The sequence below is a fragment of the Vogesella indigofera genome, assembly GCF_028548395.1.
Taxonomy (GTDB): Bacteria; Pseudomonadota; Gammaproteobacteria; order Burkholderiales; family Chromobacteriaceae; genus Vogesella; species Vogesella indigofera_A.
The window spans coordinates 1-54,860 of record NZ_JAQQLA010000005.1; the positions used below are offsets into that span (position 1 = coordinate 1).

Annotated in this window: 56 protein-coding genes and 1 other RNA gene (1 of these 57 running past the window's edge); 37 read left to right on the forward strand and 20 right to left on the reverse strand. The window is 63.8% G+C overall.

The genetic code is table 11. The features are described 5' to 3' along the window. The first annotated feature begins 322 nt into the window (after positions 1-322). The 5 genes from PQU89_RS10560 to PQU89_RS10580 all read left to right on the forward strand — a co-directional run bounded on the left by PQU89_RS10560 (position 323) and on the right by PQU89_RS10580 (position 3,351). On the forward strand, positions 323-760 hold the full coding sequence (locus tag PQU89_RS10560) for a ProQ/FINO family protein (protein WP_272765798.1): 438 nt from the start codon (positions 323-325) through the stop codon (positions 758-760). A gap of 67 nt (positions 761-827) precedes the next feature. Further along, positions 828-1,361, forward strand: a complete 534-nt coding sequence (locus tag PQU89_RS10565) for a macro domain-containing protein (protein WP_272765799.1) — start codon at positions 828-830, stop codon at positions 1,359-1,361. 161 nt (positions 1,362-1,522) lie between these two features. Then, positions 1,523-2,455, forward strand: coding sequence for a cysteine synthase A (cysK, locus tag PQU89_RS10570; protein WP_272765800.1), 933 nt, complete (start codon positions 1,523-1,525; stop codon positions 2,453-2,455). Positions 2,456-2,579: 124 nt separating this feature from the next. Then, on the forward strand, positions 2,580-2,933 hold the full coding sequence (locus PQU89_RS10575; RefSeq protein ID WP_272765801.1) for a hypothetical protein: 354 nt from the start codon (positions 2,580-2,582) through the stop codon (positions 2,931-2,933). A 4-nt stretch (positions 2,934-2,937) separates the two neighbouring features. Continuing rightward, positions 2,938-3,351: a YchJ family protein gene (locus PQU89_RS10580; protein WP_272766035.1), complete on the forward strand. Its 414-nt coding sequence runs from the start codon at positions 2,938-2,940 to the stop codon at positions 3,349-3,351. 155 nt (positions 3,352-3,506) lie between these two features. Here the strand turns inward: PQU89_RS10580 and PQU89_RS10585 are convergent, their stop codons facing one another. After that, the gene (locus tag PQU89_RS10585; RefSeq protein WP_047966522.1) at positions 3,507-4,115 is read right to left on the reverse strand and encodes an FMN-dependent NADH-azoreductase; all 609 of its coding nucleotides are present in this window, start codon (positions 4,113-4,115) and stop codon (positions 3,507-3,509) included. Between the two features lie 138 nt (positions 4,116-4,253). Between PQU89_RS10585 and PQU89_RS10590 the strand changes: the two genes are divergently transcribed. Further along, on the forward strand, positions 4,254-5,168 hold the full coding sequence (locus PQU89_RS10590; RefSeq protein WP_272765802.1) for a LysR family transcriptional regulator: 915 nt from the start codon (positions 4,254-4,256) through the stop codon (positions 5,166-5,168). A gap of 181 nt (positions 5,169-5,349) precedes the next feature. Then, complete coding sequence (locus tag PQU89_RS10595) at positions 5,350-6,603, forward strand: Hsp70 family protein (protein WP_272765803.1); 1,254 nt, start codon at positions 5,350-5,352, stop codon at positions 6,601-6,603. 131 nt (positions 6,604-6,734) lie between these two features. Here PQU89_RS10595 and PQU89_RS10600 read toward each other — a convergent pair whose 3' ends face one another. The 3 genes from PQU89_RS10600 to pyk all read right to left on the reverse strand — a co-directional run bounded on the left by PQU89_RS10600 (position 6,735) and on the right by pyk (position 9,173). Then, a complete protein-coding gene (locus tag PQU89_RS10600; protein WP_170152080.1) occupies positions 6,735-6,884 on the reverse strand; it encodes a hypothetical protein in 150 nt (49 codons plus the stop codon). 16 nt (positions 6,885-6,900) lie between these two features. Continuing rightward, a complete protein-coding gene (locus PQU89_RS10605; RefSeq protein ID WP_047966519.1) occupies positions 6,901-7,482 on the reverse strand; it encodes a LexA family protein in 582 nt (193 codons plus the stop codon). 266 nt (positions 7,483-7,748) lie between these two features. Continuing rightward, positions 7,749-9,173 (reverse strand): pyruvate kinase, encoded by a 1,425-nt coding sequence (gene pyk / locus PQU89_RS10610; RefSeq protein ID WP_272765804.1) that lies wholly within the window; start codon positions 9,171-9,173, stop codon positions 7,749-7,751. 419 nt (positions 9,174-9,592) lie between these two features. Here pyk and PQU89_RS10615 point away from each other — a divergent pair, with 419 nt between their 5' ends. Then, positions 9,593-11,047 carry an aminoacyl-histidine dipeptidase gene (locus tag PQU89_RS10615; protein WP_272765805.1) on the forward strand — a complete coding sequence of 485 codons (1,455 nt, stop codon included), beginning with the start codon at positions 9,593-9,595 and terminating at the stop codon, positions 11,045-11,047. Positions 11,048-11,113: 66 nt separating this feature from the next. Here PQU89_RS10615 and PQU89_RS10620 read toward each other — a convergent pair whose 3' ends face one another. The 6 genes from PQU89_RS10620 to PQU89_RS10645 form a co-directional block, all read right to left on the reverse strand. Beyond that, positions 11,114-13,024 (reverse strand): putative bifunctional diguanylate cyclase/phosphodiesterase, encoded by a 1,911-nt coding sequence (locus PQU89_RS10620; protein ID WP_272765806.1) that lies wholly within the window; start codon positions 13,022-13,024, stop codon positions 11,114-11,116. 3 nt (positions 13,025-13,027) lie between these two features. Further along, positions 13,028-13,501: a putative pterin-binding protein gene (locus PQU89_RS10625; RefSeq protein ID WP_272765807.1), complete on the reverse strand. Its 474-nt coding sequence runs from the start codon at positions 13,499-13,501 to the stop codon at positions 13,028-13,030. Between the two features lie 205 nt (positions 13,502-13,706). Continuing rightward, entirely contained in the window at positions 13,707-15,335 is a 1,629-nt protein-coding gene (locus tag PQU89_RS10630) for a methyl-accepting chemotaxis protein (protein WP_272756993.1), read from the reverse strand. A gap of 237 nt (positions 15,336-15,572) precedes the next feature. Further along, complete coding sequence (gene nudC, locus PQU89_RS10635; protein ID WP_272765808.1) at positions 15,573-16,361, reverse strand: NAD(+) diphosphatase; 789 nt, start codon at positions 16,359-16,361, stop codon at positions 15,573-15,575. Positions 16,362-16,432: 71 nt separating this feature from the next. Further along, on the reverse strand, positions 16,433-17,188 hold the full coding sequence (locus PQU89_RS10640; RefSeq protein ID WP_272765809.1) for an ATP-binding cassette domain-containing protein: 756 nt from the start codon (positions 17,186-17,188) through the stop codon (positions 16,433-16,435). Positions 17,189-17,489: 301 nt separating this feature from the next. Then, on the reverse strand, positions 17,490-18,518 hold the full coding sequence (locus tag PQU89_RS10645) for an NAD(P)H-dependent flavin oxidoreductase (RefSeq protein WP_272765810.1): 1,029 nt from the start codon (positions 18,516-18,518) through the stop codon (positions 17,490-17,492). 36 nt (positions 18,519-18,554) lie between these two features. Between PQU89_RS10645 and PQU89_RS10650 the strand changes: the two genes are divergently transcribed. The 22 genes from PQU89_RS10650 (at position 18,555) to PQU89_RS10755 (ending at position 36,264) form a co-directional block, all read left to right on the forward strand. Next, a complete protein-coding gene (locus PQU89_RS10650; RefSeq protein WP_272765811.1) occupies positions 18,555-18,770 on the forward strand; it encodes a hypothetical protein in 216 nt (71 codons plus the stop codon). A gap of 150 nt (positions 18,771-18,920) precedes the next feature. Further along, positions 18,921-19,649, forward strand: a complete 729-nt coding sequence (gene rpsB, locus PQU89_RS10655; protein WP_047966511.1) for a 30S ribosomal protein S2 — start codon at positions 18,921-18,923, stop codon at positions 19,647-19,649. 86 nt (positions 19,650-19,735) lie between these two features. Next, entirely contained in the window at positions 19,736-20,602 is an 867-nt protein-coding gene (gene tsf / locus PQU89_RS10660; RefSeq protein ID WP_272765812.1) for a translation elongation factor Ts, read from the forward strand. Positions 20,603-20,688: 86 nt separating this feature from the next. Beyond that, a complete protein-coding gene (gene pyrH, locus PQU89_RS10665; protein ID WP_120809503.1) occupies positions 20,689-21,408 on the forward strand; it encodes a UMP kinase in 720 nt (239 codons plus the stop codon). 78 nt (positions 21,409-21,486) lie between these two features. Beyond that, positions 21,487-22,044: a ribosome recycling factor gene (gene frr / locus PQU89_RS10670; RefSeq protein ID WP_272765813.1), complete on the forward strand. Its 558-nt coding sequence runs from the start codon at positions 21,487-21,489 to the stop codon at positions 22,042-22,044. A gap of 10 nt (positions 22,045-22,054) precedes the next feature. Continuing rightward, complete coding sequence (uppS, locus tag PQU89_RS10675) at positions 22,055-22,804, forward strand: polyprenyl diphosphate synthase (protein ID WP_272765814.1); 750 nt, start codon at positions 22,055-22,057, stop codon at positions 22,802-22,804. Positions 22,805-22,807: 3 nt separating this feature from the next. Next, a complete protein-coding gene (locus PQU89_RS10680; protein WP_272765815.1) occupies positions 22,808-23,611 on the forward strand; it encodes a phosphatidate cytidylyltransferase in 804 nt (267 codons plus the stop codon). Positions 23,612-23,614: 3 nt separating this feature from the next. Next, a complete protein-coding gene (gene ispC / locus PQU89_RS10685) occupies positions 23,615-24,796 on the forward strand; it encodes a 1-deoxy-D-xylulose-5-phosphate reductoisomerase (RefSeq protein WP_272765816.1) in 1,182 nt (393 codons plus the stop codon). Continuing rightward, positions 24,796-26,133 (forward strand): RIP metalloprotease RseP, encoded by a 1,338-nt coding sequence (rseP, locus tag PQU89_RS10690; protein WP_272765817.1) that lies wholly within the window; start codon positions 24,796-24,798, stop codon positions 26,131-26,133. The genes ispC and rseP overlap by 1 nt, the downstream gene beginning before the upstream one ends. A 13-nt stretch (positions 26,134-26,146) precedes the next feature. Continuing rightward, a complete protein-coding gene (gene bamA / locus PQU89_RS10695) occupies positions 26,147-28,432 on the forward strand; it encodes an outer membrane protein assembly factor BamA (protein WP_272765818.1) in 2,286 nt (761 codons plus the stop codon). Positions 28,433-28,450: 18 nt separating this feature from the next. Then, positions 28,451-28,936 carry an OmpH/Skp family outer membrane protein gene (locus tag PQU89_RS10700; protein WP_272765819.1) on the forward strand — a complete coding sequence of 162 codons (486 nt, stop codon included), beginning with the start codon at positions 28,451-28,453 and terminating at the stop codon, positions 28,934-28,936. A 54-nt stretch (positions 28,937-28,990) separates the two neighbouring features. Further along, positions 28,991-30,034 (forward strand): UDP-3-O-(3-hydroxymyristoyl)glucosamine N-acyltransferase, encoded by a 1,044-nt coding sequence (gene lpxD, locus PQU89_RS10705; RefSeq protein ID WP_373322806.1) that lies wholly within the window; start codon positions 28,991-28,993, stop codon positions 30,032-30,034. A gap of 5 nt (positions 30,035-30,039) precedes the next feature. Next, entirely contained in the window at positions 30,040-30,510 is a 471-nt protein-coding gene (fabZ, locus tag PQU89_RS10710; protein WP_047966500.1) for a 3-hydroxyacyl-ACP dehydratase FabZ, read from the forward strand. 2 nt (positions 30,511-30,512) lie between these two features. Then, positions 30,513-31,289 (forward strand): acyl-ACP--UDP-N-acetylglucosamine O-acyltransferase, encoded by a 777-nt coding sequence (lpxA, locus tag PQU89_RS10715; RefSeq protein WP_047966499.1) that lies wholly within the window; start codon positions 30,513-30,515, stop codon positions 31,287-31,289. A gap of 2 nt (positions 31,290-31,291) precedes the next feature. Then, positions 31,292-32,461 carry a lipid-A-disaccharide synthase gene (gene lpxB, locus PQU89_RS10720; protein ID WP_272765821.1) on the forward strand — a complete coding sequence of 390 codons (1,170 nt, stop codon included), beginning with the start codon at positions 31,292-31,294 and terminating at the stop codon, positions 32,459-32,461. After that, positions 32,455-33,039 carry a ribonuclease HII gene (gene rnhB / locus PQU89_RS10725; protein WP_272765822.1) on the forward strand — a complete coding sequence of 195 codons (585 nt, stop codon included), beginning with the start codon at positions 32,455-32,457 and terminating at the stop codon, positions 33,037-33,039. Before lpxB ends, rnhB begins: the two co-directional genes overlap by 7 nt. Positions 33,040-33,049: 10 nt before the next feature. Continuing rightward, positions 33,050-33,535, forward strand: a complete 486-nt coding sequence (locus PQU89_RS10730) for a DNA-deoxyinosine glycosylase (protein ID WP_272765823.1) — start codon at positions 33,050-33,052, stop codon at positions 33,533-33,535. Between the two features lie 41 nt (positions 33,536-33,576). Next, positions 33,577-33,789: a hypothetical protein gene (locus tag PQU89_RS10735; RefSeq protein ID WP_272765824.1), complete on the forward strand. Its 213-nt coding sequence runs from the start codon at positions 33,577-33,579 to the stop codon at positions 33,787-33,789. 74 nt (positions 33,790-33,863) lie between these two features. Continuing rightward, a complete protein-coding gene (locus PQU89_RS10740; RefSeq protein ID WP_272765825.1) occupies positions 33,864-35,051 on the forward strand; it encodes a molybdopterin molybdotransferase MoeA in 1,188 nt (395 codons plus the stop codon). After that, positions 35,048-35,392 (forward strand): 2Fe-2S iron-sulfur cluster-binding protein, encoded by a 345-nt coding sequence (locus tag PQU89_RS10745; protein WP_272765826.1) that lies wholly within the window; start codon positions 35,048-35,050, stop codon positions 35,390-35,392. Before PQU89_RS10740 ends, PQU89_RS10745 begins: the two co-directional genes overlap by 4 nt. Before the next feature lie 69 nt (positions 35,393-35,461). Next, a complete protein-coding gene (locus PQU89_RS10750) occupies positions 35,462-35,665 on the forward strand; it encodes a hypothetical protein (protein WP_047966493.1) in 204 nt (67 codons plus the stop codon). After that, complete coding sequence (locus PQU89_RS10755) at positions 35,662-36,264, forward strand: 3'-5' exonuclease (protein WP_272765827.1); 603 nt, start codon at positions 35,662-35,664, stop codon at positions 36,262-36,264. The genes PQU89_RS10750 and PQU89_RS10755 overlap by 4 nt, the downstream gene beginning before the upstream one ends. Before the next feature lie 156 nt (positions 36,265-36,420). On the opposite strand, the gene PQU89_RS10760 is transcribed toward PQU89_RS10755, so the two are convergent. From PQU89_RS10760 to PQU89_RS10775, 4 genes are all read right to left on the reverse strand, one after another. After that, positions 36,421-38,118, reverse strand: coding sequence for a cation:proton antiporter domain-containing protein (locus PQU89_RS10760; protein ID WP_272765828.1), 1,698 nt, complete (start codon positions 38,116-38,118; stop codon positions 36,421-36,423). A 523-nt stretch (positions 38,119-38,641) separates the two neighbouring features. Next, positions 38,642-39,006, reverse strand: a transfer-messenger RNA (tmRNA) gene (gene ssrA / locus PQU89_RS10765). A 58-nt stretch (positions 39,007-39,064) separates the two neighbouring features. After that, on the reverse strand, positions 39,065-40,651 hold the full coding sequence (locus tag PQU89_RS10770) for a diguanylate cyclase (RefSeq protein WP_272765829.1): 1,587 nt from the start codon (positions 40,649-40,651) through the stop codon (positions 39,065-39,067). Between the two features lie 5 nt (positions 40,652-40,656). After that, a complete protein-coding gene (locus PQU89_RS10775) occupies positions 40,657-42,201 on the reverse strand; it encodes a FecR family protein (RefSeq protein ID WP_272765830.1) in 1,545 nt (514 codons plus the stop codon). Positions 42,202-42,435: 234 nt separating this feature from the next. Here PQU89_RS10775 and PQU89_RS10780 point away from each other — a divergent pair, with 234 nt between their 5' ends. After that, a complete protein-coding gene (locus PQU89_RS10780; protein WP_272765831.1) occupies positions 42,436-42,606 on the forward strand; it encodes a DUF3330 domain-containing protein in 171 nt (56 codons plus the stop codon). Between the two features lie 61 nt (positions 42,607-42,667). Here PQU89_RS10780 and PQU89_RS10785 read toward each other — a convergent pair whose 3' ends face one another. Continuing rightward, entirely contained in the window at positions 42,668-43,318 is a 651-nt protein-coding gene (locus tag PQU89_RS10785; protein ID WP_272765832.1) for an HAD family hydrolase, read from the reverse strand. 72 nt (positions 43,319-43,390) lie between these two features. Continuing rightward, positions 43,391-44,920 (reverse strand): threonine ammonia-lyase, biosynthetic, encoded by a 1,530-nt coding sequence (ilvA, locus tag PQU89_RS10790; RefSeq protein ID WP_272765833.1) that lies wholly within the window; start codon positions 44,918-44,920, stop codon positions 43,391-43,393. Between the two features lie 234 nt (positions 44,921-45,154). On the opposite strand from ilvA, the gene PQU89_RS10795 reads away from it, so the two are divergent. The 5 genes from PQU89_RS10795 (at position 45,155) to PQU89_RS10815 (ending at position 48,936) form a co-directional block, all read left to right on the forward strand. Then, the gene (locus PQU89_RS10795; RefSeq protein ID WP_272765834.1) at positions 45,155-46,297 is read left to right on the forward strand and encodes a D-alanyl-D-alanine carboxypeptidase family protein; all 1,143 of its coding nucleotides are present in this window, start codon (positions 45,155-45,157) and stop codon (positions 46,295-46,297) included. A gap of 71 nt (positions 46,298-46,368) precedes the next feature. Then, positions 46,369-46,638 (forward strand): HP0495 family protein, encoded by a 270-nt coding sequence (locus tag PQU89_RS10800; protein WP_272765835.1) that lies wholly within the window; start codon positions 46,369-46,371, stop codon positions 46,636-46,638. A gap of 3 nt (positions 46,639-46,641) precedes the next feature. Beyond that, positions 46,642-47,265, forward strand: coding sequence for a lipoyl(octanoyl) transferase LipB (gene lipB, locus PQU89_RS10805; RefSeq protein ID WP_120809557.1), 624 nt, complete (start codon positions 46,642-46,644; stop codon positions 47,263-47,265). Continuing rightward, positions 47,262-48,209, forward strand: coding sequence for a lipoyl synthase (gene lipA / locus PQU89_RS10810; RefSeq protein ID WP_047966472.1), 948 nt, complete (start codon positions 47,262-47,264; stop codon positions 48,207-48,209). Before lipB ends, lipA begins: the two co-directional genes overlap by 4 nt. A 79-nt stretch (positions 48,210-48,288) precedes the next feature. Beyond that, complete coding sequence (locus PQU89_RS10815; RefSeq protein ID WP_272765836.1) at positions 48,289-48,936, forward strand: hypothetical protein; 648 nt, start codon at positions 48,289-48,291, stop codon at positions 48,934-48,936. A 28-nt stretch (positions 48,937-48,964) separates the two neighbouring features. Here the strand turns inward: PQU89_RS10815 and PQU89_RS10820 are convergent, their stop codons facing one another. The 3 genes from PQU89_RS10820 to tyrS form a co-directional block, all read right to left on the reverse strand. Further along, the gene (locus tag PQU89_RS10820) at positions 48,965-49,723 is read right to left on the reverse strand and encodes an iron-containing redox enzyme family protein (protein WP_272765837.1); all 759 of its coding nucleotides are present in this window, start codon (positions 49,721-49,723) and stop codon (positions 48,965-48,967) included. Further along, positions 49,720-52,245 (reverse strand): EAL domain-containing protein, encoded by a 2,526-nt coding sequence (locus PQU89_RS10825; protein WP_272765838.1) that lies wholly within the window; start codon positions 52,243-52,245, stop codon positions 49,720-49,722. Before PQU89_RS10825 ends, PQU89_RS10820 begins: the two co-directional genes overlap by 4 nt. A gap of 273 nt (positions 52,246-52,518) precedes the next feature. Continuing rightward, entirely contained in the window at positions 52,519-53,793 is a 1,275-nt protein-coding gene (gene tyrS, locus PQU89_RS10830; RefSeq protein WP_272765839.1) for a tyrosine--tRNA ligase, read from the reverse strand. A 197-nt stretch (positions 53,794-53,990) separates the two neighbouring features. On the opposite strand from tyrS, the gene PQU89_RS10835 reads away from it, so the two are divergent. Beyond that, positions 53,991-54,668, forward strand: a complete 678-nt coding sequence (locus tag PQU89_RS10835; protein WP_272765840.1) for a cytochrome b/b6 domain-containing protein — start codon at positions 53,991-53,993, stop codon at positions 54,666-54,668. Positions 54,669-54,736: 68 nt separating this feature from the next. Here the strand turns inward: PQU89_RS10835 and PQU89_RS10840 are convergent, their stop codons facing one another. Beyond that, positions 54,737-54,860 carry the final stretch of a c-type cytochrome gene (locus PQU89_RS10840; RefSeq protein ID WP_272765841.1) on the reverse strand. The gene runs 305 nt beyond the window's last position, so only the last 124 of its 429 coding nucleotides appear in the window; its start codon lies beyond the right edge, outside the window; the stop codon is at positions 54,737-54,739.

The window sequence follows — 54,860 nt, forward strand, 5'->3', positions numbered from 1 at the left end:
GAACAGGACCGTGAAACGCCTTAGCGCCGATGATAGTGCAGATACCTGTGTGAAAGTAGGACACCGCCAGACGCCCCATAAACAAAGCCCAGCTCAACCGAGCTGGGCTTTGTGCTTTGCGCGGCCAACCTTGGCCACTTGGCTGTGCTAAGGCACGGCATGCGAGCGCCAAACGATGGCTTGTGTCCTATAGTACGAGTCGATGACGGTAGTCGTAGCAACAAGGTCAGCTCTGCATTAAGATAGGCGTCTTTTTTCGGATCGTGTCAGAGTGGGTCGTTCACTACTTGTCGCCTCTCCGTGTTGCCCCATGAGATTAACCATGAAGAATCCTCAGATGAAGTCCAACAATGAAACCGCGCTCGGTGCGGCGCTCAAATCGGCTGTCCAGAGTCTTAGCAAGAAAAGCCAGACAGAAATGATTGCGGCACATGTTTACGCCAAGTACGACGTGTTCAAACTATTCCGTCCCTTGGCGCTGGGGATTCATGAGGCCTTGATTGCGGAGCTGCCGCAGTTTGATCCGCAACTGGTTTCGCGCATGCTGGCCAATCATTGCCGTAAGCAGCGCTACGTGAAGTCGTTGGCGCGCGGTGGCAAACGCTTCGATCTCGCGCTGAAGCCGGTGGGTGTGGTTTCGGCCGAGGAAAAAGCAGCTGCCGAGAAAATGTGCCTGCCGAAAGCGGAGAAACCCGCTACCGCTGCTGAGGCGCCGCAGCCTGCCGTCGACCCTGTGGCTTCCGATGTTTCTGAAGCGTAACGCCCCGATGTTGCCAGCCCCTCTCGCGAGGGGTTTTTCTTGTGCAGTACTTGTTTGAGGTGCAGCAATGCTGACCGTTCGTAACGGCGTGCGGATTGAGGTCTGGCGTGGCGATATTACGCAGCTGGATGTCTCGGCAATCGTGAATGCGGCCAACGTTTCGCTGCGCGGTAGCGGCGGGGTGGACGCGGTGGTGCACCGCGCGGCCGGTGGCGAGCTGCTGTCGGCCTGCTTGCAGCTGAATGGTTGTGCCGCAGGTGAGGTTTATGTCACGCCGGGCTTTGCCTTGCCTGCGCGCTGGATTTTCCATGCGGTTGGGCCGCTGTGGAAAGGTGGCGAAGACAACGAAGCGCAATTGCTGGCGTCCTGCTACTACAAGAGCCTGCAACTGGCGGCAGAGAAGCAAGTGACCTCAATCGCCTTTGCCGCCATCAGCTGTGGCGCCAATCATTTTCCACCGCTGGCTGCGGCCAATATTGCCTGGCATGTGGTGGAAACCTATCTGGCGACACCGCCGCCGGCGCTGCGCAAGATTGTCTTTGTCGCCTTTGATGAGGAAGTCCATCGTGCGTGGCAGAAGGTGCTGGTCGGCATCAGCTGATACCGATTGGCTGGGGTGGTGTGACAACATGCCACATGCCATCCGGGAATCAATGCGATCGGATCAATGCTTAGCAAGAATTGGTATTAGCCATCAATGGTGGTGCTGGTTAGAATAAATGGCAATATCTATCGCCATGAAAGATGGACTGGAGGAATAAAATGCACATCGCGAATTCTGTAACGGAGCTGATCGGCAATACTCCGCTGGTGCGCCTCAATCGGGTAACCGAGGGCGTGGGGGCGACGGTGGTCGCCAAGCTGGAGTTCTTTAACCCGGGGCACAGCGTCAAGGACCGTATCGCCGTGTCGATGATTGATGCGGCGGAGCGGGCCGGCAAGATCGGGCCGGAGACGATTATTGTCGAGCCGACATCGGGCAATACCGGTATCGGGCTGGCCATGGTGTGCGCGGCGCGCGGTTACAAGCTGGTGATCACCATGCCGGAGACGATGAGTCGCGAACGTCGCCAATTGCTGCGCGCCTATGGTGCGGAGCTGATCCTGACCCCTGGCCCGGAAGGTATGGGTGGTGCCATCGCCAAGGCCAATGAACTGGTTGCGGCCAACCCTGAAACCTACTTCCTGCCGCAGCAGTTCGAGAATCCGGCCAATCCTGAGATCCATCGTCAGACCACTGCCGAAGAGGTCTGGCGCGATACCGATGGCCAGATCGATATTTTCGTGGCCGGTGTTGGCACCGGCGGTACCATTACCGGCGTGGGCGAGGTGCTCAAGGCGCGCAAGCCCGGGGTGCAGATTGTGGCGGTCGAGCCGGATGCATCGCCGGTGCTGTCCGGCGGTACCAAGGGCCCGCATCCGATCCAGGGTATCGGTGCCGGTTTTGTGCCGGCAATCCTGAATACGGCGATCTACGATGAAGTGATCCGGGTCAAGAACGATGATGCCTTCGAGACGGCGCGCGCCGTGGCGACCAAGGAAGGCGTGCTGGTCGGGATTTCTTCCGGTGCCGCCGTGTGGGCCGCCTTGCAGCTGGCCAAGCGTCCTGAAAATGCCGGCAAGCTGATCGTGGTGGTGATCCCGTCCTTTGGCGAACGTTACCTGTCGACGCCATTATTTGAGCACCTTGCTTGAAGTGAGTGAGCGCAGCGTTACAATAACGACCATGAAACAGATATTCATGGTCGTTTTTATTTTGGGTGCACTGTCGGCGTGCGCGGTGCTGCCTCCTTTGCCTGGCACAAGCGGTGGAGTCGCGGTGCGGCCTGCCGTCGTGTCGCCATCGCAGCGGCTGTACGAGGAGGCGCAAGCGCTGTCGGCGCGGGTCGCCAAGGGCGAACTGAGCCGGGTGGCGGTTGCCGATCAGCTGGGGGCGCTGCGCGTGCAACTGGTTGGCCGCAATGCGGTCGATGATGACGTGTTTGCCCTCTATCGCCAGATTGCGGTGCGTCGTGATGCCGGGCAGATTGACGGTGCCAAGGCACAGCAACTGATGCAACAGCGCTTGCAGATGTGGCTGGAACGTTGGCCGCGCTTGGCCAGCAAACCGGCACAGCCGGCATTCACCAGTTTCATGCTCAAGCTGTACAGCATGCCGGCACTGGGGCAGTGACGTGATGAAACGAAAAACAGCAAACAGTGCCGCAGTGTGCCCGTGTGGTAGTGGCCAACTCTATGCCTCCTGCTGCGGCCGGTATCATAGGGGGCAGCCGGTGCCGAGCGCCGAGGCCTTGATGCGTTCGCGCTATAGCGCCTTTGTGCTGGGTGACGAGGGCTATCTGCGCCAGAGCTGGGCGGCGGAAAATTTGCCGGACGAGCCGTTGCTGGACGCCGCGGTCAAGTGGCTGGGGCTGAGCATTCTGTCGACGGAGGCCGGTGGCGAGCAGGACCAGACCGGCGTAGTAACCTTTATTGCCCGCTACAAGATCAACGGCCGTGCCGGGCGGATGCAGGAGAGTAGCCGCTTTGTGCGCGAGCAGGGTTTGTGGCGTTATCTTGATGGCGATGTGGGTGATGTCGCCACGAGTTAGGCGGAGTACTTCAAGAGCCCGCTTGTCGGGGCTGGTCGCTTAGCTGCGCTTGCTGGCGTTGAGAGTGGCGAGAGGTTCGTGTTTCAAGCATGCAAAAAGGCAAGCCGGTCCGGCTTGCCTTTTTGTTTTTACAGCCAAGAAGTGCTTTTGGCCGCTTAGCGCGTGGCTTGGGCGATGGCTTCTTTGGCTGCGTTCAGGGCGTTGCTGCGGGCGTCGTCACCCATGGAGACGGCTTCGGCGCGGATGAAGCGCACGTCGCTGATGCCGAGGAAGCCGAGTACGGTCTTCAGGTAGTCTTCCTGGAAGTCCATGGCCTGGCCTTGTTCGTTGCTGTAGACGCCGCCGCGAGCGGAAACGACGTAGACGGTTTTGCCGCCTGCCAGGCCAACCGGGCCGGTTTCGGTGTACTTGAAGGTGCGGCCGGCGACTGCAACGCGGTCGATCCAGGCTTTCAGTTGCGACGGGATGGAGAAGTTGTACATTGGTGCGCCGATGACCAGGATCTCGCTGCCGAGGAATTCGCCGATCAGCTGTTCGCTGCGGGCGCGCTCGGTGCGCTGCAGCTCGCTCCAGTCGCTTTCTGCGGTGAAGGCGGCGCCAAGGATCTCGCCCGACAGGTGAGGGATCTCGTTGCTGGCCAGGTCGTGGTAGATCACGCCGGTGCTGCCGTGTTGTGCTTGCAGGCTGTCGACCAGTGCGCGGGTCAGCTGGCGGGTAACCGAGTTGTCGTTGAGAACGCTGGAATCAAGGTGCAGGATTTTCATGGTGAGCTCCGTTTCGGGTGGGTGCCGGTTGGCTGTAGCAATGGAACGTATGATAGTTTTTGCGACAATATCGGACTAGACTGCGAAATCGGGAATGATTGTCCTGAATTTGATGTCAATGCTGCTGGAGCGCGCACAATGCATGACCTGAACGATCTGTATTTCTTTGCCAAGGTGGCCGAGCACGGCGGCTTCATGGCCGCGGCACGGCAGATCGGGGTGCCCAAGTCGCGGCTGTCGCGTCGGGTTGCCGAGCTGGAGGCGCAGCTGGGGGTGCAGTTGCTGCAGCGGACGACGCGGCGGCTGGCGCTGACCGAGGTGGGGCAGGCCTACTTCGGCCACTGCCAGGCGATGCTGGCCGAGGCGGAGGCGGCGCAGGAGGCGATCGCGCGCGCCACCGACGTGCCGCGCGGCCTGGTGCGGGTGAGCTGTCCGGACTTGCTGGCGCAGTCGCTGCTGGCGCCGTTGCTGCCCGAGTTCATGGCTCAGTATCCGGAGGTTCGCATCCTGCTGGAGGTGACCGGGCGCCGTGTCGACCTGATCAATGACGGCATCGATGTCGCGCTGCGGGTGCGCTTGCGGCTGGAAGACAGTGCCAGCATCGTGGCGCGCCCGCTGGGGCAGTCTTCCTCGTTCCTGGTGGCCAGCCCGTCGCTGCTGGCCGAGCGTGGTCTGCCGCAGCGCCCATCTGATCTGGCGTCATGGCCGGCGCTGGTGATGTCGCGGCCCGACGGTCGCGGCGAGTGGACGATGCATGACGAGGTTGGCCAGCTGTACACCGTGCAACTGGCATCGCCACGGCTGATGACCGACAACCTGGTGGTACTGGCACAGGCGGCGATCGACGGCTGCGGGGTGGCAGCGTTGCCGGTGCTGGTCTGCCAGCAGGCGCTGGCCGATGGCCGGCTGCGGCGGCTGTTGCCGAATTTCTCCATGCCGGGCGGCATCCTGCACCTGGCCTTTACCGGCCGCCGCCATCTGGTGCCGGCGGTGCGGGTGTTTGTCGACTTTCTGGTGGCGCGTACGCCGCAATGGAATGCGCGCTTCGAATGACGCCCGTTGTGGCCTGCTGCGCGCCGTATGACGCGGTTCGCCGCCTGTTGCTGCCGGCAACAGCGTAAAGGTTGGCCGCAACGGTAGTCCGGCGCGCGCCACGGCACCGCATTTGTCTCGGGCGTCAGCGGCGCTTCTGCTACAATCCTGCCCCCTCCTTATTGAATGAACGGGTTGCACGATGGTTATTCCGGCATGCGGTGTCGATTTTGGCACCTCCAACTCCACGGTCGCCTGTTTCCGCGCCGGGCAGAGCCAGTTGCTGATGCTGGAAGACGACAAGGCGACCCTGCCATCGGTGGTGTTCTTCAATGCCGAGGAAGAAAGCACCGCCTTTGGCCGCGCCGCGATCGGCGAATACCTGGACGGCTACGAGGGGCGCCTGATGCGCTCGCTGAAGAGCCTGCTCGGCACCAGCCTGATGAACGGCCAGACCGAGGTCAATGGCCGCGCATTGCGTTTCATCGACTTGCTGTCCTCCTTCATCGGCACCCTGAAGCAGCGCGCCGAACAGCAGGCGGGGCAGGCATTCAGTCGCGCGGTGTTCGGCCGGCCGGTGTTTTTCATCGATGACGATCCTGTCGCCGACCAGCTGGCGCAGGACACGTTGGCCGATGTCGCGCGCCGCGCCGGTTTTCAGGAGGTCGCCTTCCAGTTCGAGCCGATTGCGGCAGCCTTTGACTACGAGAGCCGCATCGAGCGTGAAGAGCTGGTGCTGATCGTCGATATCGGCGGCGGTACCTCCGACTTTTCGCTGGTGCGGCTGTCGCCGCAGCGCCGCCACCTGCTGGATCGCCGCGATGACATTCTCGCCAACGGCGGCGTGCATATCGGCGGTACCGACTTTGACAAGCAGCTGAGCCTGCACAGCGTGATGCCGCTGCTGGGCTACCGCACGCGGCTGAAGAACAATGCCGAGGTGCCGTCCGGCTACTACTTCAACCTCGCCACCTGGCACACCATCAACTTTGCCTACACCCGCAAGACGCTGGCCGACCTGCAGGGGGTGTACGTCGATGCGCTGGAGCGCGACAAGCTGGACCGCCTGTTTTCGGTGATCAACAAGCGCGCCGGCCACTGGCTGGCGATCCAGGTGGAGGCGGCGAAGATTGCGCTGTCGGATAGCGAGGTGCACCAGCTGGCGTTGGACGAGATTGCCGCCGGCCTGACGCACCAGCTGACACGCGGCCAGTTCGACGAGGCGATCGAGCGCCAGATCGACAGCGTGACGCAGACCATCAGCCGCCTGCTGCTAGACGCCGGCATTACCGCCGCGCAGATCGATACCGTGTTCTTTACCGGTGGCGCCAGTGCGGTGCCCTTGCTGCGCGAGCGGGTGGCGGCGCTGCTGCCACAGGCGGCCAAGGTCGAGGGCGACCGTTATGGCAGTATCGGTAGCGGCCTGGCGCTGGACGCGATGCGCCGCTTCGGCTGAGCGAGCGGGGGTGTTGCTTGCGTCGATGTGATGGGTGTGGCTGGATGTGATGGCGGAAGGAATTGCGGCCAACCTTGGGGCAAGGTTGGCCGCATTGTCTGGCGGACCGGACGCGCCGGTAGGCGGCGGTGTCAGCCGACGAATTCCACCGGCACGAAATAGCTGTGGCCGATGCGGGTCAGCAGCACCTGCGGCTGGCCGGCGACCACGGCGCGAAAGGCGCGCGGCAGGCGTTTCCAGTCACGGAACATCATCTTGATCGGGTCGTTGTAGCTGTTCATGGCTTGCTCCTTGCGGTCAGTCCACGGCGTGAATGACGTTGGTCACGACGCCCCAGATAAAGAAACTGGCATCCTCGGGTACTTCGATCGGCTTGAACGCCGGGTTTTCCGGTAGCAGGCGCACCCGCCCAGCGGAGCGCTCCAGCCGTTTCACCGTCAGTTCGTCATTGATCACCGCCACCACCACCTTGCCGTTGCGCGGCTCCAGCGAGCGGTCGACCACCAGCATGTCGCCGTCGTGGATGCCGGCATTGATCATCGAGTCGCCCTTGACGGTGACGAGAAAGGTCGACGCCGGCTTGCGCACCAGATGCTGGTTGAGGTCGATGTCGGCCTCTTTCAGGTCGTCGGCGGCGACCGGCGAACCGGCCGGCACGCGGCTGGCAAACAGCGGCAGCGACAGGTTTTTCAGCGCCTCGCCAAGCAGGGCGATGTCGCCGATGCTGCTGTGGTTGATGCTGCGCAGGCTGCGGTATTCGTCGAGCCAGTTTTCCAGTACCGGTTTCAGCGGCTCCGGTACGCGCATGGCGACGGTCTTGTCACCGCCGAAGCGGGATTTGCGACCGGCGCCTTCGCGCTTTCCTCCTTGCGATGACATTTTGATTCCTCCTTGTTTTTGATTGTGTACGAATTCAAAAAACAAGGCAAGCTTAATTGCTGTGCTGGCTGCGGGATTGTGGTTTTTTGGCGTGAATGTTTGCGGATCAAGGGCTTGGCAGGATTGCCGGTTAGCTGGCGGCGGTATTGGGGAAGGGGATGTCGCAGCGCTTATCGGGGCTGGTCGGCCTGGCGGCGGCTTGCGGCCAACGTTGGCCGCAAGCCGTACGGGTGAGGCGGGCCGGTGTTGCGCCGGCCCGTGACGGCTTAGCGGCCTTCGCCGGCCTTGATGATTTTCAGGGTGTTGGTGCTGCCCATCAGGCCGACGCTGTCGCCGACGGTGACCACCAGGATGTCGCCTTGCTCGACACGCCCCTGGTCGATCAGCTTGCGCTCGGCGGCGGCGAGCAGCTTTTTCGAGTCGGCGGCGGTCGGCAGCAGCATCGGGAACACGTCGCGGTACAGCGCCAGGCGGCGGTAGGTGCTCACCTCCGGTGTCAGCGCGTAGATCGGCACGCCGCAGTTGACACGGCTCATCCACAGCGCGGTGGAGCCGGTCTGGGTCAGCGCCACCAGTGCGCGTACCGGCAGGTGGTTGGCGGTGAACAGCGCGGCCATGGCGATGGACTGGTCGACGCGGCTGAATTCGCGGTTGAGGAAGGCGCGCTCCAGCTGGTAGTCGGAGGAGGTTTCCGCTTCCAGGCAGACGCGCGACATCGACTCCACCGTCTCCACCGGATACTGGCCGGCGGCGGTTTCCGCCGACAGCATCACCGCATCGGTGCCGTCCAGCACCGCGTTGGCGACGTCGGAGACCTCGGCGCGGGTCGGCACCGGGCTGCTGATCATCGATTCCATCATCTGGGTGGCGGTGATGGTCAGCTTGTTGCGTTCGCGCGCGAGGCGGATCATGCGCTTCTGCAGCGCCGGCACCGCGGCGTCGCCGACTTCCACCGCCAGGTCGCCGCGCGCCACCATGATGCCGTCGGCGGAATCGATCAGGTCGTCGAGGTTGGCGATTGCCTCGCAGCGTTCGATCTTGGCGATGATGCGCGCCTGGCTGCCGGAGGCGTGCACCAGCGTGCGCGCCATGTACAGGTCGGCGCTGCTTTTCGGGAACGACACCGCCACGTAGTCGGCTTCCAGCTGCGCCGCGGTCTTGATGTCGTCGATGTCCTTGGCGGTCAGCGCCGGCGCGGTGAGGCCGCCGCCCTGGCGGTTGATGCCCTTGTTGTTGGACAGCACGCCGCCGACCTTGACGCGGGTGTGGATCTGGTTGCCGAGCACCTTTTCCACGGTCAGCACGATGCGGCCGTCGTCGAGCAGCAGCACCACACCGCTGGCGACGTCGTTGGGCAGCTCCTTGTAGTCGAGGCCGACGCGCTGGTCGTCGCCCAGCTCGCAGTCGGCATCGAGAATGAACGGCTGGCCGTTGGTGAGCGTGGTCTTGCCGTTGGCGAACTTGCCGACGCGGATTTTCGGGCCTTGCAGGTCAACCATGATCGCCACCGGCACGCCCAGTCGTTCCGCGGTGCTGCGTACCAGCGCGGCACGGTCGATGTGGTCCTGCGCGCTGCCGTGCGAGAAGTTGAGGCGGACGACGTTGACGCCGGCCTGCAGAAGGCGTTCCAGTGTTGCCGGGTCGCTGGAGGCGGGGCCGAGGGTGGCGACAATCTTGGTGCGGCGGGTCATGGGGTTGCTCTCCGTTATTGAGTGTCTGTAATTATGGTACGGAATGGCGTTGTACTTAAGTGGCTACAGCAGTAATAAAATTACGCTGTAACAAGGTTGGCCGCAAACCATCATCCTGCCGGCGCGAATGGCGGGGTGCTGCATGGCAGCGCTCTGGCATAAATTGTGACGATACCGGTATGAGGCGTTGTTTTTGTGCCAATCGGATTCGTGATTGTAATCAAACACTCGCGTTTTGGCGGCTGGCCGGTGGCGGTCGGCGCTAACGCGAAACGCTTGCATCCAGGACGCCCCGTTCGGGGGCGTGGTAAAGTGGATTGTCTACAAAAAGGGTGGTCACGAGTCACCCTGTGATTATTTTGGCGGAATTATTGGCATGAACTGTCTCCGCCGGCGGAATAAAGGAGCGTCTTGTTGTGGTGAATATTGCAGCCCTCGAGCCCACCATCGTGTGGGAACACTTTCAGACCCTGTGTGACATTCCCCGTCCTTCCAAGCATGAAGCGGTGCTGCGCGACTATCTGAAAGGCTGGGCGGAACTGCGCGGTCTGCAGACGGTAGTCGATGCGGCCGGCAACCTGATCGTGCGCAAGGCGGCGACGCCGGGCATGGAAGACCGTGTCGGCGTGGTGTTGCAGGGCCACCTCGACATGGTGTGCCAGGCCAATACCGGCACCGTGCACGACTTCTTCAACGACCCGATCCGACCGGTGCTGAAGGACGGCTGGCTGATCGCCGAGAACACCACGCTGGGCGCCGACAACGGCATCGGCGTGGCGCTGGGGCTGGCGGTGCTGGCCAGCGACGACATCGCGCACGGCCCGGTGGAGGTGCTGATGACGCTGGACGAAGAGGCCGGCATGGGCGGCGCACTGGGGCTGGAACCGGGGCTGTTGCAGGGCCGGATGCTGATCAATATCGATACCGAGGAGTGGGGCGAGTTCTACATGGGCTGTGCCGGCGGCATCGATGTCAACGCACGGCGCAGCTACCAGCCGCAGCCGCTGCCGGCGGGCTTCGAGGTGCGCCAGCTGACGGTGTCCGGGCTGGTCGGCGGCCACTCCGGCGCCGACATCCACCTCGGTCGCGGCAATGCCAACAAGGTGCTGATCCGCCTGCTGCGCGAGCTGGAGGCGGTCACCGACCTGCGCGTGGCCTCGTTCAGTGGCGGCACCGCACGCAATGCGCTGGCGCGCGAAGCCTTTGCCGTGGTCGCCTATCCGGCCGCCGACGGCGACAAGCTGGCGGCGTATCTGGACGCATTCCAGGCGCTGATGCGCTTCGAGCTGGCCGGTGTCGACGAAGGCGTGAGCATTGCGGCCAACCTTGCCAGCGCCGGCGAGGTGCTGGCACCGGCCGACCAGCAGGCGATCTTCAGTGCACTGCACGCGGCGCCGCACGGCGTGAAGCGCATGAGCCAGCGCGTCGGTGGCGTGGTGGAAACGTCCAATAATCTGGGGGTGATCAGCATTGCCGACGGCAAGGTGTTTGCCAACCTGATGGTGCGCTCGCTGCTGGACAGCGGCTTCCGGAGTCTGGCCGGCGAGATCGTCGACCTGTTCCAATTGGCCGGTTTCGAGGTGGAAACCGAGGGCGGCTACCCGGGCTGGGCGCCGAATCCGGGCTCACCGTTGCTGGCGCTGTTCCAGCAGGTGTATCGCCAGCAGTTCGGCGCCGATTCCGGCGTGCAGGTGATTCACGCCGGGCTGGAGTGCGGCATCATCGGCGCCAAGTATCCGCAGATGGACATGGTGTCGTTCGGCCCCAATATCCGCGGCGCGCATGCGCCGGGCGAGCGGGTGGAGGTGGCCTCGGTCGGCAAGGCGTGGCAATTGCTGCAGGCGGTTCTGGCCGCAGTGCCGGCCAGCGCCTGAGTCTGGAAGCACGCAGCATGAAAAAACCCGCCGGTTGGCGGGTTTTTTCATGGCCGCGATCACGCGTCAGGCGAGGTCTGTCCTGGTTTCGTGCACGCGGGTGGCGAGGTAGTGCTGGGCGTAGTCGAGGAAGGCGTCCGCGCTGAGCGGCCGCGAGTAATAGTAGCCCTGGATCTCGTTGGCGCCGATTTCGAGGATCTTGCGCAGCTCGCTTTCGGTCTCCACGCCCTCGGCGACCACGGAAATGCCCAGCTGGTGCGACAGGTCGGTAATCGCCTGCACGAACAGCGGCAGCCGCTTGTCCCGGTCCAGATGCTTGATGAACGACTTGTCGATCTTGAGCTTGTCGAAATTGAGATCCTTCAGGTAGGAAAACGACGACCAGCCGGTGCCGAAATCGTCCAGCGCGATGCGGATCTGCCTCTCCTTCAGCTGGGTAAAGATCTTGCGGCTGAGCTGCACGTCTTCCAGTGCGATGTTTTCCGTCAGCTCCAGGATCAGCTGGCTGGCTGGCAGCGGGCCGCCCTGCAGCCAGTCACTGACGCGGTTGACCAGGTTCTGGTTGAAGATCGAGCTGCTGAGATTGATCGAGAAGTGGATGTGGCGCAGGGTATCGGCCGGGAAGCGCGCGATATCGAGGCGCATGCGGCGGAACAGCCATTCGCCCAGCTTCTCGCCGAGCCCGTTTTCCTCGGCGATCTGGATGATATCCGGCGGGTTGATGAAGTTCAGCTTGGGATGGTTCCAGCGGATCAGCAGCTCCACCCCCAGCTGCTGCGGCTGGCTGATGTTGATGATCGGCTGGTAGCACAGGTAGAGCTCGGTATTCTGCGGCTCGGCCAGCAACTCCTGCAGGTGGCCGGCCAGCAGCCGCTTGCGCTGGTACTGGTCGAGCATGAAGCGGTTGAACACCTGGTAGTGCAGCTGCTTGTCCTGCTTGGCGCTCAGCAGTGCCAGATCGGCAAACAGCACCATCTCTTCCACCGAGCTGGCGTGCTGCGGGTACTGGCTGATGCCCATGTTCAGTTTCACGCGGTGGGCCGGATCTTCGCTGTGCAGCAGCCGTTCGAGCTGGTTGTAGATCTTGCGGGAGTAGGCGAACCAGCTGTAGCCGGACATGTTGCCGAACATCACCAGCGCAAATTCGTCGCTGCCGATGCGCGCCAGGTAGACCTCCTCGTTCCGGTGCTGCAGCAGCAGCTCGGCGATCTGCGCCAGCAGCCGGTCACCGGCGGCGTGGCCGAAGCTGTCGTTGACCTCCTTGAAGCGGCTGAGGTCGACCAGGCATAGCACTACCTGCGCCTCCGGCGCCGCGGTCAGCTGCGCCAGCTGGTGCATGAACGCGGCGCGGTTGGGCAGCTGCGTCAGCACGTCGTTCCAGGCTAGGAAGTGCTGTTTTTTCGACTCGCGGAACAGTAGCGCCAGCATGATGAGGCTGAACAGCAGCAGGATGCCGATGGCGGCAAAGTTGCGGATCTTGGCCTCGTCCAGCAGGCGGGTTTCCTGCAGCGCATTGGGGCCGGTGAAATTCTGCACCATGATGTCGCGCAGCCGCGGAATCAGTGCATCCAGCTCCTGGCTCATCTGCGCCAGCGTCGGGTCGCTCGGGGAGGGCGCGGCGATGGTGCGCTCATGGCGTTGCAGTACGTCGAGAATGCGGCGCACAAGCTCCTCGGCGGCAAAGCGCTGGCGGATTTCCTTGGTCGCTTCGCCGGTCAGGAACACGTCCATGCGGTTCCAGGCGATGTCGTAGCTGAGGCTGAGCTGCTTGTTGTCGGCGTGGCCGACCTGGTACAGCTTCAGCGTTTCCTGCAGGCGGTAGACGTCGATTTCCAGCTGCGCCAGCGCCCAGGCCGAAGTCTGGGTGTAGGTGGTGATGGTGCGGAAGGTGCGCTCATAGTTCCACGTCGACCAGGCGGTCACCGCGAGGAAGGTGCACATGACGGCGGCGAAGAAGAGGAACCTGACTTTGCCCATGATTCATTCGGCTTCTATGGTTCTGGCTTGCCACACCATGTAGTTGTGGTATTTCTCGTGGTTGAGCTCGGGGTGCTCGCTCAACGGCAGGATGATCCACAGCGGGCCCTTGTTGCGGCGGTTCATCGGCTGACCATCGACGTGGGTGGCCAGGATGGCCTGGTATTGCAGCGCCACGGTGGTGGGTATCCTGGCCCAGAAGTCATTCAGCGCGTGAACCTTGAGCGCTTGCGGTGCGATCCGCAGCTGCTGGAGCAGGGTGCTGATCGCAACGCCCCGGTAGTGGTGCTTGCCGGTGGTCCACGGCGTGGCGGTGGTGATGCTGGCTTGCGGCAGCGCGGCAAGCTGTTGCAGGGTGAAATGGTGTGCTTGCCCGGTGCTCTGGGTCACGGTCAGGATGATGTCGTCGGCCGCCGCGGCATGTGCGGTGCTCGCCAGCAGGGCCAGGGTCGCAAGACTTTTGCGCCATGTGTTCATTGCTGCGTCCTTTCCGCTGTGTGGTGGGTGAGCGGTTGGCCGCGCTGTGGCGGCCGCTTGCCATCTTACTGTCGTGGGCCTTGTTCCACGCCGTTTGGCGGTTGTGTGCTTGCTTGCCCGATCCTTGGCGCTTGTCGCTGCCGCAGACAGGAAAGCCGCTTGGCAGCGGCTTTCCTTGACGTCGGGGCTTGCCTTGCGGCCAACCTCAGGCGGTGTGGAAGCGGCTGAAGCTCTGCCGGATCTCCTCGGTCAGCTCGCTCATGCGCGCGGCGGCGGAGACGGCCTCGTCGGCGGCTTCGCGGTTGCGCTGGGCGATGGCGGTAATGCGCTGCACTTCGCGTGACACCTGCTCGCCGGAGCGGGCCTGGTCGGACAGCGAGCTGGCGATCGACAGCACGCTCTGGCCGACGGTCTCGGTGCCACTCTGGATCGCGACGATCGATTCGCCGGCGCGTTGGCCCTGTGCCGCGCTGGTGTGGGCGCGTTCCACCGACTGGTTCATCGCTTCCACCGCCTGTTGCGAGCTGACGCGGATGGCACCGATCATCTCGGCAATTTCGCCGGTGGCCTTGGTGGTGCGCTCAGCCAGCTTGCGCACCTCGTCGGCGACCACGGCAAAGCCGCGGCCCTGTTCGCCGGCGCGGGCGGCTTCGATGGCGGCGTTCAGTGCCAGCAGGTTGGTCTGGTCGGCGACGTCGCGGATGACCGACACGATGTTGTCGATAGTCTGCGACTGGCGACCCAGCTCGTGGATGCTGCCGGCGGTGGACTTGATCAGGGTGCTGATGGCGTCCATTTCGCGTACCGCGCCCTGAATCACTTCCACGCCCTGGCGGGCATCTCCGCTGGCGGTGCGGGCCGCGCTTTCGGCACTGCCGGCGCTGTGGTGCAGTTCCTGCACGCCGACGGCCATCTGCTGGATCACGCTGGCCATTTCGTCTGCGGCACGGTTCTGTTCTTCGGAGCGGCTGACCAGGCGCTGCATGGTGTTGCGCAGCTCGTCCGAGGCGGCGCTGCTTTCCTGCACGCTACGCTCGACGGTGCGCAAGGCGCCGTTCAGTTCGCTGGTCATGCGCGACAGGTTGTACAGCAGCGAGCTGCTGTCGCCCTTGCTGATCTTGACGCTGACGCCGAGGTTGCCGTGCGCGATTTCCTTCATCACTTCCGCGGCGTAATCCGGTTCGCCGCCAATCTGGCGCGTCAGCGAGCGGGCGATCAACAGCGCCACCATGATGCTGGCGCCGACGCTGGCAATGATGGCGATGATCGCCGCCAGCATGGTTTCCTTCAGCGTGCTGGTGGTGGACGCCTTCTGCTCTTCCATCACCTGGGTGTGGTAGGCGATAAGTTTGTCCAGCTGCATGCTGAGCAGGCGTTCCTGCGGTTCCAGCTTTTCCGAGACGATGATTGAGGCGTCCCATTTCTGGCGCACGATCATCGGCAGCAGCTTGTCGACCAGGACGTTGAATTCCTTCATCGACTTGTCGATCTTGCCGACCAGTTCCACCTCTTTCGGGTCCTTGGCCAGCGTCTGCATTTCCTTGAATTCCAGCTGCGCCTTGGCTGCCGATTTCTTCAGGATGTCGAGCTTTTCCTCGACCAGCTTGTCATCGCTTTCCAGCAGGATGGTGCGTGCCGCGTTGGTGACCGACAGCAGGGCCGCACTCAGCGAGCGGGAGTTCTGGATCACCGGGATGCGGTATTCCACCAGTTCCGATACCCGTTCCTGAATACCGCCGAGGCGGAACAGGGTAAAGGCCGAGCCGAGCACCAGCAGGGTGATGACGGCACCAAACCCCAGCGCCAGGCGCTGTGCCAGTTTTAGTTTCCCCATGATTTTGTCCTTGCAGAGTATTTTTTGTAGGTGATGTCGGGTGTGCGGCGCATACGGTGTGTGCCGCGTTTTGGTGTGGTCGATATTAAATGCAATTGTGATTATTTAGAATCTTTATCGTAATCGCCGCCACTTTGTGCAAGGACTTTACGGGCTGGCCGGCATTTTTGTCACGTTCCGTCTTGTTGTTGCGGCCAACGTTGGCCGCAAGATGTGGTGGTCTTGCCGCAGCCCGGCTCAGTGTTCGCGGCGGCGCAGCTGCTCGACGGTGTGCTTGATCAGCCAGTGGGCGATGGAGTGTCCGGCTGGGGTCGGCGGCAGGTGGTCGATGTCGAACCAGTCGGCGGCCTCGATCTCGCCCGGCTGCGGGGTGATCTCGCCGCCGGCGTATTCGGCGGTGAAGGCCAGCATCAGCGAGTGCGGGAAGGGCCAGGATTGCGAGCCGACATACTGCAGCTGCCGGATGCGAATACCGACCTCCTCGGCCGTTTCGCGTTCGACGCAGGCTTCCAGCGTTTCGCCCGGCTCGACAAAGCCGGCGAGGGCGCTGTACAGGCCGGGGCTGAAGTGCGGGCTGCGAGCGAGCAGGATTTCGCGACTGCGGGTGACCGCCACCATCATCGCCGGCGACAGGCGCGGGTAGTACAGCTCGCCACAGGAAGGGCAGGCGCGGCCGTGATCGTGCTGGTGGGCTTGCAGCGGTTGGGCGCAGGCGCCGCAAAAGCGGTGGCTGTGCTCGAAGCGCCGCAACTGCGCGGCGCGGGCCAATAGCGGCACCGCGTCGGCAGGAAGGCCTTGCAGCGCCTGGCGCAGGGTGTGGGCCTGCCACTGTGGCGCTGCCGCGCCGATCAGCTCAGCGCTGAACAGGTTGAACTGGCCGTTGTGGCCGATGAAGTGCGGATTGCTGCTGTGTGCCGGGCGTTGCGCGGGGAAGGCGCCGGCATCGAGCCACACCTGCTGGCCGTCAAACAGGCACCAGCGGGTGGGCAGGGTGGGGTCGGCAACGGCGGGTAAATGGAGTGTCATGGCGGGTGGGCTGGAAACGGATGTGGCGATTCTATGCCCTTGCTGCGTTTGGTGAAACCGGGGCGCACATCTCAGGCGGCTAGGCGGGATGGCCAGGTCGCGGTCGGGCTGGCGAATGGCGCTGAATGGCGTGGCTGGTGTCTGTTTTCGGCCGGTTGTAGTTGTGCCGGGCTGCCTTGCGCCAGCAGGCGGCCGCCGGCCAGCAGGACCAGCCATTGCGCGTGACTGGCGGCAGGGCTGTGCTCGGGCAGGGTGCACACGATGGTGCGCCCGGTCGGCGCCAGCCGTGCCAGTCGCTGCATCAGCAGCAGTTGTTGCTGCACGGAGAGGTGTGCAGTCCATTGATCCAGTAATAGTAGCGGCGCGGGCTGGGCCAGGCTGCAGGCGATGCGCGCAAGTTGCTGTTCGCTGGGGTTCAGGCTGGCCAGTCGTTGTCCGGCCAGTGCTTCCAGCACCACCAGCCGCAAGGCCAGGGTGGCGGCGTCACGATCCAGTGCCGACGGTCGCTGCAGCCAGCGCGAGGCCGGTAGGCGGCCTTGCAGTACGTAATCAAATAGCCGTTGCCGCGGATTGGTGGCGGCTGGTGCCAGCCAGGCAATGCGGGCGTCGTGGTGGCCCGCTTGCGGTAGCGGCTGGCCAAACAGGCTGCCCTGCTGCGGGCCGTGTGCGCCGGCCAGCGCCTGCAGCAGCAGGCTGTGTTCCGGGGCGTGGGCAGCAATGACGGCGCTGACGCGATGGGCCGGGATGTGCAGTTGCTGGCAATCGAGCAGGCTGTCGTTGCCGTGGCGAACCTGTAGTCGCTCAATCTGGTAGGCGAGATCTGGCATTGGCTGCTCCTGAGTTGATTGCCGGGTTGGGGGCGATCCGGAATTACGCTGACCGCATGGCGGCGGTGTCTGCCCGGCGGGCTGAACCGCCGGGCTTGTCTTGTGGTCAGGTTCTGCGACTTGCGGCCGACGTGCGGGCGCTGCTGCGCTCGGCTGTCTGCCGGTGTGGTGGTCGGCGTTCAGTTTTATTCTTAAACAGGAATCATTATCAAATGATAGCGACTCTGCGCCTTGTCGGCAAGCGGGTGTTGTCTGGCGGTGGGGTGAGGCAGGCGCAGCGATGGCTGCGCCGTGGTGGTGCTCAGTTTGGCAGCGTGTCGCGGGTGGCGCGTGCTTCGCTCAGCAGGCGCTGGAACAGTTCGCTGACGGTGGGGATGTCGTCGAGCAGGCCCTGTACCTGGCCGATCAGCTGTACCCCGCGCTGATGGTCGCCATCCTGGATCGCCAGCCGGATCGATTCGGTGGCGGCGCCGAATTGCGCCAGCTGGCGCAGGTTCTGCGGCTGCGTCAGCATGCCACCCAGTACCGTCTTGCCGATTGGCAGCTTCATGCGGCGCGCCATGCCCAGCGCGCGCCAGCCGGCCGTCAGCAGGCTCAGCGGTTTGCGGGTCAGCTTGCGCGCGGTCGGGGTATCCATCACCCGGCACCACAGTCCGTCGAAATTGCGCGAGTAGATGGTGTCGCCGACGCTGCGCTGGCGAATCATGTCCTTGGTGGTGTGGTGTACCGGGCTTTCCTGGGTCAGGGCGAGGCGGCTGCCCATGGCGATGGCGTCGGCGCCCAGTGCCAGTGCCGCAATCAGCCCCTGGCCGGTGCCAAAGCCGCCGGCGGCGATGATCGGCAGCGAGCTGACCTTGCGAATGGCCGGGATCAGTACCAGCGAGGTGACTTCACCGCCGTGGGCGGCCGCCTCGTGGCCGGTGACCAGCAGGGCGTCGACGCCGATCTTCTCCGCGGAAATGGCGTGCTTTTCGGTCACCACGGTGGCGATGACCTTGCCGCCATAGCTGCTGGCTCGCTTGACGATCCAGTCGCCCTTGCCGAGCGAGAAGTTGATCACCGGCACCTGCTCCTGCAGCGCCACTTCGGCGTTTTCCCTGGCGCCGGGCATCATCAGGGTGCAGCCGATGCCGAACGGTTTGTCGGTCAAGCTGCGGATGCGGCGGATGGCGCTGCGCGTCTGCTCCGCGGTGAGTGGTCCGGTAGCAAGAATGCCGAGGCCGCCGGCGTTGCTGGTGGCGGCGACCAGTTCCGGGGTGGCGATATAGCTCATGCCGGGGCAGAGCAGGGGTAGCTGGACGCCAAAGGTCTCGGTGAAGCGGGTGTGCATGATCAGGCGGCTCCTGAGGGCGGGAATGCGCTATTCTTGACACACTATTGGCTTTTTTTCAAACGGTCGTTTGATATGTATCTGATTGTGATTGCGTGGCTGTACGTGGTTCTGATGCTGGCGGTGGTGCAGGACAGCCTGATTCGCGCGGGCATTCTGCTGTTTTTCCTGGGCTTCCTGCCGACGCTGATCGTGTTGCGTTTGCGCCGTCGCCGCATCCGGCGCCTGAAAAACCTGGATGGTGAATTTTGAGCAGGTGACGGCTTGAACCCGTCGTCGCGGCAATGCTACAATTGCGAGTTCCCTCAATGTCTGGGGGATATCACGCACATCCGTACCAAAGGGTGCCTTGTACGCAAGGTTGTCTGTACGGATGGAGGCATAACCCTTTAGGAGATTCAAATGTCCAACAATGTGACCATGCGTCAAATGCTTGAGGCCGGCGTTCACTTCGGCCACCAAACCCGTTTCTGGAACCCGAAAATGGCTCAGTACATTTTTGGCAGCCGTAACAAGATTCACATCATCAACCTGGAAAAGACTCTGCCACTGTTCGTTGGCGCCCAGGACTATGTGCGTCGTTTGACTGCTAACAAAGGTAACGTGCTGTTTGTAGGTACCAAGCGTCAGGCGCGTGAGATCGTCCGTGAAGAAGCGTCCCGTGCAGGCGCGCCATTCGTGGATCACCGCTGGTTGGGCGGTATGCTGACCAACTACAAGACCGTTAAGCAGTCCATCAAGCGCCTGGAAGACAAGCGCGCTGCCCTGGAACTGGCTGGCGATTCCGGCTTCAACAAGAAAGAGCTGCTGGACATGCAGCGCGAAGTTGAAAAACTGGAGCGTTCGCTGGGTGGTATCAAGGACATGAAGGGCCTGCCAGACGCAATCTTCGTAATCGACACCGGCTACCAGAAAGGTGCCGTTGTTGAAGCCAAGAAGCTGGGCATCCCGGTTATCGGTGTTGTTGATACCAACAACTCGCCAGAAGGCATCGACTACGTAATCCCAGGTAACGATGACTCCAGCCGTGCCATCCGTCTGTACGCTCGCGGCATCGCCGACGCCGTACTGGAAGGCCGCGCCCAGTCGCTGCAGGAAATCGTTGCTGCTGAACCAGCTGCTGCTGAATAAGCTAAGGGGCAACGCGAAAAAGGGGCGCAAGCCCCTTTTTTCGAACCCTGATGAGACGTAACCGTATACTTTTGAAGGAGTAAGTCATGGCGGAAATTACCGCAAAAATGGTTGGCGACCTGCGTGCAGCAACTGGTCTGGGCATGATGGAGTGCAAGAAAGCACTGGTTGAAGCCGAGGGTGATCTGGCCAAGGCCGAAGAAATCCTGCGCATCAAGTCCGGCAACAAGGCTTCCAAGATGGCCGGTCGCGTTGCTGCCGAAGGCATCATCGGTTCCTGCATCGAAAGCGGTGTTGGCGCGCTGGTGGAAGTGAACTGCGAAACCGACTTCGTTGCCAAAGACCCGACTTTCCTGGCGCTGGCTGCTGCTGCTGCCAAGGCTGTGGTTGTGGCCAACCCTGCCGATGTCGAAGCACTGTCCGCGGTTGAAGTTGACGGCGTGTCGGTTGAAGAAATCCGCAAGGCAGCCATCGCCAAGCTGGGCGAGAACATGACCATCCGTCGTTTCGTTCGTTACAGCACCGAAGGCACCATCGCGACTTACCTGCACGGCGCCAAGATCGGTGTCATCGTCGACCTGAACGGCGACGAAGCACTGGGCCGTGACGTTGCCATGCACATCGCCGCTTCCAAGCCGATCTGTGTGTCGAAAGACCAGGTTCCGGCCGAAACGCTGGAACAAGAGCGCAAGATCTACACCGCGCAGGCCGCCGAATCCGGCAAGCCGGCCGACATCGTTGCCAAGATGGTTGAAGGCCGCGTGAACAAGTTCCTGGCCGAAGTGACCCTGGTTGGTCAGCCTTTCGTCAAGAACCCGGACGTGACTGTAGAAAAACTGCTGGCCGAGAAATCGGCTAAAGTGAATGCATTCGCGATGCTGGTTGTTGGCGAAGGCATCGAAAAAGCCGTGGTTGACTACGCTGCTGAAGTGGCCGCTGCTGCCAAGCTGTAATCCCCGTTAACTGAACGGTCCAACGGCACCCTGCTTGCAGGGTGCCGTTTTGCAAATTGAATTCTAACCCCACGCCCGAGGTGATCATGAGCCAAGCTCCTGCCTATAAACGAATCTTGCTGAAATTGTCCGGTGAGGCCCTGATGGGTGATGACAGTTACGGGATCAACCGTGCCACCATCGAACAAATTGTCGGCCAGATCAAAGAAGTGGTGGCGATGGGGATCGAGGTGGGTATCGTCATTGGTGGCGGTAATATCTTCCGTGGCGTGGCGCCTGCCGCCGCAGGCATGGACCGCGCCACCGCCGACTACATGGGTATGATGGCGACGGTGATGAATGCGCTAGCGCTGAAGGATGCGATGACCAAGGTTGGCCTCATCGCCCGCGTGCAGTCGGCACTGACCATGCAGCAGATCGCCGAGCCTTACGTGCGCGGCAAGGCGATGCAGTACCTGGAAGAGGGCAAGGTCGTCATCTTCGCCGCCGGTACCGGCAACCCGTTCTTCACCACCGATACCGCTGCCGCGCTGCGCGGCATGGAAATGAACGTGGACATCATGCTGAAGGCGACCAAGGTGGACGGCGTGTACACCGATGACCCGAAGAAAAACCCGGATGCGGTGCGTTACCAGACGCTGACTTTCGACGAGGCCATCTCGCGCAACCTCAAGGTGATGGACGCGACCGCGTTTGCACTGTGCCGCGACCAGCAGCTGAATATCAAAGTGTTCAGCATCTTCAAGGACGGCGCGCTCAAGCGCGTGGTGCTTGGCGAAGACGAAGGCACGCTGGTACACTGCTGAGCCTAATGAATATGGATAGGGCGGAAGCGGCGTCAGCCGTTTTCCGCTTTGTTTTTTAGAGATACAACGGGAGTAATCATGATTAATGACGTGAAAAAATCGGCCGAGCACAAGATGCAAAAGACCCTCGAAACCTTCAAGGCAGACCTTGCCAAGGTGCGTACTGGTCGTGCCCATACCGGTCTGCTCGATCACGTCATGGTGGAGTACTATGGCAGTGACGTGCCGGTCAACCAGGTGGCCAACGTAACGCTGATCGACGCCCGTACCATCGGCGTACAGCCGTGGGAAAAGAACATGGCCGGCAAGATCGAAAAGGCCATCCGCGACTGTGATCTGGGCCTGAACCCGGCCAGCATGGGCGACCTGATCCGCGTGCCGATGCCGATGCTGACCGAAGAGCGCCGTAAGGATCTTATCAAGGTGGTGCGCAGCGAGGCCGAAGGCGCGCGCGTGTCGGTGCGCAATGTGCGTCGCGACTCCAACAACGACTTCAAGAACTTGCTCAAGGACAAGGCCATCACCGAGGACGAAGAGCGCCGCGGCCAGGACGAAATCCAGAAGCTGACCGACAGGTATACCGCCGAGATCGACAAGGCACTGGCGACCAAAGAAGCCGAACTGCTGGCCGTATAAGGGGTATCGCTTGTTCGCGAGTTCCACGCAGGATGTGCCCGAGGTACGACCCGTACCCCGGCATATCGCCATCATCATGGATGGCAACGGCCGCTGGGCCAAGAAACGCTTTCTGCCGCGCGTTGCCGGCCACAAGCGCGGACTGGAGGCGGTGCGCGACACCATCAAGGCCTGTGCCGACTTGGGCGTCGAATACCTGACCCTGTTCGCGTTCTCCACCGAAAACTGGCGCCGTCCGCCGGATGAGGTCAGCTTCCTGATGGGGCTGTTCATGACCGCGCTGGAGCGCGAGGTGGACAAGCTGCACCGCAACAACATCCGCCTGCACGTGATCGGTTCGCGCGAACGCTTCTCTGCCGAAATCGTCGAGCGTATCGAGCGGGCCGAGGCGCGCACCGCCGGCAATGCCGGTCTGGTGTTGACCATCGCCGCCGACTACGGCGGCCGCTGGGACATGATGCAGGCGGCCAACCGGCTGCTGGCGCAAGGCGCGACCCGGCTGGACGAGGCCGCCCTTGCGGCCAACCTGTCGATGGCCTACGCCCCGGAGCCGGACCTGTTCATCCGTACCGGCGGCGAGCAGCGCATCAGCAATTTTCTGCTGTGGCAGTTGGCCTACACCGAGTTGTTCTTCACCGATCTGCTGTGGCCGGACTTCGATGCACAGGCATTGACCTCGGCGGTGGCATCGTTCCAGTCTCGTGAGCGCCGTTTCGGCCGTACCAGCGAGCAACTGCCCGAAACCCAACGCCGAGGCTGAGTCATGCTCAAGACGCGTATTCTGACGGCGCTGGTACTGCTTCCGCTGATGCTGGCGGCGCTGTTTCTGTTCAACGGCGTGGCCTGGGCCGGTTTTTCCTGGCTGATCATTGTGCTGGCGCTGTGGGAGTTCGCTCGCATGGCCCGGCTTGCTGGTGCCGTGCGCTACGCTTATCTGGCGGTGTCGACTGTGGTTGCCGCCGGCCTGTGGCTGCAGGGCTTTGTCGCGCCGGCGGCGCTGATGGCGCTGTCGCTGCTGGTATGGCTGCTGCTGGCGCCGTGCTGGCTGGCCAAACGTTGGCCGCTGCCCACAGGCTGGCCGGCGATGCTGCTGGGTTGGCTGCTGTTGTTTCCGGCGTGGTTCGCCTTCCTGGCGTGGCGGCCGCAGGCGACTGTCGCCGATGGCCTGCAGCTGCTGGCGGTGATGGGGCTGGTGTGGGTGGCCGATATTGCCGCCTACTTTGCCGGCAAGGCCTTCGGCAAGCATAAACTGGCGCCGACGATCAGTCCCGGCAAGAGCTGGGAGGGGGTCGCCGGCGCGGTGGTCGGCGTGTCGCTGTACAGCTGGCTGGTGACACAATGGGGCTGGCTCAACGTGCCGCTGTCGCCGCTATGGCTGCTACCGCTGGCGATCGGCCTGACCGCGGTTAGTGTGGTCGGCGACCTGCTGGAATCCTGGTTCAAGCGCAGCGCCGGCATCAAGGACAGCAGCCAGCTGCTGCCGGGTCATGGCGGGGTGTACGACCGTATCGATAGCCTGATTGCCGTGCTGGCGGTGTCCCATGCGCTCCGTCTTTTGCTGGTCTGAATCATGAACCGTTCTCAAGGTATTACCGTACTCGGCGCCACCGGCAGCATCGGCGTCAACACCCTCGACGTGGTGGCTTGCCACCCCGGGCGTTATCACGTGGTGGCGCTGACCGCACATCACCAGGTCGACAAGCTGTTTGCGCAATGCCTGCAGTTCCGCCCCTTGCTGGCGGTGGTGGCCGATGCCGAGGCCGCCAGCCAGTTGCAGCAGCGGCTGCGCGACGCGGCGTGCCCGACCGAAGTGGCTTACGGCGAGGCGGCGCTGGAAATGGCGGCGACCCTGCCGGAGGCGGACATGGTGATGGCGGCCATCGTCGGTGCTGCCGGCCTGCGGCCAACGTTGGCCGCAGCGCGGCTGGGCAAGCGCATCCTGCTGGCGAACAAGGAGTCGCTGGTGGTCGCCGGCGAGCTGTTCATGCGCACCGTGCGTGACAGCGGCGCCGAACTGCTGCCGGTGGACAGCGAGCACAATGCGCTGTTCCAGGCGTTGCCGGCTGCCTATGACGGTAACCTCGACCGCAACGGCATCGAGCAGCTGATCCTGACCGCGTCCGGTGGCCCGTTCCGCCAGCGCGATGCCGCCAGCCTGCGCCACGTCACGCCCGACGACGCCTGCAATCATCCGAACTGGGTGATGGGGCGCAAGATTTCCGTCGACTCCGCCACCCTGATGAACAAGGGGTTGGAGGTGATCGAGGCGCACTGGCTGTTCAATGCCCCGGCCGACCGCATCGACGTGGTGGTGCACCCGCAAAGCGTGATCCACTCCATGGTGCGCTACAAGGACGGCTCGGTGCTGGCGCAGCTGGGTTCGCCCGACATGCGCACACCGATCGCCTATGCCATGAGCTGGCCGGAGCGTATCGCCGCACCGGTGAAGGTGCTGGACTTCCTGGCCCTGTCCGGGCTGACGTTCGAGGCGCCGGACCTGCAGCGCTTCCCCTGCCTGCGGCTGGCATTCGACGCCTTGCGCGCCGGCGGTGCCGCCTCGGCGGTGCTCAATGCCGCCAATGAAGTCGCCGTCGAGGCCTTCCTGCAGCAGCGCATTGCCTTCCTCGATATCCCCGTCCTGGTGGAGCGTGCACTGCAAACGCAAGACCTGTCTACCTGTCACGAACTGGAAGCCTTGCTGCAGCGCGACGCGGATACCCGTCGCCAGGTGCAGGCCTGGGTGGCCGCATAATGGCCTTGCTGGCCTTCCTGCTGGTGATTGGGGTGCTGGTCACCTTTCACGAGTTTGGCCACTATGTCGCCGCCCGCTATTGCGGAGTCAAGGTGCTGGAGTTTTCCATCGGCTTCGGCAAGCCGCTGCTGACCTGGCAGCGCGGTGAAACAAGCTGGAAGATCGGCTGGATTCCGCTGGGCGGCTTTGTGCGTATGCTCGACAGCCGCGAGGCGTCGGTGTCGGCAGAGGAGCTGCCGCGCGCCTTCAACCAGCGTCCGCCGTGGCAGAAAATCCTGATTTCGCTGGCCGGGCCGCTGGCCAATCTGCTGCTGGCGGTGCTGCTGTTCTTTGTGGTGATGCAGGGCGAGCAGACCCATCTGCTGCCCTACGTCGGCAGCGTCGCGCCACAGTCGGCGGCGGCGGCGGCCGGCGTGCTGCCCGGTGACCACATCCGGGCGGTCAACGATACCGAGATCGCCGACTGGCACGCGCTGCGCGGTGGACTCAGCGACGCCATCGCCCTTGATGGCCGCATGGTGCTGTACATCGCCCGCGATGGCGTGGACATGACGCTGGCGGTGGACTTGCCGGCATTCGGCCTGCAACAACTCAACGAGCAGAGCCTCGCCCGGCTCGGTTTGTCGCCGCTGCGTTACCATCTGGCACTGGGCGAGCTGGTGCCGGACGGCGCGGCGGCACGGGCCGGCCTGCGCCAGGGTGACCGCTTGCTGGGCGCGGATGGCCAGCCGCTGGCGTCGTGGCCGGCGTGGGTCCGCTATGTGCAGGCCCGCCCCGGGCAGGCCATCCGCTTGCGCATCCAGCGCGACGGCCAGTTGCGCGAGGTGGTGCTGACACCGGACAGCAGCGAGCACAACGGGCAAAAGGTTGGCCGCATCGGTGCCGGTGCACTGCCCGATGTGGCGTGGCAGCAGAAAATCGAACAGCAGGTGACGGTGGGGGCGGGCGAGGCGTTGCAACAGGCGCTGGCACGCACGGCTAGCCTCATGGCATCCAGTTTGCGTATGATTGGCGCGATGTTTACCGGCTCGGTGGCGCTGGAAGCGCTGAGCGGGCCGCTGACCATCGCCGACTATGCCGGCAAGAGCGCCGATCTGGGGCTTGTGCCGCTACTTGAATTCATGGCACTGATCAGTGTCAGTCTGGGGGTGTTCAACCTGTTACCGGTGCCGGTGCTGGATGGCGGGCACTTGCTGTATCATGTTGCGGAGTGGATACGCGGGCGACCGTTGCCCGATCGAGTATATGAAATCGGTCAGCGTTTGGGGATGGCTTTCATCATGACAGTCATGTTGCTGGCCCTGTTCAATGACTTCGGCCGGCTTTTTGCCGGCTAGGATTATAAAAACCATGAACAAACGCTTTCTTGTGGCGGCGCTTGCTGCCACGTTCCTGTCGCCGGCCTGGGCTGCCGACAGTTTTGTGATCAAGGATATTCGCGTTGAAGGCCTGCAGCGTACCGAGCCCGGTACCGTGTTCAGCTACCTTCCGCTCAAGGTGGGGGATACCTTCACCCAGCAGCAAGCCGCCGATGCCATCAAGGCGCTGTTCGCCACCGGTTTCTTTAACGACGTGCGCATCGAGACCGAGGGCGACGTGCTGATCCTGGCGGTCAGCGAGCGCCCGGTGATCGCGCAGTTGCAGATCAACGGTTCAAAGGAATTCAGCAAGGACCAGCTGGTCAAGGCATTGAAAGACAACGGTCTTGCCGAGTCGCGCATCTTTGATCAGGGTTTGCTGGACCAGGCGGTGCAGGAACTGAAACGCCAATATTTCAGCAAGGGCAAGTACTCGGTCGAAATCCAGCCGCAACTGACGCGACTGGAGCGTAACCGTGTGGCGGTGACGCTGGACATCGTGGAAGGCATTACCGCCAAGATCCGCGACATTCGCATCGTCGGTGCCAAGGCGTTCGAGCAGGACGAGCTGCTGGAAGAAATGGCGCTGACCCCGTCGGGCTGGCTGTCGTGGCTGTCTCGTTCCGACCAGTATTCGCGTCAGCAGTTGTCTGCCGATCTGGAGAAGCTGCGAGCCTTCTACCAGAATCAGGGCTACGTCGAGTTCAATATCGAATCGACGCAGGTGGCGATCAGTGCCGACAAGAAGGACATGTTCGTTACCGTCAACATCCGCGAGGGCGAACAGTTCCGCATTGCTGATGTCCGTCTCGGCGGCGATTTGAAGCTGCCAGAAGCGGAGCTGCGCAAGCTGCTGCTGGTGAAACAGGGTGACCTATTCAACCGCGAGCAGGTCAACGAAACCGTGACCGCGCTGTCCGACCGGCTGGGTGCGGAAGGCTACGCCTTCGCCAACGTCAACGTCGCCCCGGAAGTGGACGCCAAGACGAAGCAGGTGACGCTGACCTTCTTCGTCGACCCAGGTCGTCTCACCTCGGTACGTCGTGTCAGCATCGCCGGCAACACCCGTACCCGTGACGAAGTGATCCGGCGCGAGTTGCGTCAGCTGGAAAGCGCGCAATACAACGGCGAGGGCGTCAAGCGCAGCAAGGAACGTCTGGAGCTGCTCGGCTACTTCGAAAGCGTCAACATTGAAACCCCGCCGGTGGTTGACACTCCGGACCAGGTGGACATGAACGTGACGGTGAAGGAACGCCCGACCGGTTCCATTCAGGCCGGTATCGGTTTTGCCCAAGGCGACGGCCTGCAACTGAGCGCCTCGGTGTCGCAGGCCAATGTGCTGGGTTCCGGCAAGTCGCTGTCGGTCAGCTTTGCCAACGGCAAGACCAGCAAGAACGCGTCGATCTCGTTTACCGATCCGTACTACACCGTCGATGGTGTCAGTCTTGGCTATGACCTGTACAGCCGCAGCTACAACCCGCAAAAGGCGGACCGCGCCCAGTACAGCACCAAGACCACCGGTCTGGCCGCCCGCTTCGGGGTGCCGATTACCGAGTACGATCGCATCAGCTTCAGCTTCGGAGCTGAAAATACCACCATCAAGCTGTATGAAGACAGTCCAGAGCGCTACGAGGACTTCGTTGCCCAGTACGGTGCCAGCAACATGACCGTGCTGGCCTCCGCCGGCTGGTCGCGCGATACCCGTGATAGCGCCTTGTGGCCGACGCGCGGTGCCAGCATGAGCGTGTCTGCCGATGCAGGTCTGCCGGGTGGCGACATCCAGTATTATCGTCTGTCGCACAACCAGACCTGGTTCTGGCCGCTATCGAAGAACTACACGCTGGCGCTGGGCGGCGAAATCGGTATGGCCAACGGCTATGGCCGGACCAGCCGCTTGCCGTTCTTCCAGAACTACTACATAGGTGGTATCGGTTCGGTGCGCGGCTACGACAACGGCAGCCTCGGTCCGCTGGACAGCAATGGCGATGCCCTGGGCGGTACCCGCAAGCTGTCGTTCTCGGCAGAACTGCTGTTCCCGTTCCCCGGCATGAAGGATAATCGCAGCCTGCGCAGCAGCGTGTTCTTTGATGGCGGTACGCTGTGGGATGACAAGGACAAGTCGGTGACGGCATCGAGCGGCGCGCGCTACTCGACCGGCTTGGCACTGTCGTGGTTGTCGCCGGTGGGGCCGATGAAGTTCAGCTACGCGTTCCCGATTGGCAGCAAAGAAACCGACAAGTTGCAGCGCTTCCAGTTTACATTGGGGCAGGTTTTCTAAGGATTCAGGGTGGCAAGAATGATGCTGAAAGCAGTGCTTTGCAGTGTTGGGCTGGTGCTGGCGATGCCGGCGTCTGCGGCCGACTTCAAGATGGGCTACGTCAATACCGAACGCGTTTATCGCGAGGCGGCACCGGCGGTCAATGCCCAGAAAAAATTGGAAAAGGAGTTCGCGGTACGCGAGGCGGATCTGAAGCGCCTGGCGGCCAAGGGCAAGGAGCTGGAAGCCGGCATCGCCCGCAACAAGGTGCCGGAAGCCGAGCGCAAGGCGATGGAGCGTGATCTGGCCGCCACCGAGCGCGAGTATGCCGCCAAGATGCGCGACTTCCGCGACGATCTGAACCAGCGCCGCAACGAGGAGTTCGCGTCGGTGCAGGAGCGTGCCAATCGCATTATCAAAACCATCGCCGATCGCGAGCAGTACGACGTGATCCTGCAGGACGTGGTGTACGTCAACCCCAGGCACGACATTACCGGCAAGGTCCTGAAAGAGCTGGAAAAGTAAGCCGGCACCGTCCGCCTTGTTACCTGAAGCCGACTCCTGTCGGCTTCGTTTTTGATGCATACCATGAAACTATCAGCAATTGTGGCCGCCCTGGGCGGCGAGCTGCGTGGCGACGATCGCGACATCCTGCGCCTGGCGCCGATGGACGAGGCCGGGGCGAGTGACATCACCTTCCTGGCCAATCCCAAGTACCGCAGCCAGCTTGCGGCCACCTCGGCGGCAGCGGTGATCGTGAAGCCGGCGCTGGCGGAAGAGGCGGCCAAGGTTGGCCGCAGCCTGATCCTGGCGGCGGATCCGTACCTGTATTTTGCCAGGGTGGCGCGGCTGTTCAGCCCGTTGCCGCTGGCGCGTGGCGGCGTGCACCCGCGCGCGGTGGTGGCCGAGGGCTGCCACATCGCCGCCAGCAGCGAGGTGCGCGAGCTGGTCAGCATCGGTCGCAACGTGACCATCGGCGAGCGCTGCATCCTGCATCCCGGCGTGGTGATCGGCGACGATGTCTGCCTCGGCGACGAAGTGGTGCTCTATCCCAATGTGGTCGTCTATCACGGCTGCCGCCTGGGTTCGCGGGTGATGGTGCACGCCGGGGCGGTAATCGGTGCCGACGGTTTCGGCCTAGCCTGGAACAGCGACCGCTGGTTCAAGATTCCGCAAACCGGTGTGGTGGTAATCGCCGACGATGTCGAAATCGGTGCCAATACCACCATCGACCGTGGCGCGCTGTCCGATACCGTGATCGGCGAGGGCGCCAAGCTCGACAACCAGATCCAGATCGCGCACAACGTGACGGTCGGCCCCCACACCGCGATGGCCGGTTGCGCCGCGGTGGCCGGCAGCACCCGCATCGGCGCGCGCTGCACCATCGGCGGTGCCGCGCGCATCATCGGCCATCTGGAGATCGCCGACGGCACCCATGTCGGCGCCGGTACCCTGATTTCCAAATCCATCCGCAAGGCGGATGCCTACACCGCGGTCTACCCGATGGCGACGCACAAGGAGTGGCTGGCCAACGCCGCCCATGTCCGCCATCTGGACGGCCTGGTGACCCGTGTCAAACAACTTGAAAAAGCGCTGAGCACAGCGCAACAGAACAAGGACTGAACAGAATGACTGAAGCCGTATCTGCCGAAAACTGCGCCGTATCGATCGATGTACGCGAGATCATGCGTTACCTGCCGCACCGTTACCCGTTCCTGCTGGTAGACCGCGTCACCGAGTTCGAGGCCAACAAGCGCATCAAGGCGTTGAAGAACGTCACCATCAACGAGCCGTTCTTCATGGGCCACTTCGAGCAGTATCCGGTGATGCCGGGCGTGCTGATCATCGAGGCGCTGGCGCAGGCCGCCGGCATCCTGTCGATCCGCAGCGTTGGCGAGCGTCCGGAAAACGAACTGTACTTCTTCGTCGGCATCGATAGCGCGCGCTTCAAGCGCCAGGTGGTGCCGGGCGACCAGCTGGTGCTGGAAGTGGAACAGCTGTCGATGAAGCGCGGCATTGCCAAATACAACGCCCGCGCCCTGGTCGACGGCCAGGTAGCGTGCGAGGCGCAGATCATGTGCGCAAAACGCGAGGTGTAAGCATGGCCATTCATCCGACTGCCATCATCGCTGACGGGGCGCAGATCGCCCCCGACGTCGAAATCGGCGCATACAGCATCATCGGCGCCAATGTCAGCATCGACAGCGGCACCTGGGTCGGCCCGCACGTGGTGATCGAAGGCCATACCCGCATCGGCAAGAACAACCGCATTTTCCAGTTCTGCTCGCTGGGCGCGATGCCGCAGGACAAGAAGTACGCGGGTGAGCCGACACGGCTGGAAATCGGCGACAACAACACCATCCGCGAATTCTGCACCTTCAACATTGGCACCGCGCAGGATGGCGGTGTGACCCGCATCGGCAACGACAACTGGATCATGGCCTATGTCCATCTGGCGCACGACTGCCAGGTCGGTAATCACACCATCTTCGCCAACAACGCGACGCTGGCCGGCCACGTGCACATCGGCGACTGGGTGATCCTGGGCGGCTTCACCAGCGTGCACCAGTTCTGCCATATCGGCGCCCACGCCATGACCGCGTTCTCCAGCGCGGTGGCGCAGGACGTGCCGCCGTACGTGATGGCGCACGGCAACCGTGCGGTGCCGTCCGGAATCAATGCCGAGGGCCTCAAGCGTCGCGGCTTTACTGCCGAGCAGATCCGCAACATCCGCAACGCCTACAAGTCGCTGTATCGCAAGGGCCTGTCGTTTGACGAGGCCAAGGCCGAGATCACGGCGCAGGCGGCGGAAGGCCGGGACGAGCTGGCGCTGTTCGTGCAATTCTTTGACACCGCGGGCCGGGGCATCATCCGTTAACCATGACTGAAAAGCTGTTTGCCCGTCCGGCCCGGCTCAAGGTCGCCATGGTGGCCGGCGAAGCCTCCGGCGACCTGCTCGGCGCCCACCTGATGGATGCGCTGAAAGCGGCGCATCCCGATATCGCTTTCGCCGGCATCGGCGGGCCGCGCATGCTGGCGCGCGGCTTTGTCAGCCAGGTGCCGCAGGAGCGGCTGGCGGTGCGCGGCTATGTCGAGGTGCTGAAGTGCCTGCTGCCGCTGCTGCGCATCCGTCGCCGCCTGCGCGACACGCTGCTGGCGGAAAAACCGGACGTGTTCATCGGCATCGACGCACCGGACTTCAACCTGCAGCTGGAAAAATGGCTGAAGCAGGCCGGCATTCCCACCGCGCACTACGTCAGCCCGTCGGTGTGGGCGTGGCGTCCGGAGCGGGTGGTGAAGATCGGCGAATCGGCGGATCAGGTGCTGTGTCTGTTCCCGATGGAAAAGCCGCTGTACGACGCTGCCGGCGTCAACGCCACCTTTGTCGGCCATCCGCTGGCCGGCGAAATCGCGATGCAGCCGGACCGTGAGGCAATGCGCGACCAGCTCGGCCTGCCGCGCGACGTGCCGGTGTTTGCCTTGCTGCCGGGCAGCCGCAAGAGCGAGCTGGATTACATGGGCGGGCTGTACATCGAGACCGCGCGCCTGCTGTTGCAGCAATTCCCCGATGCGCAATTCCTGGTGCCGCTGGCGACGCGGCCAACCCTGGACCAGTTCGACCGACTGCTGTCCGAGCACAAGGCGTGGGACCTGCCGATCCGCAAGCTGATCGGCCACGCGCAGATGGCGATGATCGCCGCCGACGTGGTACTGGTCACCAGCGGCACCGCGACGCTGGAAGTGGCGCTGACCAAGCGCCCGATGGTGATCAGCTACAAGCTGTCGTGGCTGACCTACCAGCTGGTCAAGCGCAAGCTGAAGCTGCCCTATGTCGGGCTGCCCAATATCCTTGCCAAGCGCTTCGTGGTGCCGGAGCTGCTGCAGCACGAGGCGACGCCGGCCAAGCTGGCCGCGGCGGTGGCCAACCTATATCAGAATACCGAGGCGCGCGACGAGGTGGTCAGCACCTTCACCGAGCTGCACCGCTCGCTGCAGCAGGACTCGGCACGCCTGGCGGCGCAGGCCATCCTCAAGTTGGCCGCATGCTGATCTGCGGCGTGGACGAGGCCGGGCGCGGGCCGCTGATCGGTTCGGTGTTCACCGCCGCGGTGATCCTCGACCCGGCGCGGCCGATCGCCGGCCTCGCCGACTCCAAGAAGCTGAGCGAAGCCCGGCGCGAGGCGCTGGCGCTGGAAATCAAGGACAAGGCGCTGGCCTGGTGTATCGCCTTTGCCTCGGCCGCCGAGATCGATCAGCTGAACATCTTCCAGGCCACCATGCTGGCGATGGTGCGCGCCGTCGACGGCCTGGCGATCATGCCGGGCAAGGTGCTGATCGACGGCAACAAGATTCCGAAGACGCTGACGCTGCCGGCGGAAGCCATCGTCAAGGGCGACGCCAAGGTGCAGGAAATCTCCGCCGCCTCGATCCTGGCCAAGACCGCGCGCGATGCGGAGATGATCGCGCTCGACCGCCTGCATCCGCAGTACGGCTTTGCCCGCCACAAGGGCTATCCCACCGCGGAACACCTGACCGCACTGCAGCAGGCCGGGGTGCTGGCCGAGCACCGCCGCAGCTTCGCCCCGGTGCGCGAGGCGCTGGGGCTGGCACAGGGCAGCCTGTTTTAAGGTTGGCAGCATGCGCAAGACCAGTTTCCCTCCCGTCGTTGATGCCGACACCCGCCTGCTGATCCTCGGCTCGCTGCCGGGCGACGCTTCGCTGGCGGCGGCGCAGTACTACGCGCACCCGCGCAACCAGTTTTGGCGGTTGCTGTCGGCGATCGGCGCGGTGGAGCTGAGCGCGCTGGCCTACCCGCAGCGGCTGGCGGCGCTGCAGGCGCTGGGCGTCGGCTTGTGGGACGTGGTGGCCTCGGCGCAGCGCCGTGGCAGCCTCGACAGTGACATCCGCGAGGTGGCGTTCAACCCGTTGTCTGAGCTGCTGGCGACGCTGCCGGCGCTGCAGGCAGTGGCCTTCAACGGCAAGACCGCCGCCAAGGCGGCGCCGACCCTGGCTGCCAGCGGCCTCGACATCCTGCTGCTGCCGTCGTCCAGTCCGGCGCTGACCACGCCGTTCGAGAGAAAACTTGCCGAGTGGCAAGTGCTTGGCCGATATATCCTTCAATAAGCAGCCCGCTGCCGTGCGCGCGGCGGGTCGGGAGGAAGGCCATGAACCATTACTGCATCTGGTTTGTCAGTCCCGATGATGCCGCCACCCGCCGTGCCGAGGTGACGCTGGACGGCACCATCCACAGCCATCGCGTGCTGGAGGAGATCGAGGCGCGCATCGCGCGCGACTGCGGCCTCAGCACCATCCTTATCACCCACTGGCAGCGCTTCGAGGCGCCGCCGGCGACGCTGCCGCTGGGGCGCGCCGCCTGATCCGCCAAGCGGCGGATGTCCGCCTCGCCGCGTCTGTGAGAAGATGCGGCTTTCTCTTGCTCCGGTTTCCCATCATGCAAACAGTTGACCAAACCCGTGACTGGCTGCTTTCGCGTGCCCGTGTCGTCGATGCCATCGAGCAGGTTCCGCTGCTGGATGCCGCCGGCCGCGTGCTGGCGCGCGAGCTTGTCTCGACGCTGGACGTGCCACCCCATGACAACAGTGCGATGGACGGCTACGCCGTGCGCGCCGCCGATGCGGCCAACGTTTTGCCGGTCAGCCAGCGCATTCCGGCCGGTACGCTGCCGCAGGCACTGGCCGCCGCCAGCGCGGCGCGCATCTTTACCGGTGCGGTGATCCCGCCGCAGGCCGACGCGGTGGTGATGCAGGAACAGGCCGAGCTGCAGGCTGATGGCAGCGTGCGCTTCACCGCGCCGGTAACGGCCGGGCAGAACATCCGCCGTCGCGGTGAGGACATCGCCGTCGGCCAAGTGGTGCTGGCCTGCGGCCAACGTTTGCGCGATGCCGACCTCGGCGTCGCCGCCGCCATCGGCCAGCCGCAGCTGGCAGTATTTCGCCGCCTGAAGGTGGCGGTGTTCTTCACCGGCGACGAGTTGGTGGAGCCGGGTGAGGCGGCACCGGCCGGCAAGATCTACAACTCCAACCGCTACTGGCTGGTGCCGGCGCTGCGCCAGCTCGGCTGCGAGGTGATCGATCTGGGCATCATCGCCGACCAGCTGGATGCCACCCGCGCCGCGCTGCGCGATGCCGCCGCGCGTGCCGACGTGGTGATGACCTGCGGCGGGGTGTCGGTGGGGGAGGAGGACCACGTCAAGGCGGCGGTGGAGGCCGAGGGCGAGCTGCAGCTGTGGAAGATCGCGATCAAGCCGGGCAAGCCGCTGGCCAGCGGCCGCATCGGCGACGCCGACTTCATCGGCCTGCCCGGCAACCCGGTGTCCGGTTATGTCACCTTTGCGGTGCTGGTGCGCGATTTCCTGCGCGCGCGCATGGGCGAAACGGTACAAGGTTGGCCGCAACCGCGCCGGCTGCCGGCCGCCTTCGACTGGCTCAAGCCGGACCAGAAGCGCGAGGAATTCCTGCGCGTGCGCATCGTGACGCAGGACGGCGTCCAGCAGCTGCAGCGCTTCGCCAACCAGGGCTCCGGGGTGCTGACCTCCTGCGCCTGGGCCGACGGCCTGGTGCGCCTGCAGCCGGGGCAGAGCGTGCAGCCGGGCGACCTGCTGCCGGTATATCCGCTGTGACCACACTGCAATTCCTGCGCGACGGACAGCCGCTGGCCGAGGTCGACGCCTGTGCCGGCGACCTGCTGATCGACGTCGCGCGCTTTCACGAGGTGCCGCTGCACTGGCGCTGCGGGCAGGGCACCTGTGGCACCTGCGCGGTGCACATCGCGCACGCCGGTCAGCCGGCCACGGTCAAGGTTGGCCGCAAGGAGCGCAACGTGCTGCTGCGCGCCGGCTTGATCGACGCCGCACAGGCGGCGGCCGACACCTGGCCGGACACGCCGCAGACGGTGCGGCTGGCCTGTCATCTGCTGGTCACCGATGCGCCGTGGCAGATTACGTTGCCGCAAGATAGTTAAGCCGCTGCCGCCAAAGCCGCGTACAATGCGCGGCTGTTTTTTATGTTGACGATTCAAGAGGATACGGCGATGGCCAAGAAGAAAGACCACGATCTGGACGACGAAACCCTGGCACTGCTGGCCTGGTGCGAAGAAGTCGAAGGCTTCCTGGTCGCCGGTGGTGCTACCCTGGCGCAGGCGCAGGAACACATCGAAGAGCAGGCCGAGTGGTTTACCGACCAGTTCTACGACGGCCTGAGCCCGGAAGAAGCCGCCAAGGCCGCACTGGCATGATCGAACGTGTGGCCGTGATCGACTTCGAAACCACCGGCATCACGCCGGGGCGGGAGGGGCGGGCTACGGAAATTGGTATCGTGATGCTGGAGGGCGGCGCCATCGTCGACCGTTTCCAGAGCCTGATGAATGCCGGTGTGCGCGTGCCGCCGATGATCGAGCAGCTGACCGGCATCAGCAACGCCATGCTGCGCTCGGCGCCGACTGCGGCGAGCGTGATGCGCGATGCGGCCAACTTCGTCGGCCGTACCCCGCTGGTGGCGCACAATGCCAGCTTCGACCGCAAGTTCTGGGATTTCGAGCTGGCGCAATGCGGGCTGACGCGGACGCAGGAATTCGCCTGCACCCTGTTGCTGTCGCGCCGGCTGCTGCCGCAGGCGCCGGATCACAAGCTGGGCACGCTGACCCGCTGGGCCGGGCTGCCGGCCACCGGCCGCGCCCACCGCGCACTGGCCGATGCCGAGATGGCGGCCAACCTGCTGCTGCACCTTGGCCAGACTGTGGCGCGCAGCTGTCGCCAGCCGGTGAATCACGCCTTGCTGTGCAAGCTGCAGGCCGTCACCGCAGCCAAGGTGCCGCAGTTCCTGCAGCAGCACTGAAAGTCTGTTCACGACCTGCGACTTGATCTCAACGGGGCGATACGGCATTAAAAACGGCTTCGGCACGCTTGTTTATGTCTGGATAAACGCCGCTTCCTCGGCCATTTTCGTCTTGTCATGATCTAGCTCGCGGGATCGTGAACACGCTCTGAGTCCTTAATGCAGCACCGGCCGGAAGCGCCCGGCGATGTGCTGCGCCATGCCGTCGGCCAGCACCTGTTTTTCCAGGAATACATGGCCGCGGTGCTCGCTCTCCAGCAACATGCCTTCCTCCTCGTTACCGGTGCGCAGGATGACCTCGATCGCCGGATTCAGGGTGCGGGCAATCTGGATCATCTGCCGGGTCTTGAAGATGTCCGGCGCGGTCACTACCAGCATGCTGGCGCGGGCGACATGCGCCTGAATCAGCACCGCCGCCTCGGCGGCGTCGCCGCACACCGCCGGAATGTGGCTGGCGCGCAGCAATTCGATCAGCTCGCGGTTCTCGTCGGCCACCACGTAAGGGATTGCCAGCCGGTCGAGCTGGCTGGCGATGCGCTGCCCCACCTGACCGTAGCCCACCAGCACCACCTGACCCGTGAGCAGCGCCTGGTCGACCGACATCGGCAGCTCGGCCAGCGGGTCGTCGCGCCGTTCCAGCTTCTGAGCCAGCGGCGAGTGCTGGCGCAGCCAGTTCTGCAGCGGCGCAATGCAGCCAAACAGCGCAGCGTTGAGCGCGATCGAGATCAGCGCGCCGGCCAGGATCAGGCTTTGCCCGGCCGCCGACAGCAGGCCCAGGCTCATGCCGAGGCCGGCAAGGATGAAGGAAAACTCGCCGATCTGCGCTAGGCTGACGCCGACCGTCAGCGCGGTATTCAGCGGATAGCGGAACAGCAGCACCAGCGCGATGGCGGCAATGGTCTTGCCCAGCATGATGATGGCGACCACCGCCAGCACCTTCAGCGGTTCCTGCAGCAGGATCGCCGGGTCGAACAGCATGCCCACCGATACGAAGAACAGTACCGAGAAGGCATCGCGCAGCGGCAGCGACTCGTCGGCGGCGCGGTGACTGAACTCCGACTCGCGCATCATCATGCCGGCAAAGAACGCGCCCAGTGCAAACGACACGTCGAACAGCTTGGCCGAGCCCAGCGCCACGCACAACGCCGCGGCGATCACGCACAGCGTGAACAGCTCGCGTGAGCCGGTGCGGGCCACCAGCCACAGCAGCCGCGGAAACAGGCGGCGGCCGACGATCAGCATCAGCGCGATGAAGGCGGCGACCTTGGCCAGTGTGATCAGCAGTGTCATGCCCATGCCGTTGCCGGCGCCGTTCGCGGCCTCGCCGCCTAGCAGGCCGCTCAGCGGTGGCAGCAGCACCAGCACCAGCACCATGGCGAGGTCTTCCACGATCAGCCAGCCGACGGCGATACGGCCGTTGACGCTGTCCAGCACCCCCCGGTCCTCCAGTGCCCGTAGCAGCACCACGGTACTGGCCACCGACAGGCACAAGCCGAACACCAGTGCCTCGCCCGCCGGCCAGCCCCACCACAGCGCCGTCGCCGCGCCCAGTGCGGTGGCCACCGCGATCTGCACGACGGCACCCGGCACCGAAATGCGCTTCACCGCCATCAGGTCCGACAGCGAGAAGTGCAGGCCAACGCCGAACATCAGCAACATCACGCCGATCTCGGACAATTGACCGGCCAGCGCCACATCGGCGACAAAACCGGGCGTGGAAGGGCCGATCAGCACCCCTGCCAGCAAATAGCCGACCAGTGGCGGCATGGCCAGGCGCGTGGCGGCATAGCCGAACAGCATGGCCAGGCCCAGCCCGGCGGCGATAGTGGAGATCAGGGAGATATCGTGCGGCATCGCTTTCCTTTTATGAATCGAACAGTCAATGACAAGGATAGTTAACCCGGTGTAGTCCGGAAACGGGATGTTGGCCAGCATGGATGCAGCCATATTGGCTGGCCCGGTTTATCTGGGTTGACTACTGATTGACTATCTCAGGCTGACAAGTTCCTGAAATATCTTGAAATTACCGTGCTAATCATGAAAAACCGGATTTTTAGACGATTAATATCGGGATATGGCTAGTTTTTATAGTTTATGAATATGGAACGCAGGTGAGCCGAGGTGATAGGGGGCGCTACTGGATGAACCTTGCGATGGCGACTGTTCTAACTACCAAGGGAAAAGCCCGGCGATGGCAACTGGTTTGTGCCAAAACAAGCGCAAATTATGCGGTGGAGTAGGGCGATTGTCTGTGACAAAAGCAGCGCAAAACTGTGCCAAAAATAACGCGAAGTTACAACGACCTCAAAAAGCCCAAAAAAATAGCCCACACGAGGTGGGCTATTTTTGCTAAGTCGTTGATTTGACTTGATGTTGGTGGTGGAGGCGGCGGGAATCGAACCCGCGTCCGGAAATCCTACACAGAGAGTTCTACATACTTAGTCGTGTCATTTGGATTTAACCTCCACTACGCCGACGGACAGGCTGAGCTTTGGCGAGTTACCTTTTGGTTCGCATTGTGCCAAGTAACCCGACACAACACTAGCAGATGTAGAGTGACACTACAGGGTTTTGACGCCCCCGGCCCATCTGCGAACCGTTGTAGTGTCTAGCCGGCCGTTAGGCTGCTAGAGCGTAGTTTTCGTCGTTTGCGACTAAATAAATTCAGTGTTTTACGGGAAGTCTGAGATCCCGGTATGCCCTCTTCTGCTTCGCAACCCCCGTCGAAACCAGGTCGCCCCCACATCTGAAGAACTTCAGTATACCTGAAGGTATAGCCACGCGCCAGTAGTGGCTTGATTCAATTCGCGATTTCGGCGCAGTCGCGGCCGTTGTGCTTGGCTCGGTACAGCGCCTTGTCGGCTTTCTCGAACAGGCTGCGCACGGTGTCGCTGGCCTGCGGCACTTGTGACAGCACGCCGATGCTGCACGAGGCGCGGCCAACAGGGCTTTGCTGGTGGGGGATCTGCAGCAGCAGCAGTTGCTGGCGCAGGGTGGCGGCAATGTCCAGCGCCTGCTCGCGGCTGGCGCCGGGCAGCAGGATGGCGAACTCCTCGCCGCCGATGCGCGCGGCGAGGTCATGGCTGTTGCGGACGGCTTTTTCGACGACAGTGGCGATCTTTTTCAGCACGTCGTCACCGGCGGCGTGGCCGTAGTGGTCGTTGTAGCGCTTGAAGTAGTCAACATCGATGATGAGCAGGGCCAGCGGTTTGCGCGTCAGTTGCGCCTGTTGCAGGGTGAAGATGAAGCGGTCGTCAAAGTGGTGACGGTTGGCGAGGCCGGTCAGCTTGTCGGTGAGGGCGAGGCGCTTGAAGTGGCTCTGCTGCAGGAAGTAGTCGGTCACCGTGGCCAGCATGAGTAGCGTGATCAGCGAGGCCAGCGGCAGATACAGTTGCTGCACTTGCAGCAGCAATACGCCGCCTGCCAGCAGGATGGCACTATAGATGGCGACCGCATGGATGCTTTTTTCGCGGTAGCGCCGGCGCAGCAGGCATTGCCACAGCAGTGTCAGCCCGAGCAGCAGCGGCGGCAGGTAGGCGGCGTCCAGCGGCCTGACCAGGTTCTGGCTTTGCAGCGCCTGGGTGGTGGCGGCGTTGATGACGACCCCGCTGCTTGCCGGCCAGTCGGCCTGCATCGGTGTCAGGTGGCTGTCGCCGAGGCCGGAGGCGGTGGCGCCGATGAGCACGGTCTTGCCGGCCAGCGCCTCGATGGGGCCGTTGTGGTTGAGGATATCGACAAAGGAGAGGCTGGGAAAGCCGAGCTCGCCGTCCAGATGCGGCAACAGTCGTTCGTCGTGGCGCTGCCAGCGATTGTTGAGCACCGGAGTGTCCAGTGCCATGACCGGTGGCGGCAGGCCGGCCAGCAGGGCGGTAAATGCCGGCCAGCGTGGCTGGCCCAGGCCGCTGGCGAGATAGGTGCGGCGGATTAGACCGTCCTGGTCCAGTGGGTAATCCATCATGCCGATGCCCTTGGCGGCATCGGCAAACATCCGCAGCGGCAGGGTCTCCACCAGCTGGTTGTTGCTGACCTCGGGGACGGCGGGCAGGAACACCTTGCCGTTGCGGCGCAGGGCGTCGACCAGGGCTTGGTCGGATTCGGGGTTGGCCGATGGTTCGGCCAGTACCAGGTCCAGGCCGACGGCCCGGGCATTGTCCAGTTTGTCGATGGCGCCGGCCAGCAGTTCGCGCGGCCATGGCCAGCGCCCCAGTTCGGCCAGGCTTTTCTCGTCGATGGCCACGATGACGATATCGTCGCTGGCCGCTTGCGCCAGCAGCTGCCCGAGCCGGTCCTGGAACCAGAGATCGAGGCGGTTGGGTAGCAGGCTGACCAGTAGCACCAGTGCCGGGAGGATGAAGGCAGGCAGGCGCTTGGGAGTGTGGGGGCGCATGCTGTTCAGTCTAGCAGCAGGATGTCATCCGGCTCTTGTGCCAGATAGCCATCGGGGGTGGTGACGCGATAGCTGACCCGGTAGCGGCCGGGGAACAGGCGCTCAGCCAGCTGCCAGCGCGGGGTATCTCCATCCAGTTGCAGCGGCGCCTGCGGCTGGTCGAGCTGGGTCAGCCGCAGCTGGTAGCGGGTGTTGGCCAGCGGGTAAGGGCGGGCGCTGAGCGTGGTGCCGCGGTAATGGCTGGCCCGCCACCAGCCGGTGTCGGCCTGCAGGCGGTAGGTCTGGCTGTAGGGACCGGCCTGCTGCTTGGCGTCCAGGCGGGCGATCTGCCAGAACCAGTGGCCGCCGTCCGGCAGGGTGAGGCGATTGTCCTGTCGCGAGAAGTCATGCAGCAGCGGCTGGTTGAACGCCGCATCCCGCGCCAGCCGCAGCCGGTAACGGCTGCCGGCATCGCCGCTGACCACAAAACGCACGTCAAGGCTGCGCAGGCGGGCGTCGGGGGCCGGGCTGACGACCAGCGGCGGGGTCGGAAAGGCGTGGACGCGGAAGTTCTGGCTGGCAACGCGGCCTTGCAGGCCATTGTCCAGCTCGCTGCGTGCCAGCAGCCGGTACTCGCCGTTGTCCAGCGCCGGATAGCTGTGATTGGTGGTGGCCGTGGTGTCGCCGACGATGCGGCGTTCCGGGGCGGTGCGCAGCAATTGCACGGGGTAGCGGCTGATGCCGGTCACCGGCGGCCACTGCAGGATGGCTGGTGAAAACGCCTGCGTGCCGTCCAGCTGGCCCAGTGCTGGCGGTGGCGGCAGCGCCGTGCTCTTGCCCGGCACCTCGCCGCGACGGGTGACGCTGCCGAAACCGCCGCCGATCTGTTCGCTGTAGCCGGCGGCGCTGACCTCCACCTGGCCCTCGCTCACTTCGGTGGCGGAGCGGCTGTCGTCGTCGACATTGACGCGGAAGATGGTGCCGCGCACCGCGGTAATCGCGCTGGGGGTCTGGATGGTGTGGCGGTTGGGCATCAGCGGGTTCTTGCTGACATGGTTGTCGACGCTGCCGCGCTCGATATTCAGCCACGTGGCGTTGGCGCCGGTGCTCGGGTAGTGCACTGCCTGCTGGATGGTGAAGCGGGCGTTGGCGCCGATGCTGACCAGGCTGCCGTCTTCCAGCAGCAGCTTCAGCAGACTGTTGGGGCCGGTGCTGATGATGTGGCCGGCCTGCAGCGGATAGCTGTTGCCGTTGACCAGCGCCGTTTGCTGCTTGCCGTTGCCGAGGCTGGCGCTGCCGATCAGGTCGGTCACCGTGGCCTTGCCGGTGTGTTGCCGCATCCACTGTGTCGGGATGCGCACCACGCTGCCGGGCGTCAGGACATAAGGATCGCGGATGGCGTTTTTCTGCTGCAGCGTCGGGACGTGGGCAATCGAGCGGAGGTGCTGGCGGGCGATGCTCCACAGCGTGTCGCCACGCTGCACGGTATAGCGCCATTCGTCGGTGTCGGCAGCCTGGGCCAGATGGGGGAGGCACAGCAAAAGTGGCAGCAGGGTCGGTAGAGAACGCATGGGTGTGATCGGCAGGCTGTTTTTATCAACTTGGCATTATAAGTGCTTGAAGCGCGCCGTGGTGGATATCGCGGTGTGCAGTGCTGCTTGCTGGCCAAGGGGGAGAGCTGCCGTGCGGTATTGCGGCCGGGTGATGCGTAGCTAAGCTATTGACGGCATTGTGATAATTGATTTCCCTTGGTACGCCGGCTGGCCTAGCGTTAAAACAGGGTTGTTGATTGCAGGGAGTGTGTCATGGATACCGTGTTGGAGTGCAGCGTCTGTCTCGACAGCCTGCCGCCCGATAGTGGCGAGTGCGAGGTGACCGACTATGTGGCGCATTACTGCGGCCTGAGCTGCTATGTGCGCTGGCACCAGCATGAAGTGCCGGGCGCGCCGCCGCCGGTGGTGGAATTGCCTGGCTGAGGTATTCGGAGGTGGCAAAAGGTTGGCCGCAATGCCGTGATGGCATGGCGGCCTTGTCGTGTCAGGGCAGGTGGGACAGCAGCGCTAGTGGCTGGTCGATGGTGATGTCGGCCTGCCAGCTGTCGGTATCGTCGCTGTCGGCGATATAGCCCCAGTTGACCAGCACCGTTTTCATGCCGACCGCGTGACCGGCCTGGATGTCACGCTCGGCGTCGCCGACATACAGGCAGTGCTCCGGCGCGATGTCGATCTGCTGCGCCGCGTGCAGCATCGGCGCCGGATCCGGCTTGGCGATGCCGACGGTGTCGCCGCTGACCACCACCGCCGGTGGCACCGCAAACGGCAGCGCCGGCACCAGTCGGTCGGTAAAGCGCATCGGCTTGTTGGTGACGATGCCCCACTTCAGGCCGCGGGCGTCGATCTCGCGCAGCAGCGCGTTGATATCGTCAAACAGCACTGTTTCGTCGGCAAAACTGTGTTCGTACAGGTCCAGGAAGCGCAGCCGGTATTCCTCGAAGCGCGGGTGGCTCTTGTCGATGCCGAAGCCCAGGCTGACCAGGCCGCGGGCGCCGTGGCTGGCGATCGGGCGCACCGCTTCGTACGGTTGCGGCGGCAGGCCTTCTTCGGCCAGCAGGCGGTTGAGGGCGGCGCCCAGGTCGCGGGCGGTGTCGGCCAGGGTGCCGTCAAGGTCAAACAGTACGGCCTTGATCATGATTGCTGCAGTCTCCAGTAATGGCTTGCGGCCAACCTTGGGACAAGGTTGGCCGCAAGCGGGCGGGGCGGTTCAGCGGACGGTCTTGCCGAGGAACAGCTTGTACGCCGGGTTGTTGGTTTCTTCCACGCACGGGTAGCCGAGGCTGTCGAGGAATTGCTGGAATGCGGCATTGTCCTCGCTTGGCACCTGGATGCCGACCAGCACGCGGGCGTAGTCGGCGCCGTGATTGCGGTAGTGGAACAGGCTGATGTTCCAGTTGGTGTGCATCGCCTCCAGGAAGCGCATCAGCGCGCCCGGACGCTCCGGGAACTCGAAGCGGAATACGCGCTCGTCTTTCAGTTGCGGCGCGTGGCCGCCGACCAGGTGGCGGATGTGCAGCTTGGCCAGCTCGTTGTCGGTCAGGTCGAGGCCGTCCAGCTCGTTGGCTTGCAGGTCGGTCACGATGCGGGCCACGTCTTCCTTGCCGCTGATCTGCACCCCGACAAACACGTGGGCGATGCTTGGATCGGCAAAGCGGTAGTTGAACTCGGTGATGTTGCGGTTGCCGACTACGCTGCAGAACTTCTTGAAGCTGCCCGGCTTCTCCGGGATGGTGACCGCGATCACCGCCTCGCGCCGCTCGCCCAGCTCGGAGCGCTCCGACACGTGGCGCAGGCGGTCGAAGTTCATGTTGGCGCCGCAGTTGATGGCGACAAAGGTCTTGCCGCTGCAGCCTTCGCGCTCGATATAGGTCTTGACCGCCGCCACCGCCAGCGCGCCGGCCGGCTCGGTGATGGAGCGGGTGTCCTCGAAGATGTCCTTGATCGCGGCGCAGATGGCGTCGGTATCGACCAGCATGATCTCGTCCAGCAGCTCGCGGCAGATGCGGAAGGTTTCCTCGCCCACCAGCTTCACCGCCACGCCGTCGGCGAACAGACCGACATCCTTCAGCTCGACGCGGTGGCCGGCCTCGATCGACTGCTTCATGGCGTCGGAATCGACCGGCTGCACGCCGATGATTTTGATTTCCGGCTTCAGTCGCTTGATGTAGCTGGCGACGCCGGCGGCCAGACCGCCACCGCCGATGGCGACGAACACCGCGTCGATCGGGCCGGGGTGCTGGCGCAGGATTTCCATGCCGATGGTGCCCTGGCCGGCGATCACGTCCGGATCGTCGAACGGCGGGATGTAGGTCATGCCGTTTTCGGCCACCAGTTTCATGGTGTGCTGGTAGGCGTCGCTGAACGATTCGCCGGCCAGTACCACCTTGCCGCCGCGGCGGGTGACGCCGTCGATCTTGACCTGCGGGGTGGTGACCGGCATCACGATGGTGGCTTCACAGCCGATGCGCTGCGCCGACAGTGCCACGCCCTGCGCGTGGTTGCCGGCGCTGGCGGTAATCACGCCGCGGGCCAGCTGTTCCGGTGTCAGCTTGGACATCTTGTTGTAGGCGCCGCGCAGCTTGAACGAGAACACCGGCTGCAAGTCTTCGCGCTTGAGCAGAATGGTGTTGCCGGTGCGGCGGCTGAGGTTGGCCGCCACGTCCAGCGGGCTCTCGATGGCCACGTCGTAGACGTTGGAAGTAAGAATGCGTTCTAGATAGTCCTTGGGATGCGGCATGGTGATCGGTGTCCGGATGATGTCTTTTTTTGTGAATCACCAGATTAACAGGAACCAAGTGCCAGCGAAAAGCGCCGTAAGGCAAAGATTGCTGCATTGCGGCGGCGGTCGGCGCGGCGCGCGGGCTTGTTTTGTAAAGAAAAACCTGCGTTGTGGCGCGAATGAAGCGCGGGCTTGGGTGTATAATCCCCGCCTGCTTTGCCTTGAACCCACCCTAATCGTGTTTTGCCTCTGATGAAAAAGATTACCTCTGCACTGCTTGTAGCCGCCCTGTCTCTCTCTACGCTGGCCCAGGCCAGTACCGCTTTCGTGCCGCCGGTGCCGGAAATCGCGGGCAAGGCGTATTTCCTGATGGACTATCAGAGTGGCCAGATCATCGCGGCCCGCGATCCGGACATGCGTGTCGAACCCGCCTCGCTGACCAAGCTGATGACGGCCTATCTCACCTTCAAGGCGCTGAAGGAAAAACGCCTGACGCTGGAACAGACGCTGACCGTGTCGCAGGTGGGCTGGAAGCAGGAAGGCTCGCGCATGTTCCTCGACCCGAAAGTGCCGGTCACGGTCGACAACCTGATCAAGGGCATGATCGTGCAGTCCGGCAACGACGCCTGCGTGACACTGGCCGAAGCCATTGCCGGCAGCGAACAGGTGTTCGCGCAGATGATGACGGCCGAAGCCAAGCGTCTTGGCATGAAGGCCAGCAACTTCAAGAATTCCACCGGCCTGCCGGACCCTGAGCACTTTACCTCGGTGCGCGATCTGGCGACGCTGTCGGCGGCGATCATCCATGATTTTCCGCAGTACTACCCGACCTATTCGATCAAGTCGTTTACCTATAACAACATCACCCAGCCTAACCGCAACCTGCTGCTGTACCGCGACCCGAACGTGGACGGCATGAAGACCGGTCACACCGAGGGCGCCGGCTACAACCTGATTGCCTCCAGCCGCCGCGACGGTCGCCGCGTGCTGTCGGTGGTGGTCGGCACCGCCAGCCCGGAAGCGCGCGCGGTGGAAAGCTCGAAATTGCTCAACTACGGCTTGCAGTTTTTCGAAACGCCCAAATTGTATACTGCCGGACAAACCGTCTCGACGCTGCCGGTCTACAAGGGTGCCGCCTCCGAGCTGGCCATCGGCTTTGACCGCGACGTGCACATCACCGTCAGCAAGGGGGCAAGCAGCCGCCTGAAGGCGGAAATGAAGACACTGCAGCCGGTGATCGCGCCGATCAAGCTGGGCCAGGAGGTCGGCAAGCTGACCGTGTCGCTGGACGGCAAGGTACTGCTGGAGCGCCCGGTACAGGCCTTGAAGGCGGTGGAAGAGGGTGGCTTCTTCAGCCGCCTGTGGGACAGCATCAAGTTGTGGCTGGGCTGGTAAGCCGCCACGCAAGGTTGACCGCAGCTGACTGCGGCCAACCTTGAACATCAGGAATATTCGAGTACAGAGCAATGAGTGAAGAGCAGAAAGAGTTGATGGAGTTTCCGTGCCGCTTCCCGATCAAGGTGATGGGCGAGCAGCATCCGGACTTCCACCCCACCATTTTCGAAGTGGTGCGCCTACACGCGCCGGATCTGGACATCACCGACATCGTGGCACGTGACAGCTCCAGCGGCCGGTACGTGTCGCTGACCATCACCGTGACCGCGATCTCGCGCGAGCAGCTTGACGACATCTACCGCGCACTGTCCAGCCATTCCCTTGTCAAGTTTGCGCTGTAAGTCATGAGCCGCCTCGTCAAACAGCTGGGTCTGGTCGACTACACGCCGACCTGGCAGGCCATGCAGGCCTTCACCGACAGCCGCACGCCAGCAACGCCGGACGAGCTGTGGTGTGTCGAGCACCCGCCGGTGTACACCCTGGGTCTGGCCGGCAAGCCGGAGCACCTGATCATGCCCAGCAGCATCGAGGTAGTGAAGTGCGATCGCGGCGGCCAGGTTACCTATCACGGCCCCGGGCAGCTGGTGGTCTACCTGCTGATCGATTTCAAGCGCATGGGCATCGGCGTGCGCGAGCTGGTGCGCCGCATCGAGCAGGCGATCATCGACATGCTGGGCGAGCTGGGCATTGCCGCTTACGGCGATGTCAACGCCCCCGGCGTCTATGTCGGCGGCGAGAAGATCGCGTCGCTGGGCCTGCGCATCAAGAACGGTGCCGTCTACCACGGGCTGAGCCTGAACGTGGACATGGACCTGACGCCGTTCCTGTGGATCAACCCTTGCGGCTATGCCGGCCTCAAGGTCACGCAAATCAAAGAACAAGGCGTTGCGCTGACCGTTGCGCAAGCCGCCGAACGGCTGCTGCCGCAGCTGGAGCGACACCTGACGGTGATGAAGGAGACAGCATGAAACTGGAAAACCAGGTTGGCGTAAAACACAAAGGCGCTGACAAGACGGCACGCATTCCGATCAAGATCGTGCCGCTCGACGAAAAGCTCAAAAAGCCGGAGTGGATTCGCGCCAAGCTGCCCAATGGCCAGCGTTTCAACGAGATCAAGCAGATCCTGCGCGAGCAGAAGCTGCATACCGTCTGTGAAGAGGCGACCTGCCCGAACATCGGCGAATGCTTCAGCAAGGGCACCGCCACCTTCATGATTATGGGCGACATCTGTACCCGTCGCTGCCCGTTCTGTGACGTCGGCCACGGCCGCCCGAACCCGCTGGACGCGCAGGAACCGATCCACCTCGCCGAAACCGTGGCCGCGCTCAAGCTGCGCTACGTGGTGGTGACCTCGGTCGACCGCGACGACCTGCGCGACGGTGGTGCCCAGCACTTTGCCGACTGCATCAGCGAGGTGCGCAAGCAGTCGCCGGGCACCCAGATTGAGGTGCTGGTGCCGGACTTCCGCGGCCGTCTCGATATCGCGCTGGACATCCTCAGCGCCACGCCGCCGGACGTGATGAACCACAACCTGGAAACCGCGCCGCGGCTGTACAAACAGGCCCGTCCCGGCTCCGACTACCAGCACTCGCTGACGCTGCTGAAAGAGTACAAGGCGCGCAATCCGGAAGTGCGCACCAAGTCCGGCATCATGGTCGGCCTCGGTGAGACCGATGAAGAAGTGTACGAAGTGATGGCCGACATGCGCGCCCACGATATCGACATGATCACCATCGGCCAGTACCTGCAGCCGACTGACGGTCACCTGCCGGTATTGCGCTACGTGCATCCGGACGTGTTCAAGCAGTACGAGACCCGTGCCTACGAAATGGGCTTCAAGCACGCCGCCGTCGGTGCCATGGTGCGTTCCAGCTATCACGCTGACGTGCAGGCGCACGAGGCCGGCGTGTAAGGTTGGCCGCAACACTCCAACAACGGCGCCAGTGGGCGCCGTTGTTGTTTTCGATTCTGCAATACAAGGACACCATCGCATGAACCATGACGCCCAGCCCGCTGCCATCAGTAACGAACAATGGCGTCACGCCAAGGCCCTGCAACAGCAGCTGGATGCGCTGCTGGGCGAGGTGCTCGGCGCGGCCAAGCTGTGCCACAAGCTTGGCAGTGTCGAGGAAAGCGTGCAGCAAGTACCGGCGCTGGGGCGGGTGGCACTGGCCAGCAGCCTGCCGCTGATCGTGCGCAACAAGAAAAGGAAGGAATTCATCGGCGGCTGGCTCAATTACCAGATCAGCCTTGCCGGTGACGGCGTGCCGCTGCAACAGGATGGCACGCCGGTGGGCGCGGTGCTGCACGTGGCGCACTGGGCCTGCGAATTTGCCTTTGAGTACGATGCCTTTGTCGGCTTCCCTGCCAGCGCGTGGCAGCCGTGGGAAAACCGCGGCAACCGCCTGCTGTGGTGGGAAGAGAGCGAATCCCACTTCGGTGCGGAGTGGACCTATACGCTGCAGCTGGCGGCGCTGAAGGATGGCGAGGCGTTGCTGGCGGCGGTGGTGCGCCCGGCACTAGCGCTGTTGCAGGGTAAGCCGCTTGACGAGGCGCTGCCGGCCGATGTGCCGGGCTTGCTGCGCTATCATGACGTGGGGGTGGAGGGCGGTTGCGACCTGCGCGTCAGCGTCGGCTGATGCGGCCAACCCTGGGCTGACGAACCGGCTAGCCCAGCGCGACCGGTTCCTGCTGCAGGCAGCAGTCGAGGGCCAGCTGCATGTAGTGGTAGCTGTTGCCGATGGCGGCTTGCAGTGCCCGCCGCGTGCCGGCGTCGGCGTCGCGCCCGGCTAGGGTGCAGACGATGTCCAGTGCTTCCCACGGGTGATCGTCGTCGTAGCGGGCGTGCACCTTCAGCCAGCGCATTGCGCTTCGGCGCTGCGTCGCGGGCAGCGAGGCTTCATAGATGCCCGGCGCGCAGACCAGTTGCGTCCACTCGCCGGTGGCCCCTTCGATGGCGTAGTTGGTGGCAGCCAGTGCCAGCAGCAGCGAGTGGTGGCGGCTGTTGTGCCGGCACCAGTGGTCTAGCTGCTGCAATGGCTCCGGCACCCGCTGCGCCTGCAGCTCGGTGACCGGGATGCCGCAGGCGGCGGCCCACGCCAGCCAGTAGTCGGCGTGGTTCTGTTCGACGCGGATGTTGCGCACCAGAAAACGCCGCGCCATGTCTTCGCCGCGCTGGCGACCGTAGCGGGTCTTGAGCAGGTTTTGCGCCATGTACAGCGGAAACTGCTCGACCACCGGCCACACCCCGATCAGGAACAGCCGCAGCGCGTCATGGCCGAGCTCGGCATCGCGCAGTCGCTGGTAGAACTCGTGCCGCACCACGCGCTGCCTGGCGGCGGCGCAGTCGGCAAGCAGTTGCTGCGCCCACTCCGGATAGCTGTGCGGGCTGCGCAGTGCGCCGCTGCGCACGAACTCGCGGTTCACGGCGTCGCCCCCTGGCTGCTGTTGGCCGGTTGCGGCGGCACGGCGGCCTGCGCGGTGGTGACCACAACCCCGGCCGGTGCCGCGCAGACGCGGCGGAAGTCGTGCTGCAGCTCGCAGTCGCAGTTGAACGGCTGCGGTTTGGCCACGGCGTAACCCTGCGCGTAGTCGACGCCGATGTCGGCCAGCGCCTGCAGGATCGCCGGCGTTTCCACGAATTCGGCAATGGTGCGCTTGCCCATCACGTGGCCGATGTGGTTGATGACCTCGACCATGGCGCGGTCGATCGGATCGTCGAGCATGTCCTTGACGAAGCCGCCGTCGATTTTCAGGTAGTCCACCGGCAGGTGCTTCAGGTAGGTGAACGAGGACATGCCGGCGCCGAAGTCGTCCAGCGAGAAGCGGCAGCCGAGGGTCTGCAGCTCGGTGATGAAGTGGATGGCGCTGGCGAGGTTGGCGATGGCGCTGGTCTCGGTGATCTCGAAGCAGATCATGTGCGGCGGGATCGCATGCAGGCGGAACTGCTCGCGCAGGAAGTCCAGAAATGCCTGGTCGCCGATGGTGGTGCCGGACAGGTTGATGGCGCAGGTGCCGATCGGCGTCGCCTTGTGGCAGCGCAGCCGCGCGGCGAGGATGGTGAACGCGTTCTGCACCACCCAGCGGTCGATCAGCGGCATCAGCCCGTAGCGCTCTGCCGCCGGGATGAAACTGATCGGCGGCACCAGGCGGCCAACCTCGTCGTGCAGGCGCAGCAGCAGCTCGACATGGCTGCCGCCGTCGCTGTCGCTGCCCAGAGGTGCGATCTCCTGTGCGTACAGGCACAGCCGCTGCTCTTCCAGCGCCAGGTGGATGCGTTGTACCCAGGCCATTTCGCCAAAGCGCAGCGACAGTTCCGAGTCGTCCGGGTGGTAGAGCTGCACTCGGTTGCGCCCCTTCTCCTTGGCCATGTAACAGGCGACGTCGGCGGCGCGCAGCGCCTCGGCCAGCGTGGTCAGCGCGCCGGAAATGTGCACCAGGCCGATGCTGACACTGACGTTGAACGGCCGGCCGCCCCACACGAAGTGCAGGTCCTGTACCGTCTGGCGCAGGCTTTCGGCAATCTGCAGCGCGGCATCGACCGGGCAGTGCTCCAGCAGGATACCGAACTCGTCGCCGCCGAGGCGGGCGAGGGTGTCGCTGTCACGCAGCCGCTGCTGCAACAGCAGGCAGATCTGGCGCAGCAGCTCGTCGCCGGCGGCGTGGCCGCAGGTGTCGTTGACCACCTTGAACTGGTCAAGGTCGAGGAACATCAGCGCGTGCTGCTGGTGGCCTTCGTGCTGGCGGTCGAGATTGGCCAGCGCCTGCTCCAGCCGGTATTCGAACTCGCGGCGGTTGGCCAGCCCGGTCAGTGCATCGTGCGAGGCCTGCCACGACAGGCTGGCGATGTACTGCCGCTCCCGCGTCATGTCGTGCAGCACCAGCACCGCCCCGCTGATCTGGCCGTCGCTGTGGATCGGTGCCGCGACCAGCGCCACCGATACCGCGCTGCCGTCCAGGCGCACCATCAGCTGGGAGTGGCTGCTGCTGCCGTGGCTGTGGCCGCCGGCCAGGATCTGCTCGACCAGCGCCAGCGCTTCCTGCTGGGAGTCCTCGTCGATGATGCGGAACAGCGAGCCGAGCGGCAGCCCCTGCGCCTGTGCCACCGTCCATGCCGTCAGCTGCTCCGCCGCCGGGTTCATGTAGGCGGTCAGGCCATCGGCGTCGGTGGTGATCACCGCGTCGCCGATGGAGGCGAGGGTGACCTGTGCGCGTTCCTTTTCTGCCTGCAGCGCGCTTTCGAAGGACTTACGCTGATCCAGCAGCTTGTGGGTACGGAACAGTGCCAGCAGGATCAGCAGCGCGGCGCTGGCCAGGTTGGCGGCCAGCAATAGCCGCTGGATGACGCGCGAGCCTTCGCCGAGGGTGTCGGAAAAGGCTTTCTCCATCGGGGTGAGGCGGGCGTTGATGGCGTAGATTTCCGCCTTCCACTCGGCGATGTCGCGCTGGCTGGCCAGGCCGCCGCTGATCTGGAAGTGCATTTGCTCGGCCAGCCCGGTCAGCGCCTGCAGGTTGCGATCGCCGAATTCCCAGTGTGCAATCGCCTGTTGCAGGTAGCTGAACTGGCGGAAGTTCTGGTACAGCCAGATCAGGCCGGTAATGTCCTGCGGGTGGTTGCCGCCCTGCAGGAAGCCGGCGCGGGCCAGCGCCAGGTCCGGCACCGGCTGTTCCAGCGCCATGCGCGCGGTGTGGTCGCCGAGCGGGATGGCGATGGCGGCCTGGTACTGGTGGAAGTGGCGTTCGTCGTGACTGTCGGCGTACAGGTTGAGGTAGTAGATGGCATCTTTTTGCCCTTTGGACCACAGGCTCTCGCCGCTGACGTAGGCGCGTACCGCGGACTGGATTTCCAGGCTGACGCCGCCCAGTGCCGCCAGCAGCAGGGCAACGGCAATGAACGGCCAGACCAGGCCAGGCAGCTGCGTGGTATTGCGATTGCGGTGTTGTGTCATGCCCTTGCTCACCCCGGCAAATGGCGGACGGCGTTGTCGCTGCCCGCGGTGGTTCAGGTCAGGCCTTGTCGTGCGGTGTTGTCCCGGGTGCTGCGGTGGCCGGTGGCGGCGGTGCCGGCGCGGCAATTATTGTTTTGCTGATGTCATTCCGGATAATAGATAGCCTTGCCTACGCTGAATAGCTAATTTTCCCGATTTGGTGGCAGAAATGAAAACAGCCATGCAAAGGCATGGCTGTCGGTAGCAAGCTGCGGCCAACGTTGGCCGCAAGGTTTATTGCCAGCAGAGCAGGGTGTGGTGTTTCTTGCCGCGCTTGAGCAGGCTGTATTGGCCGAACAGGCGCTCGCTGTCGCCGATCTGGTGCTCAAGGCTGTCGATCTTGTTGCCGTTGACGCTGACGGCGCCGCTCTGGATGAAGGTGCGCGCTTCCGATTTCGACTTGGCCAGGCCGCCGGAGACCAGTGCGTCGATCAGGCCGCTGCTGTCACGTGGCAGTTGCAGGCTGGGCATGCCGTCTTGTGCCAGCTGCGCGAAGTCGGACGCGGTCAGCTCGTGCAGGCTGCCGGAGAACAGGCTGGCGCTGATGCGCTGTGCGGCGGCCACGGCATCCTGGCCGTGTACCAGCGCGGTGACCTGTTCCGCCAGGATGCGCTGCGCTTGCGGCTTGCTGCCGCTGTTCTTGTCCTGCTCTTCGATGGCGGCGATCTCGGCCACCGACAGGAAGCTGAAGTAGCGCAGGAACTTGTACACGTCGGCGTCGGCGGTATTGAGCCAGAACTGGTAGAACGCGTACGGCGAGGTCTTGCTGGCGTCCAGCCAGATCGCGCCGCCTTCGGTCTTGCCGAACTTGGTGCCGTCGGCCTTGGTCACCAGCGGCAGGGTCAGGCCAAACACGTGTTGCTGGTTGATGCGGCGGGTGAGGTCGGTGCCGGCGGTGATGTTGCCCCACTGGTCGGAGCCGCCGATCTGCAGCTTGCAGCCGTGACGGCGGTTCAGCTCGGTGAAGTCGTAGCCCTGCAGCAGGCTGTAGCTGAACTCGGTGTAGCTGATGCCCTGGTCTTCGCGGCTGATGCGCTGCTGCACCGATTCCTTCTTGATCATCTGGTTGACCGAGAAGTGCTTGCCGATGTCGCGCAGGAACTCCAGCGCGCCCATGCCGCCAAACCAGTCGTAGTTGTTGGCCATGATGGCGGCGTTGTCGCCTTCAAAGCTCAGGAACGGCGACACTTGGCCGCGGATCTTGTCGACCCAGCCGGCGATCACGTCCGGGGTGTTCAGCTTGCGCTCGGTGGCCTTGAAGCTGGGGTCGCCGATCATGCCGGTGGCGCCGCCAACGAGGGCGATCGGGCGGTGGCCGGCCTGCTGGAAGCGGCGCAGTACCAGCACCGGTACCAGGTGGCCGAGGTGGAGGCTGTCGGCGGTCGGGTCGAAGCCGCAATACAAGGTCACACTTTCCTTAGCCAGCAGTTCGTCGAGTGCCGCCGCGTCGGTTTGTTGGGCGATCAGGCCGCGAGCTTGCAGTTCCTGGATAAGGCTGGATTGGTGCATGTATTTCTTCTCCACATGAGCAGGACGCGGGCCGTGGGCCGCGCGCGAACGATTGCGCCTGTTGGCGTTGCAACAAAAGATGGCGATTTTAACCGAAAATGACGCTTCGTAACGCGCGCTCTGGCGGCGGCCCGGCTTTGGGTGAACAATGCCGGGCTTGGCCGCCAGCCGCGCAAACAGGAAAGGATGCAGCAAACATGAGCAGGATGATCAAGGTGTGGGATGTGCCGACGCGGCTGTTTCACTGGACGATGTTGCCGGTTTTTGCCGGGCTGTGGTTTACCGGCGAGCAGGGTGGCGACTGGATGGAGTGGCATCTGCGCCTTGGCATGCTGATGCTGGTGTTGCTGCTGTTCCGTGTGCTGTGGGGGCTGTGCGGCAGCCAGACGGCGCGTTTCAGCAATTTTCTCGCCGGGCCGGCGCGTATCCGCGCCTATCTGGCCGGGCAGCTGCCGGTGACGGCGCAACCGGGACACAACCCGCTGGGCGGCTGGATGGTGCTGGCGTTACTGCTGGCGCTGTTGCTGCAGGCCGGGCTGGGGTTGTTTGCCGCCGACGTCAACAGCTACCTGTACGACGGCCCGCTGAAGGTGCTGATCGACGGCGAGCTGGCCGAACAGGTCACCGGCTGGCACAAGTCGTCGTTTGACGTGTTGCTGCTGCTGGCTGCGGTGCATGTGCTGGCGGTGCTGTTCTACAAGGTTGGCCGCAACACCGACCTGGTGCGCCCGATGCTTAGCGGGATGAAAGCGTTGCCGGCCGATGCCGTACCCTTGCGCTTTGCGCCGCTGTGGCTGGCCTTGGTGCTGCTGCTGTTGGTGGCACTGCTGGTGTTTGGCGGCGTGCCGTGGCTGGCGGCCAGTATGGCGGCCTGAACCGCCAACGGCCATGAAAAAACCGCCAGCCGATAAGGGCTGGCGGTTTTTGCTGGAGTGCTCGCCGCTTAGCGCATCGGGCCGCGGAAAATGTCGTGACAGGCCTTGCAGCTGGCGGCCACGGCGCCATAGTCGCGGCGGATGGCGGCGAGGTCGTCACTGCGCGCGGTTTTCTGCAGCTGGTCAACCGCA

Bases quoted from the DNA above. Each gene is read 5' to 3' on its own strand.
- PQU89_RS10560 (WP_272765798.1), top strand. From the start codon at position 323: ATGAAGAATCCTCAGATGAAGTCCAACAATGAAACCGCGCTCGGTGCG.
- PQU89_RS10565 (WP_272765799.1), top strand. From the start codon at position 828: ATGCTGACCGTTCGTAACGGCGTGCGGATTGAGGTCTGGCGTGGCGAT.
- cysK (WP_272765800.1), top strand. From the start codon at position 1,523: ATGCACATCGCGAATTCTGTAACGGAGCTGATCGGCAATACTCCGCTG.
- PQU89_RS10580 (WP_272766035.1), top strand. From the start codon at position 2,938: ATGAAACGAAAAACAGCAAACAGTGCCGCAGTGTGCCCGTGTGGTAGT.
- PQU89_RS10585 (WP_047966522.1), bottom strand. From the start codon at position 4,115: ATGAAAATCCTGCACCTTGATTCCAGCGTTCTCAACGACAACTCGGTT.
- PQU89_RS10590 (WP_272765802.1), top strand. From the start codon at position 4,254: ATGCATGACCTGAACGATCTGTATTTCTTTGCCAAGGTGGCCGAGCAC.
- PQU89_RS10595 (WP_272765803.1), top strand. From the start codon at position 5,350: ATGGTTATTCCGGCATGCGGTGTCGATTTTGGCACCTCCAACTCCACG.
- PQU89_RS10600 (WP_170152080.1), bottom strand. From the start codon at position 6,884: ATGAACAGCTACAACGACCCGATCAAGATGATGTTCCGTGACTGGAAA.
- PQU89_RS10605 (WP_047966519.1), bottom strand. From the start codon at position 7,482: ATGTCATCGCAAGGAGGAAAGCGCGAAGGCGCCGGTCGCAAATCCCGC.
- pyk (WP_272765804.1), bottom strand. From the start codon at position 9,173: ATGACCCGCCGCACCAAGATTGTCGCCACCCTCGGCCCCGCCTCCAGC.
- PQU89_RS10620 (WP_272765806.1), bottom strand. From the start codon at position 13,024: ATGGGCAAAGTCAGGTTCCTCTTCTTCGCCGCCGTCATGTGCACCTTC.
- PQU89_RS10625 (WP_272765807.1), bottom strand. From the start codon at position 13,501: ATGAACACATGGCGCAAAAGTCTTGCGACCCTGGCCCTGCTGGCGAGC.
- PQU89_RS10630 (WP_272756993.1), bottom strand. From the start codon at position 15,335: ATGGGGAAACTAAAACTGGCACAGCGCCTGGCGCTGGGGTTTGGTGCC.
- nudC (WP_272765808.1), bottom strand. From the start codon at position 16,361: ATGACACTCCATTTACCCGCCGTTGCCGACCCCACCCTGCCCACCCGC.
- PQU89_RS10640 (WP_272765809.1), bottom strand. From the start codon at position 17,188: ATGCCAGATCTCGCCTACCAGATTGAGCGACTACAGGTTCGCCACGGC.
- PQU89_RS10645 (WP_272765810.1), bottom strand. From the start codon at position 18,518: ATGCACACCCGCTTCACCGAGACCTTTGGCGTCCAGCTACCCCTGCTC.
- rpsB (WP_047966511.1), top strand. From the start codon at position 18,921: ATGTCCAACAATGTGACCATGCGTCAAATGCTTGAGGCCGGCGTTCAC.
- tsf (WP_272765812.1), top strand. From the start codon at position 19,736: ATGGCGGAAATTACCGCAAAAATGGTTGGCGACCTGCGTGCAGCAACT.
- pyrH (WP_120809503.1), top strand. From the start codon at position 20,689: ATGAGCCAAGCTCCTGCCTATAAACGAATCTTGCTGAAATTGTCCGGT.
- frr (WP_272765813.1), top strand. From the start codon at position 21,487: ATGATTAATGACGTGAAAAAATCGGCCGAGCACAAGATGCAAAAGACC.
- PQU89_RS10680 (WP_272765815.1), top strand. From the start codon at position 22,808: ATGCTCAAGACGCGTATTCTGACGGCGCTGGTACTGCTTCCGCTGATG.
- ispC (WP_272765816.1), top strand. From the start codon at position 23,615: ATGAACCGTTCTCAAGGTATTACCGTACTCGGCGCCACCGGCAGCATC.
- rseP (WP_272765817.1), top strand. From the start codon at position 24,796: ATGGCCTTGCTGGCCTTCCTGCTGGTGATTGGGGTGCTGGTCACCTTT.
- bamA (WP_272765818.1), top strand. From the start codon at position 26,147: ATGAACAAACGCTTTCTTGTGGCGGCGCTTGCTGCCACGTTCCTGTCG.
- PQU89_RS10700 (WP_272765819.1), top strand. From the start codon at position 28,451: ATGATGCTGAAAGCAGTGCTTTGCAGTGTTGGGCTGGTGCTGGCGATG.
- lpxD (WP_373322806.1), top strand. From the start codon at position 28,991: ATGCATACCATGAAACTATCAGCAATTGTGGCCGCCCTGGGCGGCGAG.
- fabZ (WP_047966500.1), top strand. From the start codon at position 30,040: ATGACTGAAGCCGTATCTGCCGAAAACTGCGCCGTATCGATCGATGTA.
- lpxA (WP_047966499.1), top strand. From the start codon at position 30,513: ATGGCCATTCATCCGACTGCCATCATCGCTGACGGGGCGCAGATCGCC.
- lpxB (WP_272765821.1), top strand. From the start codon at position 31,292: ATGACTGAAAAGCTGTTTGCCCGTCCGGCCCGGCTCAAGGTCGCCATG.
- rnhB (WP_272765822.1), top strand. From the start codon at position 32,455: ATGCTGATCTGCGGCGTGGACGAGGCCGGGCGCGGGCCGCTGATCGGT.
- PQU89_RS10730 (WP_272765823.1), top strand. From the start codon at position 33,050: ATGCGCAAGACCAGTTTCCCTCCCGTCGTTGATGCCGACACCCGCCTG.
- PQU89_RS10735 (WP_272765824.1), top strand. From the start codon at position 33,577: ATGAACCATTACTGCATCTGGTTTGTCAGTCCCGATGATGCCGCCACC.
- PQU89_RS10740 (WP_272765825.1), top strand. From the start codon at position 33,864: ATGCAAACAGTTGACCAAACCCGTGACTGGCTGCTTTCGCGTGCCCGT.
- PQU89_RS10750 (WP_047966493.1), top strand. From the start codon at position 35,462: ATGGCCAAGAAGAAAGACCACGATCTGGACGACGAAACCCTGGCACTG.
- PQU89_RS10755 (WP_272765827.1), top strand. From the start codon at position 35,662: ATGATCGAACGTGTGGCCGTGATCGACTTCGAAACCACCGGCATCACG.
- PQU89_RS10760 (WP_272765828.1), bottom strand. From the start codon at position 38,118: ATGCCGCACGATATCTCCCTGATCTCCACTATCGCCGCCGGGCTGGGC.
- PQU89_RS10770 (WP_272765829.1), bottom strand. From the start codon at position 40,651: ATGCGCCCCCACACTCCCAAGCGCCTGCCTGCCTTCATCCTCCCGGCA.
- PQU89_RS10775 (WP_272765830.1), bottom strand. From the start codon at position 42,201: ATGCGTTCTCTACCGACCCTGCTGCCACTTTTGCTGTGCCTCCCCCAT.
- PQU89_RS10780 (WP_272765831.1), top strand. From the start codon at position 42,436: ATGGATACCGTGTTGGAGTGCAGCGTCTGTCTCGACAGCCTGCCGCCC.
- PQU89_RS10785 (WP_272765832.1), bottom strand. From the start codon at position 43,318: ATGATCAAGGCCGTACTGTTTGACCTTGACGGCACCCTGGCCGACACC.
- ilvA (WP_272765833.1), bottom strand. From the start codon at position 44,920: ATGCCGCATCCCAAGGACTATCTAGAACGCATTCTTACTTCCAACGTC.
- PQU89_RS10795 (WP_272765834.1), top strand. From the start codon at position 45,155: ATGAAAAAGATTACCTCTGCACTGCTTGTAGCCGCCCTGTCTCTCTCT.
- PQU89_RS10800 (WP_272765835.1), top strand. From the start codon at position 46,369: ATGAGTGAAGAGCAGAAAGAGTTGATGGAGTTTCCGTGCCGCTTCCCG.
- lipB (WP_120809557.1), top strand. From the start codon at position 46,642: ATGAGCCGCCTCGTCAAACAGCTGGGTCTGGTCGACTACACGCCGACC.
- lipA (WP_047966472.1), top strand. From the start codon at position 47,262: ATGAAACTGGAAAACCAGGTTGGCGTAAAACACAAAGGCGCTGACAAG.
- PQU89_RS10815 (WP_272765836.1), top strand. From the start codon at position 48,289: ATGAACCATGACGCCCAGCCCGCTGCCATCAGTAACGAACAATGGCGT.
- PQU89_RS10825 (WP_272765838.1), bottom strand. From the start codon at position 52,245: ATGACACAACACCGCAATCGCAATACCACGCAGCTGCCTGGCCTGGTC.
- tyrS (WP_272765839.1), bottom strand. From the start codon at position 53,793: ATGCACCAATCCAGCCTTATCCAGGAACTGCAAGCTCGCGGCCTGATC.
- PQU89_RS10835 (WP_272765840.1), top strand. From the start codon at position 53,991: ATGAGCAGGATGATCAAGGTGTGGGATGTGCCGACGCGGCTGTTTCAC.